Below are 57,671 nucleotides of genomic sequence, written 5' to 3'. Positions count from 1 at the left end.
TATCTGGCTGACAATTGCAGTGCAGGGCCTGGGTGTCGGCGTTGTGACTGGGTTTGTGAGCGTGGGGGCGGCTTCCTGATTATCCCAGTGTTGGTACTGCTCAGCCAAATTCCAATGAAGACAGCGGTAGGCACTTCTTTGTTGATCATTGCATTGAACTCCGCAGTAGGCTTTATGGGCTATCTCGATCAGGTCTCTATCAGCTGGGGGCTAACGCTGTCTTTTACGCTGGCCGCCGGGCTAGGGACTGTTTTAGGCAGCCAGCTTTCTAAATCAATTGAGGCGAGCAAGCTGCAAAAGGGGTTTGGCTACTTCGTGCTAGCTGTCGCCGTTTTTGTATTGGTACAGCGTTAGAAATACAGCCTTCTAGTCCGACTTACCTTCACAACTTCCTCAAAAATATTGCTTACCCTGTAGTCGTTGATCTGGAGAAACAGTCATGATCACGGAGTACGACGACGCGGGTTCCTACCGTTCCACGGTAGGGGAATCGTCTCGGCAGTGACTTAGGTTTGTTGGATCGCCTATATGCTATGACCTTACAGCGTATCGATGCATAGCCAATATGTTATTGAGCGCACATCCTTTAGTCTGTTGCAGACTATCTTCAATGTCGCGCTTTAGTGATGCTCTTTGGTGATGCTAAGAGCGATCCGCTTTTCCTTTCAGAACTTCAAACCCTGAGACAATATCCAACAGTTCTGAGGTAATCAAGGTTTGACGCTGCTGTTGATACAGTCGATTCAGCATCTCTAGGCGCTCATTAATATTTTTTTCAGCCATTTGCATAGAGGCTAATCGACTGGCATTTTCGCTAGCCAAGGACTCGACGCAGGCCCGATAGAGACCCACAAAAAAGAACTGTCGAAAGAGGGCTAGAAACAGAGGCGTTTTCTCCTGAAAAATCATCGGTCGACAGCGAGAGGGCCAGGGCGTTTCGCTAAGCGTGCGTAACATGACCGGATCGAAGGGAAACAGCTGTCGCAGCCTAGGCGTAGACAGGCCACGCTGGGGATGGTGATAAAACGTCCAGATGCGATCGACTGATTGTTCACTGCGCCATTGTTCTAACTGCAGCACAATGGCTTGGACTTGCTGACTGACATGGCCTAGCGCACTGGGTACGGCTAAGCGGCGATCGGGGACATAGCCTTCTCGCGCTAGCAGATCGGCAAGGCGAGTTCCTACCACAATCATTCGCCTGTTTTCGGCTCTTTTTTCGCTCCCTATGTCAGCCTCTGATAGACTGCGCCTGAGATGACGTCCTACATAAGTCGCCATCTGTTCATTAAATCGACCGCACATGCCTTGATCAGACCCAAAGACAACGATGCCAAGTCCTTCTTGAGGCGCGGTATAACTTTGCTGTAGCGCTTCGGGAAAGTGCATCAAAAAGATTTGTAGCCCCTGCTTCAGCGTGCGGTTGAAGGTAGCCAGCGACTGTACGGCGTTTTCATACTGGTGAATGTTTCCAGCGGCCAGCGCCTTCATGGTTCTAACAATAGACTGAAGCTCCTGGGCGCTGCGGAGCTGTCGCTGGAGAACGCTTTGGGTAGGCATGGGTGGGCACAGGTGACAGAGACGATGATAGGTTTGTTGTTAGGTTGAGGCAGGTAAGGGGATACTTTGTTGAATATCGCTTGCGGCGGTGAGAATGGTTTGCTTTTCGGCATCGGTGATAGGATGAGCGGACTGAATACGACTAAAAATATCGGGCAGTTTCTGAGGCAAATGCTGTATGAGCTGAGCTTCTAGGGTGGCAATCTGTTCGATTGGGTAATGGTCTAACTGACCGCTGTTGAGTAACAGCAGCAGCGCAATCTGCACGGGGACAGGAATGGCATAGGCTTGCGGCTGCTTCAAAACTTCTCGGATGCGCGCGCCTCGGGCCAGGGTAGTTTGACTGGCGTCGTCTAGGCGGGTGCCAAAGCGAGCAAAATTCTCTAGCTCTTGGAATTGAGAATAGGTGAGTCGTAGATCGCCAGTGACGGCGCGATAGGCAGGAAGCTGCGCTCTGCCGCCAACCCGAGAAACAGAAATGCCAACATCTACAGCAGGAAAAATTCCCTTTTGAAATAGCGACGGTGAGAGATAAATTTGACCATCGGTGATAGAAACTAGGTTCGTGGGAATATAGCCAGAGAGATTACCGGATTCAGTTTCGAGAATCGGCAGCGCCGTTAGAGAACCGCCGCCCAAAGCTTCGCAAAGCCGAGTGGATCGCTCTAGCAGGCGGGCATGCAGATAGAAGATATCGCCTGGGAAGGCCTCGCGCCCAGGCGGACGCTTGAGCAGCAAAGAGAGTTCTCGGTAGGCTCTAGCATGTTGGGTCAAGTCGTCGTACACAATTAGAACATCCTGCCCTTTTTCCATGAAATATTCAGCCATGGTGGTGGCCGCATAGGGTGTGATGTACTGCAAGCCGGGAGTAGATTCACCGCTGGCAACCACGACAATGCAGCGGTCGATCGCCCCGCGATCGCGCAGGTCTGCAATCAGCTTTGCAGTGGTAGAGCTGCGCTGACCAATGGCGCAATACACGCAAATTACCTCTTGCTGATTGAGAAGGGTGTCGATGGCGATCGCAGTTTTTCCAGTCTGGCGATCGCCCAAAATCAACTCTCGCTGGCCGCGCCCCACCGGAATCAGCGCATCGATTACCTTAATTCCCGTCTGCAAAGGCTCACTGACCGAGGCGCGATCCATAATTGCGGGGGCCGGGCGCTCAATGGCGCGACGCTCAGCATAAGCGACTACTCCTTTGCCATCCAGCGGCTGCCCAGTCGCATCGAGAACGCGGCCCAGCAGTCCTTCCCCGACAGGTGTATCCATCACCCGCCCGGTACGGCCTACTTCACACCCCGCACTGAGATTACTGCCATTATTAAGTAAAACGATCCCGACTTCCTCTTTATCCAGGTTAAAAGCAATGCCAAACTGCTGGTTGGGAAAGCGGACTAATTCCTCCGCTTGAACATTGGGTAAGCCAGTGGCGTGGGCGACGCCATGACCTACAGCAGTGACGGTGCCAATTTCTTCTAAAGTTAGAGAAACTTGTGACTGCTCCAGCAGAGTATCAAAGGTATTGAACAGAGTGTTGAACACCTTTGATACAGGCGTTGTTTGGCTGGGCGTTTTTTTGGCAGGCGGCGGATCTGAACGACAAGGATGACTGGTTTCTCTCATCGTTCATGCTCCCAAAAAGGCTGACAAAACGCTTTTACAATACGGGCACTTGGTTGAGGGCATAGGCAAGCTGACTTTCTAAACTGTTGAGATAATGTTCAATGTTCCAAGCTAGCTTGTAGCCCTTGGTTTGCAGCTCGATGCCGCAGGGATAGTCGGGGTAGGTTTCAAAGATAAATGATTCAAACGGCACCTGGGGAGGAAGGTGAGACTGAATGCCCTTAACCAAGCGGCTTTGCAGCGATTCTGATAAAGGAAAAGTGGTCCGAATCACCCAGTGGGGCGACTCTGGTTGGCGGGCGGCTGCCGCGAGCAGTGAGTCGCGCTCGGAGGCGCTGAGACTGGGTAGCTGATGCAAAAAGGTTTCAACGATCTGCTGTTCTAGCGTAGTGTCGGCTAGGGCATTGAGCGCCGCTCGGATAGATTGAATGAGCTGCGATCTCGCTCGATCTCGCAAATTGACCAAACAGGCTTTCTGTTCTTGATGAAGCGCTTCATACCACTGAGCGCGCTGCGTTTCTAGCTCAGCACGAACCTGTTCTATCCGATCGGTGCGCTCGGCTGCCACCTGCTCTTGCATCTGATGCTGTCTAGCCTTTGTGTCTGCTGCCCAGTCAGCCTGCAGCTGTTCATATTGTGCCCTGGCCGCTTGGGCCTCTGCCTCGCGAACTTCTGCCGACTGCAGCCGATCGGCAATCGAGCGCTCTCTTTGTGCCATCGCTCGCATAATCGGCTTGTATAAAAAGCGCTGCAATAGGGCTACCAGCACCAAAAAGTTAATGATTTCTGCTAGGACAATCCAGGACTGAGGTAGCATCGTTTAGCCCCCTGCTGTCGCTGTGACATAGGCCCAGAATGGATTTGCAAACAGCAAAATCAGGGTGATCACAAAACAATAGATGGCGGTTGATTCGACCAGAGCCATCCCGACAAACAAAGTGCGGGTGATGGTGTTGGCTTCATCGGGCTGCTGTGCCAAGGCAGTCAGCGCCTGAGCGAGCGCCCGGCCTTCCCCCAGAGCCGGGGCGATAGAGCCAACGGCAATCGTCAGACCGCCCATAACAATAGAGGCAATACCGATGAGTACGACGTTGTCCATTGATGTTCTCCTAGCGAGTTTAATAACTGGAATTTGAACTGTTGGAATCTGAATGGTTAGTTGCTAGAGTGGCCGGAGCTTGGCGGTTTTGGGCTTCGGTAGCGGCTGCGATCGCCACCATCGCCAAAATCGCAAAAATATAGGCTTGAATTAGTCCCGTCAGCAACCCAAAGGCGCGCATCACCACCGGGGCAAACAGCGGTGCAACTGACAGCAAAATACCGACAATCATCGTGCCGCTCATCACATTGCCAAACAGCCGCACCGACAGCGAAATAGTTCGAGAGAGTTCACCAATAATATTGAACGGCAGCATGATCGGGTTGGGCTGCACATAGCTGCTGAGATAGCCCTTTAACCCCTGCCGCTTTATCCCAAAAATAGGCACTGCAAAAAACACGCAGATTGCTAGGGCCGCTGTGGTAGAAAGCGATCCGGTCGGGGGATGATACCCTGGCAAAATAGCCAATACGTTAGACACAGCGATAAAGATAAACAGCGTACCGATAAAGGGCAAAAAAGGCTCGGCAGGCTGTTCGCTAATCTCTTCTATTTGATGGCAGATACCCAATACCAATACCTCCAGCAGATTCTGTCCCCGGCGCAGATGCGTAGCCGCCGACAGCTTGCGCGTGATCCACCAAGCGCCTAATACGAGCCACAGCATAATCAGCCAGGTGAAAAAGACGGTTGCACTAACGGTAAATGGCCCTAAGTGGATAGGAATAAGATCGGGCGTCAGAGACGCGGCTGGATCCATTGCGATACTTCTCGATAGGGAGACTAATGCTCAAGAATCCGTAAAAGATAAAAATCTGTGAGAGAACGGCGTGGATTAAAGCTTGAGCACTGGTTCACCCTAAAACTGAAATATGAGGATGTTGTGAGCTGATATAGAAACTGAAACATCCGCTCTTTGAGAGCTTTCGTTCTCGAAGCTAGGACTTAAGACCATAGGATGTTTCTGTTATTTTTTTAGCCACAGCAGTAGCGCAAAGATTGACAGTAAGATAGCTTCTGTTCCTAACAAACCATTGAGAGTTTGAGCATCTTCGGGTTTGAGGATGAATTGTGACCGCAAGAAGATATATGGCACAAACTGAAACAGAATAATACCCCCAAACACAAACCATACAGACCAGGAAAATCCTCGCCACAGACTGACCGCTGATACGATATTGAAAATCAAGAGGGCAATATCCATCCAGCGCCATAGCAGCGGGGTTGATAGCCAGGGCGTTCCTGTCAGTCCGGCGATATTGCCCAAGTGAACCGTTGCGCCATAGAGGAGTGTGATCGCAACCAGCTTTGCGTAGCGTGCCGTCCAAGGATGCATGAAAACAGTGGTGGCGGTTTCTGGATTTGCCATGTTTTCTCCTATGTTGCTTCTCCTATTTCGTCCATAGAGTGATGATATAGTGGCGGCATCACTTTGGCAGGAGATCGCTAAAAATCTGCCGCGCGGCGGCTGACACGGCTAGCATTGCCGCTTGGTAGATAGGTTTTTGATAGATTTTAAGTGAGTATGTGTTTATCTACGGATAGAATGGGGAATAGAATAGGGCTAATTGAGCTGAGCGCGAAACCGATAGATGCTAAGCCCTAGTAATAACGTCGCGAAAACGACGAGAGCCGTGACTTCTGGTAATAGGGCGCTGATGCCAACGCCTTTGAGGATGAGGCTACGGGCGATGGTGACGTAGTGACGTAGCGGATTGAAGAAAGAGAGAACGCGAAAGAATTTTGGCATACTTTCGATTGGCGCGATCGCACCTGACAGCTGAATCAACGGCACATTAAAGAAAAACGAGGTCAAAATCACCTGCTGCTGATTGCGAGCAATCGTGGCAATCAAGATACCAATGCCAATCGCCACAAACACATAAATGCCAGATAGAGCCAAGAACAAAAAATAATTACTGCGAAAGGGCAGATTAAAAACAAACCGACCTAAAGCCGAGGCCAGTAATACATCACCCATCAGCAATACAAACAAAGGGACAACCTTAGCGGTCAAAATCTCCCAGCCCGCCGCTGGCGTCATCAAAAGTTGCTCTAGCGTGCCAACATCTTTCTCGCGAATCACCGTGGCTGACGACACCAGCGAGCCAGTTAGGGTCAGCACTACACCCATCACACCCGGTACAAAGAACCAGCTACTCAGTAAACCAGGATTGTATAAAAAGTTCACCGCTGTCTGTACAGGTGGCACAAAGTCTGTTGCTTTTAGGCCCAGACCATAGCGATTAATAATCTGTTTGATATATCCGCTAGCAATCCCGGCGGTGTTGGCATCCACGCCATCAATCAACACCTGCACATCTACCGATTTACCAGCGGTTAGCCGCCGATCAAAGTCTGGCGGAATCACCAGCCCGGTAGAAATTTCACCCTTGCGAACCTGTCGACCCAGGTCGGCTTCGCGGGTTGGATAGCCGCTGATATCGAATGAGTCGTTGGCAACGAGAGCAGCGACGAAGTCTCGACTCGCCGGACTGTTGTTGTAGTCTACGACACCCAGGCTGAGGTGGCTGACGTCTGGGTTGAGGGCCAGGCCAAAGACAAGCAGTTGGATAGTGGGTGGAAACAGCAGCAGAAAGATGATCTGTTTATTTTTAAGAATTTGCCGCACTTCTTTGAGAATGAGCGGCCAGAGTCGGGTGTCGAGCAGTGAGCGGAGAAGATTCATGAGATCAGTCTGAAAACTGCATTTGCTTGAGGATATTGCTCGCAATGCGAAAGCATAAAAAACCAATCACGCCGATCGCCAGTGGTGCATACCAAACCCCAATCCAGCCAGTACCCCGCACAAAGGCATCGCGGGTGATTTCAACGTAGTAGCGGGCAGGGATGATATTGGGTAGCAGCGAAAGCGGGAAGGGAATATTTTCCAGGCGGTAGATAAAGCCGGAGAGTAAGAGGGCGGTGAGAAAACCGGCGATCGCAGTCCCCTGAACTGCCCCGGTTTGATTACTCGCCCGCGCCCCGATCAGCAGGCCAAAGGCCACACTCGCTGCCAGATAAAGCACAGTGCCCACCAGCATTGTTGTAAAGTCTCCCTGAATGCGCAGGCCGAACAAAACAACCGCTACCATAATCACCACCAGCGCTTCTCCCAAGCCCACGATGACGTAGGCTAACTCTTTGCCCAGCAGCCACTCTGTTGCACTCAAGTCAGAGGCATAGACCTGAGCCACCGTCCCCTCTTCTTTTTCACGCACTAGGGCAATGCCAGAGAGCATAGAGGGAAACACCCACAAAATGACGCTGAAAATGCCCGGCACAATGTACAGCGATTCCTTCCGCCCAGGGTTAAACCACAGGCGGACGTTGGCCTGAATCAGCGGCTGCGCGGCTGCGGGCACAAGATGACTGCTCCGCATGAAAAACCGGGTGGTGGCTCGCAGGCTCACCTGGATGATGCGGGCGTTGTTGCCATCGGTGCCGTCCACTAAAGCTTGCACGGTGACGGGCTGATGAGACTTAATCGCTTTGGCATAATCAGGCGGAATAATCACCGTTGCTTTGGCTACGCCTTGGTTAAGGCTAGCAATTGGATTGTTGTCGATTAAGGGCGCGGGTAAAAATTGGTTGGTGGCGAAGAGTCTGGCTGCATAGGTGCGGCTGAGGGCGCTGTTATCAAAGTCTTGAATGCTGATGGGAATATTTTTGGTTTCCAAGCGAATGGCGTAGCCGTAAATCAGCAGCATGGCCAGGGGGAGCAGGAAGGCCAGGGCGACGGTCAGGCGATCGCGCCGAAACTGATTGAGTTCTTTGATGCACTGCGACCACACTCTTTTCATCGCTATTTCCTAGTTGCCGTCTGTTGCACTGCCCGCTGACTCGGCCGCTGCACTGCCCGCTGAACAATCCCAATAAAGGCATCTTCTAGTGAAAAGGGAATCGGGCGAGTGGCGCTAAGGGTAAGATTTTCAGCCTGGAGCCACTGCCGAACCTGGGGCAAATCGCGGTCTGGATCATCCAGGACGAGGTGCAGGCGATCACCAAAAATAGATACTCGCCAATCCTCTAAACGCGCCTTGAGCAAGTCTGAGGCGGCCTGCGTTTGTGGGGAAGTCAATTCAATCAACTGCCCCGGCTGTTGGGTTTTGATCTCGCTAGAAGAGCCCCGCGCTACGATTTCGCCCGCCACCATAAAGGCCATATCGTTGCAGTTTTCGGCTTCTTCTAGGTAATGGGTGGTGACCAAAATCGCCGTTCCCCGCCGGGCAAAGTCTCGAATCAATCGCCAAAACTGCCTGCGGGCCAGCGGATCTACTCCAGAGGTGGGCTCGTCCAAAAACAAAATATCCGGCTCGTGCATGACACAGGCACCAAAGGCCACCCGCTTTTTCCACCCTTCTGGCAACCTGCCCGTAAGCATCTTTTCTTGCCCTACGAGGCCGCAGGTTTCTAGCACCCAGTCAATCTTTTCGCGCCGCAGCTTTCGCGGGACGCCATAGATACCGCAGTAGAAGTCTAGGTTTTGAAGAATAGTCAGATCGTCGTACAGGGTGAATTTTTGACTCATATAGCCGATGCGCGAGCGCACCTCAGCCCGATGAAGATCGCTTGTTTTTCCTGCTAACTGAATGCCACCCCCGCTAGCTGGCAGCAGTCCACACATCATCTTAATCGCGGTCGTTTTACCCGCACCATTGGCACCGAGCAGACCAAAAATATCGCCGTAGCGGACGGTAATGTCGAAATCTTTGACAGCGCGAAAGTCTCCAAATATCTTTTGAAGCTTGTGGGTAGCGATCGCGATCGCGCCTTTCTCTTGGCCAGTTCGATAGGCCGGAAACTGAATATAAGCCGGATCTGACCCCTGCTGTCGTAGACGGTTGACAAACACATTCTCTAAGGTGGCTGCGTCTGGTCGCATATCTTTGAACGGTAGATGGTGGCGTGTGAGAACAGCGCGGATCTGTTGTTGGCCCAAGTCGGCGTCGGTGACCATTACGTCTAGGCGATCGCCAAAGGTTTGAACATCGACAATAGTTTGCCTGTCGGCTGCACTTCGCTCGTTTAAGGCCGCCTCAGCCGCCAATAGGTTCTGGGCTCTCACCTCAATTCGGCTTAGCCCCAAACTATCTCGCAGTTCGGTGAGCGTACCAATTTGCTGAATTTCGCCCGCGTAAATTAGAGCAATACGGTGACAGCGCTCCGCTTCATCCAGGTAGGGCGTAGCCACCACAACCGTGACCCCATCTGCGGCTACTGCTGCTAACAAGTCCCAGAATTCTCGTCGAGAAACCGGGTCAACCCCTGTAGTGGGCTCGTCTAATAAAAGCACTTTAGGCTGGGCAATCAAGGCACAGCACAAAGCGAGCTTTTGCTTCATACCACCAGAAAGCTGTCTGGCAAGTCTATTTGTGAATCGGTGCAGATCTACGCTTTGTAGCAGTCTTTTTGCCCTCCTCTCGAACGCATCATCCGGCACCTGCCGCAGCCCCGCACTGTATCGCATATTTTCTGCAATGCTCAGGTCTGGGTACAGCGAAAACTTTTGAGTTACATAGCCCAGATTTAGCCGTGCTTCGCGGGGGCGATCGCCCAGTACCGAGACCTCTCCTGAGCTGCTTTCCATTACCCCGGCGAGAATGCCAAACGCGGTGGTTTTACCAGCCCCATCGGGGCCAATCAGCCCAAAAATTTCACTGTGATTTACCGAAAAGTTAATTTCTTTGAGCGCTGCTGTTTGATGGTAGTTTTTGCATAGTTGGTGAACCGCGATCGCACAATTTTCTGTATCGCTTTCTGTCGTTAAACCTTTTGTTATTAACCTTTCTAACGTCATTGTTCTAATTCCACCGCCTCTACACCAGCTTCCAACAGAATCTCTCCATCAGCAGGCATACCCGGTTTGGCAAAGCCCTGTGGGTTATCAATCGTCAACTTCAGGCCAAACACCTGAGTCACCCGGTCATCTTCAAAGTAAATATTTTCGGGGGTAAAAGAAGCCTCAGTATCGATCGCCGTCACGGTCGCGGCGAGGGGCCGATCGGGCGCAGAATCAAGAAATACCTGAGCAGCTTGGCCCACGCGCACCGCACCCACCTGACCTTCGGGAATATAGCCGCGCAGATAGACCTCTTCAAGATTGATTACCGTGAGCACGGAGGTACCGGTAGAAATGACTTCGCCCGGTTCTACGGTGCGGGTGAGCACAACGCCATCAATAGGGCTTTTAATCTCAAGATCATTGATTCTCGCTTCAATCTCGGCCTGGTCAGCTTGGGCTTGTTTGAGTTCTGCTTGGGCGACTGCTAGCTGGGTCTGAGCCTGGGCCTGTTGCTTTTGGAGGCGGTTGACTTGGGCCGCTCGAATCTCGGGGTTTAGTTGGCTGGTTTGAGTTTGGGTGAGCGCGCCTTGGGCAGCATTGACTTGTTGTTGGGCGGCGGTGACGGCAGCTTGACGGGCGCTGAGCGTGTCTTGAGCGGTTTCAAACTGGGTTTGTGCTTGGTCAAACTGCTGCTGGGCGATCGCACCTTGATCCACCAACATCGCAAAGCGATCGCGATCCACCCGTGCCAGCCTTAGAGTAGATGCGGCTTGCTGTGCCTGGGCTTCGGCTGCAGCTAACTGAGCTTGAGCAGCCGCGACAGACGCCTCGCTCTGGCCCATTCGACCGACAGTATCGCCCTGAGCTTGAGCCAGGCTTAGCTGCGCCTCTATTACTTGGCTAGCCACCACCTCAATTTGTAGCTCAGCTTGCGTAATCTGCTGTTCGGCTGCGCTAACTCTGGCTTTAGCCGCCTCCAGCCTAGCGCGAGTTTCACTATCATCAAGGGTCGCAATCACCTGCCCTTGCGTTACCCCATCGCCCTCACGCACCGCAATCGACTCTACCCGGCCCCCCACCTTGGCCCCCAAGTCACTCTCATAGCTCTCAATTCGCCCGCTCAGCGAAATTGTGCTGTCATCGGGCCGATTAAATCGATAGCGCACCCCTAGCCCTGCGACAACTAGTAACAGCCCCACTGGTATTAGCACCCGCAGCTTTTTCATCCTGTTGCTGAATGGCTTGTGTGCTGGCTTGCTATTCGGCACCACTAATCCAGCATCTTGTACGAAATTGGAAGGAGGCAACAGCTGAGTCATTACAGATTTCTGCTCACAAACCCTACACTCTACTCACCGTACAGCTCGAATATGACGATCTTGTGGGGCTAGTCAGCTACTCGGTTAGCAGTATGAGCCGTTTTATAACAACCACACATTAGACCTGAGTAGGCCGCCTACAAAATTCGCAGACCTATCCTGAACCAGTTGCTATTGAACGCTAGCTGGCCGCATAGAGTGAGCAATGCACCAATAGCAACGACGATCGCATTGAAGTGTTAGAGCGCGATCGCCTGTAAAAGCTGAGCCAAGCATTTTGATTAAGATCGAATGCTTGGCTCTATGAATGAGATCTTTGACTGAACTCAGCTTATGACAAATCATTTACTCAATGCCGAGCAGTCGTCGAAGCTTTCCACGACAACAAAGACTGCTTCTAAGAAACAACTGTCGTTGAGACTTTGAATCATGCCTGAATCAGTTAAACCTGCTCACCTTGATGAAACTGGCCTCGGCTGAGCGTAATTTCTCCAAATCCGGGCACCCAAGACACCCACTCTCCAGAAAACGTTTCGCAGAGCAGCAGGGCTTCGTGGTGGCTATAGTCGCTAGGGGCATTGCGCAAAGTTACCCATAGGCCGCTTTCCGGCTTAAAGAGCGCATGGTCGCTTGGAGACTCAGGCAGCAGAGCAGACTTAACGGCAGCAGCATTCATAGTCGTAACCAAATATTTTTCGATTTCTGTAGTCTATGTTACCGAAAAAATATTAGTAAACTGGTTCTCGTCTTAAAAGTACAAATATAACAGCGACCGAAACAGGTCTTGAATCCATATGTTTGGGATAATTTCTGCCAGCGGCCGCATAGCTGAACAAAATGGTGTAAATCATCATCACAACAGAGCCAACTAAAATCGACGTCAAAAACATACTCCTACGAGACATTTCCTAGCACGCCCAAAAGAGCATCGGCTCTAGCTAGTCGCCTCAGTTTTTTCGTCAGCGTCTTACATTACGACGTTTTCGCTTTGGTAATTCATGGCTATCTACCCTTGCTCGTGTTCGCGATCTGCTTCTACCTGTGCTGGAAAATCCATTTTGCTATCATCCTTTCGTTTACAACTACAGCGGCCTGTTAACGCAGACCGTTTTTCTTATCCGTATCTTTCGTCTGTGTATCCGAGCAGGCCTGTATCTAAGCCAAAGAGACTACACCAGCACGAACTGACTGCTGTTCAAGCTAGAAGTGTCGATGCCAGTCAGGGTAGCTAGCATTTCGCTAGTATCAGTTACGAAAATGTCATTACCGACAAAGGAAAGTGCGCCGAGACTGAGCCCGCCTGCTAGACCAATGAGGTCTTTAGTATCAAAGTCGGTGATGGTATCGAAGCCGTCACCCAGCGATAGGACAAACGTATCTCTACCGTTACCGCCGGTAAGCGTATCGTTGTTGCCCCCACCGATGAGGGTGTCGTTGCCATCGTTGCCGAGCAGGAGGTCTCTACCTTTGCCGCCATCGAGCGTATCGTTACCCTTACCACCGTTCAGCGTATCGTTACCATTGCCGCCATTGAGCGTGTCGTTGTCCGCCCCGCCGCTGAGGATGTCATTGCCATCATTGCCAAAGAGCACATCTAAGCCCCGACCACCGTTGAGCAGGTCATTCCCTCGGCCGCCGTCGAGCGTATCGTTACCCTTACCGCCGTCGAGCGTATCGTTGTCTGCCCCGCCACTGAGTATGTCGTTACCATCATTGCCAAAGAGAGCGTCGCTACCCCGACCGCCGTCTAGCGTATCGTTACCTTTGTCACCATTGAGCGTATCGTTACCTTTACCGCCGTCTAGCGTATCGTTGTCCCCACCACCAAAGAGCGTGTCGTTGCCATCACTCCCGAGCAGCGAGTCGCTACCCCGACCGCCCGTGAGCAGGTCATTCCCCCGACCCCCGTCTAGCGTATCGTTGCCCTTACCGCCATCGAGCGTATCGTTGTCTGCCCCCCCGATGAGGATGTCGTTACCGTTACCGCCGAATAGGGTGTCGTTACCCCGGCCTCCGTCTAGCGTATCGTCGCCGTTACCGCCATCGAGAAAGTCGTTGCCTGCTAGGCCGAATAGGATGTCGTCGCGCTTGCCACCGAAGAGCGTGTCGTCGCCACTGGTGCCATTGATGATATTAAGGGCTCGTTGCTGGTTGCCGAAGTCGAGGTCGGTAATGGTCTCACCTGAGACTACTGAAACTGTATAGGGCTGGGGACTATTGGGGACTGGATTCAGGGCGATCGCCAGATCGTCATGAAGATAGCTTTGATCAAACGCAATCTGTACGCCATCTGTTCCATCCTTATTTTCTATGCCAACAGTAGCGCTGTCTAAAATACCAGTAAGAGTGTCGTACTGATAAAGAATAGTGCCATCGGCATTAAGGATAGCTTGGAACGTATAAGCGCCTTCGTCAGAGTAGTGAGGAACTTCGTCGTATTGAACAATGAAACAATCATTGTCCGCATCGTAGTGATAGTAAACGTTGCCACCCTGGGTGGGGTTTAAATCATCCCAGAAGGGCGCGATTATCTGGTTAGGCTGGGTAGGTTGAGGAATCGACTCATTGTCGAATTGAAACGCATCCTCGCCAAAGCTGAGATAGCCATTAGACGAAATTTTAACGGTTTTTTGCGTCTCGCCGTAGAAGGGAAACTCAAACGGCAAATCAATTTGAATACCCTCATCGTCTCCTAACGTGAGCGCAGTTCCCACCTCTGAAATCTCTACCCAGTCAAAGGGCAATTCTGTTGAATCGCTATCCGACCAATCATAGTCGAACCCAATGGGCTTGGTTTGACTCCAATCAGGCTGTGGTTGCTCTGTCACTGTATAGGTACCAGGCAGCAGCGCTGAGAACCGATAGTTTCCGTCAGAGTCAGTGACAGTTGAAGCCTCATTTTCATCGAGCTGGCTGTTTTGGTTTTGGTCAAGATAAATGACCCAACCCGCGAGACCCGGTTCTTCCGCTTGGCGGATGCCATCGCCATTGAGGTCATTCCACTTTGTTCCTATAAGTTCACCAGGAGCATCTCCCATCGAAGCTGGCTTCAAAGTGGGGTCACCCTGCATGGTCATGCCATTAAACCAATCCAAACGCCAGTCCTGGCTGGGGTTGTCGGTACTTGCCGCATATTGATCAAACCATTGCAAAAAGGCTTGGCCAACACTATCATTCTCTCCCTGAGGTTGATAGAAATCAAAGAAATTAAGCATGCTTCCCGTTTTGGTACTGCCAATGGCATTCAACCCAAATTCACCGCCATAAACATAGGCACCGATTAAATTATTTGGAACCGTGAAGTCAGCAGAGGAACAGTTGAATAAGTTGTAGAATCCGACTCTAGGATTAGTCTCAACAATCTCTTGACTACTAATTCGCTCCCATCTATCGTTCACCTTCAGCGAATGACTAGTCGGAGAGCTGTGGATAGCTTCTAAAATAGACTCATAATTCAAACCGAGAGTATTGAGATAATTGTCCTTAGTCGTCTCACTAGCATTGTTCAGGACTAAGACTTCTTCATAGAGAGCCTGCATTCTATCAGCTCCCCAATGACTCCAATCGTCATCGGCAAAGACGATGCCACGATTTCTAAATGTGAGTTCCCCAGTTCTATAGGCGTGGTTTCTAGCAAAGTAGTCGTTGATCAGATCAGTCTCAGTCTGTCCTGTTATTCCCGACAGGTTGCCTGTGGTTAGGCGAGAAACGTAGATTTCGGGACTGACTTCGCCTGTGTGACCATCAAGTCCAACATCGTTGAGATCGTAGTCACCATCAAGATCCATAAAGTACAAATCATGTGGATAGGTAACTTGCCTGCCAGAGGCATTAAAGTTGTCTTCGCTGGTGAACTCAACGTGGGGTAGATCCCCTATAAACAGCGTTCCCTCCAGTCCCTTCTCTTGCCAGCTGGACTGTAACCTCGTTTTCAGAGCTTCAGCATCTCCTGAGAATTCTTGAACACTAATCTGATAGCCTTCACCTTCTAGATCATCTACATAGGTATCTACAGCCTCTTCAATACCTGATAGAAGACCTGCTTCCACGTAAATGTCGAATACGCCTGAACCGTCGTATTCAGGTAATTTGATTCGCGAGGCAGCAGGTTCTTCTAGTAGTCCGCGCTGCTCTAGATTTTCTAAGGCATTAGGACCGTCGCCATCTAGCCAAGTTGTATTCACTGTCTGTCCGTCTACTACTTCGCAGCCGCAGGCGTCGTCAGAAGACTCTGTTTGAGACGGCTCATCATGGGACAGACTTTTGGCTGAAGGAAGTGTAAAGATATTATCCATTTCTGTTCTCCTAAAATTTCAAAAGTTCCGTTGTATTTACAGTCATGCGGCTGCAGTCAGCATAGAGTCGTATTCTGATGCACATCTCAGTTACATTTCCAAGAAGGAGCTATGTATAGATAAAGAACAACACACGACGCTATATGCTGTCGAAAATGCAACCAATGAGATTAAAAGTATGATGCAGCGGCTTATACACTCTTCAACATCCTTTGAGAGCCAGCAAGCATCAAGGTTCTGTCCTTATAGGAATAGCCTAGCCTGCGCTCAGCAGGACTCTGTTGTCTTGGTCGGCGCAGTAGATTCGGCCGTGTAAAGGCTGATTGAGAGACTCATAAGCATCTTTGCTTAGCGCTCTGGTCTTGCTTACAATTCAAAAGTAGGCAAAAAGGCTGAGGATCATATGAGGAAATCAAGCCTGATTGTTCTTCATGTTTGAATAAGATAGACCATAATCATAAGTTCAACCAAACACTATCAGGTCGTTAAATCCATACTGAATTATGAAAGAGGTTTAGCAGCCTATCCACTTGCGAACCGCCAAGTCAGCGACCGCGCGATCACACCTGAAAACTGATGAAGCTCTGCCTGAAACAACAGAAACTCGGCAGAGCAAGTATCTGAATAATTACGGTAGAGTAAGACCATAGAGTCATAAAGCGTCGTGTCAAGTCCGACCTAGGGTTGGGCTCATTTAATACAGTACAGATCGGTGGACTATCAAAGGCTATCAGGTGATGAATATAGTTCGGGAGGAGTAAATTCAAGATACTGATAAAGAATATGTCATGAGACAGATCTCCGTAACCAAATTTTCGGAGTTGCTACACAACCAAGAATGAACAGTGGAGCCTTTCATCCTTCAATAGCTTCTTGCAACAGAACTAGATATACGACACAAAATGAAATATAACAACATCGTTAAATACAACCACATAGATAAGGAAAACCCTCGCCACAGACTGGTTGCTGCTACGACATTGAGAATCAAGCGTGTGATATTTATCTAGTGCCATAGGGGTTGATAGCTAGGGTGTTCCTGTAAGTCCGGCAATATTGCCCAGGTGAACCATTGCGCTATAGATGAGTGCGATCGCAATGAGCTTTGCGTAGTGTGCTGTCCAAGGGTGCATGAAAGCAGTTGTAGCGGTTTCTGGATTTGCCATGCTTTCTCCTAGTTATCTATAGGGTGATGGTACAGCGGCGGCATTGCTTTATCAGGCGACAACTTAAGATAGCTGTCGCCTGATAAATAGAGTCGTGCGATCAACCTCAACACCACATTCTTAGACCGGCACAAACCGGCTACTGTTCAAGCTGGTCGTATCGATACCAGTAAGGGTGGCTAGCACCTCGCTGGTATCGGAGATCAAGATGTCACTGCCAATAAAGGAGAGTGCGCCGAGACTGAGTCCGCCCGTTAGGCCAATCAGGTCTTTGGTGTCAAAGTCCGTGATGGTGTCAATACCGTTACCCAGCGATAGGACGAACGTATCTCTACCGTTACCGCCCGTAAGCGTATCGTTGTTGCCCCCACCGACGATGGTGTCGTCACCGTCGTTGCCGAGCAGGAAGTCTCTACCGCTACCACCTGTAAGCAAGTCGTTACCCCGCCCCCCGTCTAGCAAATCGTTGCCTTTGCCACCATCAAGCGTATCGTTATCCGCCCTACCGATGAGGGTGTCGTTACCATTGCCACCAAAGAGAACATCTCTACCCCGGCCACCATCAAGTGTATCGTTGCCTTTGCCACCATCAAGTGTATCGTTGCCTTTGCCACCATCAAGCGTATCGTTATCCGCCCTACCGATGAGGGTGTCGTTACCATTGCCACCGAAGAGAGTGTCTCTCCCTCGACCGCCATCGAGCGTATCGTCGCCGTTGCTGCCATCGAGAAAGTCGTTCCCTGCTAGGCCGAACAAGATGTCTTTGTTTTTCCCACCGATGAGCGTATCGTTGCCGTTAGTACCGAAGCGCGTAGATGTGTTTGAGTCAATATCAGCAGCGCCAAACACCACATAGCTTTCGCCTGACCCAGAGCCGTTAGGATCGGCGTAAGGCGCACCGACAATTAGGTCATCGAAGCCATCACCGTTGATATCGCCTGCTCCGCTTACCGAAAATCCGGAGCTATCGTCTGTATCAATACCTGTGAGTACAAAGCCGTTGCTGCCATCTATGCTAGAGAGTTCGAAGACAGCGCCAAAGCCTGCATCAGTACCAAACACTACATAGCTCTCGCCTGGCTCGTCGCCTTTCTCGACAACATAAGCACCGGTACTGGTATAGGGCGCCCCAATAATCAGGTCATCGAAGCCATCGCCATTGAAATCACCTGCTCCGCTTACCGAAAATCCAGATTCGCTGTAGACCTTGGTACCTTCGATGATAAAACCGTTGCTACCATCTAAGCTATTGGGTCTGAGGAGCGGACTAAAGCCTGAATCGCTGCCAAATACAACGTAGTTAGTGCCAGCGTAGGAAACGTTATAAGAGGCACCATATATGGCGGTAGGAGCGTTGATAATTACATCGTCGAAGCCGTCACCGTTAATGTCGCCTGCACCACTTGCCGAACGACCAGAAAAGTCAAAGTCGTTGCCAATAAACCCGAAGCCGTTGCTCCCATCCAAGCTAGAGAGCTCGAAGGCAGCATCAAAGCCCACGTCCGTACCAAACACGACATAAGTGTCACCGTTATTGTTATATGAGCCAATAATCACATCATCGAAGCCATCGCCGTTGACATCTCCAGCGTTGCTCACCGAATATCCAGAAGAGTAGTAGAATCCACCAATGCCTTTGAGTACAAAGCCATTGCTCCCATCCAAGCTAGAGAGCTCAAAGACAGCATCAAAACCCACGTCGGTACCAAACACGACATAACTCTCACCTGAATCATCGCCGTTAGGATCGGCGTAAGGCGCACCAATAATTAGATCATCAAAACCATCGCCGTTGACGTCGCCCGCGCTGCTTACCGATCGACCGGAATGGTCACCTGCATCAATGCCGCTGAGCACAAAACCGTTACTACCGTCTAGATCTGATAGATCTAGAACAGCATCAAAGCCCACGTCGGTACCAAACACGACATAGCTCTCACCTGAACCATCGCCGCTAGGATCGGCGTAAGGCGCACCAATAATTAGATCATCAAAACCATCGCCGTTGACGTCACCCGCGCTGCTTACCGAACGACCGGAAGAGTCAAATTCGTCAACGCCATTGAGTACAAAACCGTTACTACCATTTAAACCTGATAGATCTATAGCAGCACCAAAGCCGGCATTGGTACCAAACACGACATAGCTCTCGCCCGAGGAACGACTATCAGGGTCAGCATTGGGTGCACTAATAATCAGGTCATCGAAGCCATCACCATTGATGTCACCGGCATCACTCACTGAAAGACCAGAGCGATCGCCTCCATCGATCCCGTTGAGTACAAAGCCGTTACCACCATAGAGAGAGCTTAAATCAAACTGTGCTGGAAAAGCCATTTTGCTATCATCCTTTTGTTTACAACTACAGCGGCCTATTGACGCAGGCCGTTTTTCCATATTCAAGATATTCGAGTGGGCCTGAGCCTAGGCTAAAGGTGCTCAGACCAGTACGAACTGACTGTTGTTCAAACTATTCGTATCAATGCCAGTAAGGGTCGCTAGCACTTCGTTGGTATCAGTAGCAATAATGTCGTTGCCGACAAAGGAGAGGTCGCCAATACCTAGTCCGCCGGCTAGGCCAATCAAGTCTTTCGTGTCAAAGTCGGTGATGGTATCAACGCCGTCACCAACTGATAAGACAAACGTGTCTCTACCGTTACCGCCGGTAAGCGTATCGTTGTTGCCCTCACCGATGAGGGTGTCGTCGCCATCGCCGCCTAGAAGCACGTCTCTACCGTTACCGCCCGTGAGGATGTCGCTGCCCCGACCGCCGTCTAACGTATCGTTGCCATCACCGCCGTTTAACGTATCGTTGTCAACCCCGCCAAAGAGGGTGTCGTTACCATCACCGCCGAAGAGAGCATTTCTGCCTCGACCACCGTCCAGTGTATCGTTGCCATCACCGCCGTCTAGCGTATCGTTGCCATTCCCACCATCTAGCGTATCGCTGTCTGCTCCCCCAACCAGGACGTCGTCACCACTACCGCCGAAGAGAGCGTCTTGGCCCCGGCCACCGTCCAGCGTATCGTTGCCGTTACCGCCGTCTAGCGTATCGCTGCCTTTGCCACCATTCAGAAGGTCATTGCTATCACCGCCGTCTAGCGTATCGTTGCCATTCCCACCATCTAGCGTATCGTTACCACCCCTACCAAAGAGGATGTCGTTACCATTACTGCCGAAGAGAGCGTCTTGGCCTATACGGCCGTCAAGCGTATCGTTGCCCCGACCGCCTTTGAGCGTATCGTTACCATCACCGCCGTCAAGCGTATCGTTATCTGCTCCCCCAATCAGGATGTCGTTACCATTACCGCCGAAGAGAGCATCTTGACCCCGACCGCCGTCAAGCGTATCGTCGCCCCGACCGCCGTTGAGCGTATCGTTACCTCTACCCCCGGTCAGAGTGTCTTTGCCGTCACCGCCGAAGAGAATGTCGTTGCCATCACCGCCGTCAAGCGAGTCTTTATCCCGACCACCATCGAGAATGTCGTTCCCCCGGCCTCCAGCTAGCACGTCGTTGTTGATACCGCCGAAGAGAAAGTCGTTACCCGCTAAGCCGAAGAAGATATCTCCTTTCCTGCCCCCGACAAGCGTATCGTTGCCATTAGTGCCGAAGAGCGTACGTGTGGGTGGCTTAATATCAGCAGCGCCAAACACCACATAGCTCTTGTTGGATGCACCAATAATTAAGTCATCAATGCCATCACCATTGACATCGCCCGCGCCGCTCACCGAGCTACCGGAGTTATCAAATGCATCAATGCCCTCAAAAATAAGGCCACTACTTTCATCTAACATAGAAAGCTCGAGGGTAGCACCGAAGCCTACATCAGAACCAAACACTAGATAGCTCTCACCGGAGACGTCACCGTTGGGGTCGGCTCGGCGCGCGCCGATGATGAGGTCATCGAAGCCATCGCTGTTGATATCGCCCGCGCTACTCACCGAATCACCGAGGCGATCGCCTACATCGATATCATTAATTACGAAGCCGTTACTACCATCCAACATAGAGGAGTTGAGGGTAGCGCTAAAGCCTGCATCGGTGCCAAACACTACATAGCTCTGGCCGGAAGTATCCCCCCTAAAACGTTCCCCAGGTGCGCCGATGATAAGGTCATCGAAGCCATCGCCGTTGAGATCACCCGCGCCGCTTACTGAATAACCAGAGACATCACCTGCATCAATACCACTAATCACGAAACCGTTGCTACCATCCAAGCTCGAAAGCTCGAGGGTAGCGCCAAAGCCTACATCAGAACCAAACACCACATAGCTCTCGCCTGAACCGCTACCGTTAGGGTCAGATCCAGGTGCGCCGATGATAAGGTCATCGAAGCCATCGCCGTTGACGTCACCCGCACCGCTCACCGAACGTCCAGAGCTGTCAAATGTATTGATGCCATTGAGCGCAAAGCCGTTGCTACCGTCTAAGTTAGACAAGTTGAAAGTAGGATCAACGCTCATATCAGAACCAAACACTACATAGCTTTCGCCTGAGCCACTACCGTTAGGGTCAGAGCCAGGTGCGCCGATGACAAGGTCATCGAAGCCATCGCCGTTGACATCACCCGCACCGCTCACCGAACGTCCGGAACTGTCGAACTCATTAATGCCAGTAAGTACGAAGCCGTTGCTGCCATCTAAACTAGAAAGCTCGAGGGTAGGGCCAAAGCCTACATCAGAACCAAACACCACATAGCTCTCGTTAGCATTAGCTGCACCAATGATGAGATCATCGATGCCATCACCATTCACATCGCCTGCGCCGCTCACCGAAAAGCCTGAGCGGTCACCTTCATTGATACCAGTAAGTACGAAGCCGTTGCTGCCATCCAAGCTAGAAAGCTCAAAAGCGTCATCAAAGCCCACGTCTGAGCCAAACACTACATAGCTCTCGCCCGAAGAACTGCCGTTGGGGTCGCCGTCAGGGGTGCCAATGATAAGGTCATCAAGACCATCGCCATTCACATCGCCTGCGCTACTCACCGAACTCCCAAAGCTGTCAAATTCATCGATGCCATTGAGCACGAAGCCGTTGCTGCCATCGAGGGAGACTAAATTAAACCGTACTGAAAGAGTCATTTTGCTATCATCCTTTTGTTTACAACTACAGCGGCCTGTTGACGCAAGCCGTTTTTTAATCTTTCATCTATCGCGGGTCAGTCGCCCACTACCCGTAGCACCTGCCTAATCACATCACTAAGGAGGACTATCGTCTATGATCGCCGTCCCTGCGGTAGTACCATCACGACATGCGGTGAACTGTCTAGAACAGCTCAGTTCTAGTCTGGGCTGCGGAAGTATATAAGCAAGAGCCGGCATCAGCATAGGTCTCTCAAGTAAAAGTAAGAATGAACATATTGATGTTGGTAATCTCGTTGGCGATCGCAGAGATCAGCACTTAGTAACAACGAGCACATCTGTTGTATCAGTACGAAGAATAGATTGTTGAAACTGATAGTCTGCCGACGGTAAGAGAAGAAGGAGTCTCTACCGCGCATCTATCAGTGCCAGCTTCCATATGTATAAAAGATGAAAAGAGAAAACCAAAAGCAATAGTGCTCCTTCAGCCATCGGTATCGCTTCCCTGATAAGTCCAACATACCGAATGATGGGGAGGAGTTGTGTGAACATTCCAATAAAATTTGATGAAACGTAAGAAAGGGAAAAAGCGATCGCGCAATAGTTGAGAAGATAGGCTGAAGTATATGAGCTACATTCCTGTCTACGGAAAGGTTGTAGCAGACTATGAGCATATCTTCAACTTTGTTGTGACGAGGATCATGCTGCTGGCTAGGCCAAAACTAGCACGGGTTGATCTATGATGTTTTCGTAAGCAAGACACTAACGTTGTCACCGATAGTGTCAGTGAATTATTGTATTGTTCTAATTACTATCAAAAATTGCTCATAGGTGGCGGAGTCAACCGCTGACCCTAAGTCTGTAGCGCACTCTCCAAGTCACGATAGCTTTTCTTATATACACCTATGCATCCAACACTTTCTTGACTTCGTCACTCTTTAAGACTAATCCCTTCGATACTGATCTCTTTGAGATTGACAGCGCCGCAGAGATTAGCATCATTCGACTGAGCCATACCCCGAAGCTGATAGTCAGCACAGTCTGAAAAGGAGAGGCGATTGGATACCGTAAAAACAGGCCACCCATTCCGAGTAGTACAACCAGCCGACACAGCAAGCTGAGCCCCATGGCTAGAAAAGGGTGATGCCACCGAGGCAGTCGACGCAGGGTCATCCACAGTCCACCAAAATAGAGACCGCCTAGCCCTAAGCCGACTAACCACAGCACGATCACACTGATCATCTAGACCTCCCATCTATCCGTCTCCTTCCCCCTGTCCGTGATTCTCCAATAGCCTAAATTCAATCTCCTTTACTCTCTTTTTCTATCCAATACCAACCGTTAAAGCACCCTAGTGCGATACCCACGATCAATAGCATCAGCGTCCAGGAATACTGACTTTGAACTTGGCGATCGATCCATACGCCCAGAGCAATGCCTATGAGTGTAGGGATGCTGACAGCCCAGCCGACCAGGCCAAACATTCTCATGCCTATCCACGCTTGGCTGCGACTGCGCTGCGCTTTTAGCTTGCGCTGTGATTTTCTTGAAATCTTCTTGAGAAAATCTTCTTTCTGTCGCTGACGGTGAGGGTGCTCTGGCTTCATCTCTTTAGGTTCCTTCTACCAAAATGCTAAAGTGGCGAGCTAATCCTGATTCCAGTCGGGCTAGGGCTGATTCCACTAGCCGAGCCTGCTCATCTAGCTGGTTAAACTGCTTTGCTACCGCCTGTTGTAACTGCGCTAAATCATCGCCCGGAACTGCGTTCGAGGCCGAAACAAATACCCGGCTGCCTTGCTTTACCAGCATTCCTGACCCCACACCAAGGTAATGTTCTACACCATCTAAAGCCTCGTATACGAAGATGCCTGGCTGCAAGATAGATAGGCAGTCAAGGTGATTAGGTCGTAGCCCAAATGAGCCATGTACACCCTCAGCCAATAGCCTCTTGATCCTTTTTTCTAAAAGTAGATGGTGAGGCAAGGTAATTTGTAAGTTCATGGCAGTCAGCTGGCTCATAGCGGCACCTACTTTTTTGGTTTCTCTTTTTCTTTATCTCTTTGGGTTTTTCTCTGTGCGGCGGCTTGAGCCTGTTGCCGACCTTTTACATCTCCAATAGGGCCGATCATGTACAGCTCTCTTTCGGGCAGCTCAGAAAACTCATCTGCCAAAATCCGCTCGCACCCCTTGAGAGTTTCACTCAGCGATACCCACTGGCCTGGCAAATTGGTAAAAGATTCCGTCGTGAAAAAAGGCTGGGTTAAGAAGCGCTCTAGTCGCCGGGCCCGGTAGACGGTGGCGCGTTCTTGTTCGGCTAATTCTTCTAGTCCTAGCATGGCGATGATGTCTTTGAGTTCTTCGTAGTCGGCGAGGGTGATGCGGACAGCTTGGGCAATTTTGTAATGGCGTTGGCCTACGACTGAAGGCGTTAACAGTTTGGAGCCTGACTGAAGCGGATCAACGGCTGGGTAAAGGCCCTCACTCATGCGTTTACGAGAGAGCACAATGGACGCGGATAGGTGAGAAAAGGTATGTACCGCCGCGGGATCGGTAAGATCGTCGGCAGGGACATACACGGCCTGAACTGAGGTAATCGCTGCCGACTGAGTACTACAAATTCTCTCTTCTAAAGCGGCCAAATCGGTTGCTAATGTCGGCTGATAGCCTACCCGCGAAGGTAGCTGGCCTATTAGCCCCGACACTTCCGATCCCGCCTGGATAAACCGAAAGACATTATCGATCATCAACAACACGTCACGATGCATTTCATCGCGAAAGTATTCGGCCATCGTCAGGGCAGCGTGACCCACGCGAAAGCGGGCACCGGGCGGCTCGTTCATTTGACCAAAGACCATCACGGTGTTGTCTAATACGCCCGCTGACTTCATCTCGCGGTATAGCTCTTCGCCTTCACGCGATCGCTCTCCAATTCCACAGAACAAACTCACGCCTCGATACTGACGCACCACGTTATGGATCATCTCAGTAATGAGAATTGTTTTGCCGACGCCCGCCCCGCCAAAAAGGCCAGCTTTGCCGCCGCGCTCAATCGGTGCGAGCAAATCAATGGCTTTGATGCCGGTTTCTAGAATATCGGTTTGGGTAGCCCGCTGGCTCAAGGGCACGGGAGATGCGTGGAGCGATCGCCGAGGCCCAGCAACGGCAGCTTGCCCATCAATAGGATCGCCAAAAACGTTGAACACGCGCCCTAGCAACTTAGCCCCGACAGGCACCTGCAAGGAATTTCCGGTATCAGTCACAGATGCGCCCCGAGCTAGCCCTTGAACAGGCGTCAGGGCGATACCTCGCACGGTTTGTTCGCTCAGATGGCTTAAGACTTCGATGGCAATATTGCCTTTTGCCTGTAGCAGGTTGTATAGACGAGGCACACGATGGGGAAAACGAACATCGACGACGCTGCCGCGAATGGCGGTAACGGTGCCAACTGCGGCGCCTTCTGGATCCACAGTATAGGTGGCTGAGCGGTAATGGTTAGGCGATGACGCCATTAGCTGAAGATCCTCGGAGATAGAGTTGTCTCGATATGTTGGCCGTACAGGCTTCTAATGAACTTTGATTGTTTTGAGATGCGAGCATTTCGCACTAGATAGCGCTGGTTTGAGTTTCCTCCTAGTGCGCTATCAAACAACACTGGCAGCGGATCGGCATTCAACGGATCGGTCTCACTGCCAGGTCGCTGAGCATGAATGTGTAGATGAGGTTCATTGCTGTTGCCTGAGTTGCCGACAGTGCCCAGCGGCTGACCGGTTGTGACCGAATCGCCTGCGTTCAGCGTGATGCTGCCCGGAGAGAAATGGGCCAGCAGTACATCTGCTTCGCGGCATCGCAGCAGTACATGGTTGCCGGGGATGTAGGTTCTATCGGGCTGAGGTGGAATCATATTGGGGCGATCGCGTCGCAAAGAAATCACCGTACCCGAGCAGGGGGCATACACGGTTTCACCAAAAATTTCGTACTTTTCTATATCCTTGGGAACTAGGCCCGCCGCCCTACTGCCAAACCGATTGAGTTTGACAATATCTATACCGTAGCCCTGGCCACGATAGCTGCGAGATTCTGGGTTGTTTAACGTTAGAACGTGGCTATTGAGCAACGCCTGACTACCGCCATTAAAGACAGAGTAGTCGCCACCGCGCAGCGGAAATGCTAGCGAAACGGGCTGTTCATCAGGGAGGGCGTAGCCTTTGGCAGCCTGTAGCGAGTAAACAGTGAGAAAACCCACGAGTCCACCACAGATAAAGACTTTCAAGATTCCCCAGAAAGTACGCTTGGGCCAGAGAACCAGATTTTTGTGACGACTGTAGGTCAGCGCGGCTAGCAAAAACCAAATCGTCCAGTACAGATAAGGCATCCACCAGCTGAGTAAAACAGGCCACATCCCAACCAGAGAAACTGCAGCTAAGTAAGCAGCCACCAACAGCGTTTTGAGCAGCCATCCTAGCCGACTGTGCGATCGACCCAACCCCTGCCAAAGCAACAAACAAATAGGAACAATGCCCTGCGTAATTAGCATTGAGAGATACATAGAAATAGCTATACTCCGCAGATTGACTAGTCGATTGAACGGAGCTGAAAGAACGTTACGTTAATCTTCTTCCCAAGTCTCTTTTGCAAGCAGATCGATAATGCGATCGCGCAGCAAAAACTCGTCTTCTTCTAGTGCGACTTCAATGCACTTCCAGCCTTCGTCGGGCAAAAATCGGCAAAGTGCGTGAATCGGCTGCTGCCGATCAACGATATGTCGATCGACTAAGGCACGAGCCTCATCACGAAGCATATCAAGGGTATAAACTCTTGGTCTGAGCTGTGTGGTCATAGCGCTCCTCTACTGCTTTCTGTCTTTATCTACAGAATAGTCATCAATGTTGAGAGACTTGTGAAGAGTTTTAGCCACTGCACCAGGCATCGTACTCTCTGTCCACAAAGGCTTCTGGATAGTCTTCGTAAAATAGCTCAGAGGCCACATGATCGAGCGATACAGAATGCTGATGGGCTAGCTCTGCCTGTAGCGCATCGACTCGTGCCCAAGCTTGGGCGCAAGCGGTAGAATTTGGCCCTTTATCTTCGCACACCAGCTCTGCCGCCTCAGAGAGTGCCTCGATCTCGCCGACTAGCAACAGCTCGCGTGGATTTTCTATCGAGCTACCGCGCTCTAAAATATCAGAAACGGACAAAATGCCCAGTAGCTCAGACTGAATGACTGGCGCACTGTGAAGGTTAGATTGCGTGAGCAAACGCGCCGCATACTCGACTCTTAGACTCGGATTGAGCACAACGCAGGGCTTAGACATAATCTCGTACACCCGTATCTGATTGGGATCACGGCCAAAGGCAATCACCTGACCCACAATGTCGCCAATGGCAACAATGCCATAAGCATCCAATTCATCTGTGCGCTCTACTACCAGTGCATGAACGCCCTTTTGGCGCATTAGGGTAGCGGCTTTTGCGACCGTTGCCGAACTACGAATGGTGACCACGTCGGTTGTCATAATATCCGATACTTTCATTGTTGAGAATCTCCTAATAAGGTATTTCGCCTTGAGACTGTATATTGCTCCCCTCTCATACGAGAGCGTAAAGCAACAACTTGGCGAACTTGTGAAGGTACAGAGCTGCAAGCAAGCCGATCAAAAGAAAAACAGAACGATTACATCCCTCACAAGATCTTCAACTCTTCGTACTACCGTTTATCTCGGACAAATCAGGCTATCTAGGCCAGACTAACTAGGCGATGTCGCATGCCCACCTCCCCAGCATCCACACAACCCACATCGACTGAATCGACACCTGTACAGGGCCATTCGGTAGAGGGAGATTTAGAAGACAAACGATGGCAGCTGTTGGCAGCGACGATGAAGCGCCATCAGTATCGCTCAGATGCGCTCATCGAAGTTTTGCACAAGGCGCAGGAGCTGTTTGACTATCTTAGTCCGACGCTGTTGGCCGAAGTCGCAAAGTCTCTGCAGTTGCCGCTCAGCCAAGTGTACGGCGTTGCCACCTTTTATCACTTTTTCTCCTTGGCCCCGAGCGGCCATCATAGCTGTACGGTCTGCCTGGGTACGGCCTGCTATGTCAAGGGGGCAGCGCAGCTACTGGCTAAGTTAGAACAGCGTTTGGGCATCCAGCCCGGACAGACAACGGCAGATGGAGAGATGTCGCTTTCGACAGCTCGCTGTTTAGGGGCCTGTGGAATTGCGCCAGTAGTGGTGGTAGATGATGCGATCGCGGGCCATCAAACGACTGAGACTATTATTCAGCGAATAGACGCCAGCTTACAGGACAAACCAGCTCATGAATCTGCCCATGAATTTGAGTAATTTACAACAGACATTAGCCCAGCCCAAAACGCCCTGTCGCATCCGCTGCTGCACGGTGGGTGGATGCTTGTCAGCTAATGGCTTAGCGGTCAAAACAGCGCTGCAAACAGCGGTTGCTGACCATCACTTAGCCGAGCAAGTGAAGGTGAAGGGCGTCGGCTGTCTGGGACTGTGCAGCAAAGGCCCTTTAGTGCAAATTGATCCAGACGGCAGGCTGTACGAGCAGGTCACACCTGAGCAAGCCACACAGCTCGTCCAGATGGCTACTGATAGCAGCTGGTCTGATGATCTATCTGAACCACGCATTCGCCCCTCCGACTTTCAGCCCGACCAGCACCCTTTTTTCACGCAGCAGCAGCACATCGTTCTAGAGAACAGTGGCAAGGTCGATCCTGAAAAAATAGAAGACTACGTCGCCCTTCAAGGCTATGCGGCGCTGTACCGGGTGCTGCGAGAGTATTCGCCTGATGAAGTGACTAAAGCGATCGCCCAGAGCGGACTGAGAGGGCGGGGTGGGGCGGGCTATCCTACCGGGCTGAAGTGGGAGACAGTGGCAAAAATGCCGCCGGGTCAAAAGTATGTGGTGTGCAATGCCGACGAGGGCGATCCAGGTGCCTACATGGATCGTAGCGTGTTAGAGAGCGATCCGCATCGGGTGTTAGAAGGCATGGCGATCGCGGCCTACGCAGTCGGCGCTACCCAAGGCTATATCTACGTGCGAGGTGAGTATCCGCTGGCGATTAACCACTTGCAAACGGCAATCCAACAGGCCCGAAAGCACGGATTGCTTGGCAGCCAAATCTTTGATTCTCCGCTCGATTTTCGAATTGATCTGCGGATTGGGGCAGGCGCCTTCGTCTGCGGAGAAGAAACCGCGCTCATGGCCTCTATCGAAGGCAGACGCGGCATTCCAGAACAGCGTCCGCCCTATCCAGCCGAGTCGGGGCTGTGGGGCCGCCCGACTTTAATCAACAATGTGGAAACCTACGCTAACATTGCGCCCATCATTCGGAATGGAGCGGACTGGTTTGCGGGTATTGGCACTGGGAAAAGCAAGGGCACCAAAGTCTTTTCGCTCACCGGAAAAGTTCAAAATGCCGGGCTGATTGAAGTGCCGATGGGGATCTCTTTGCAAGCAATTGTTGACGACATTGGCGGGGGAGCAGCGGCGGGTCGCAGTGTCAAGGCAGTGCAAACGGGCGGTCCCTCGGGCGGCTGCATTCCAGCCTCGGCTTTTGAAACTTCTGTCGATTACGAATCGCTCAAGCAGCTAGGGTCGATTATGGGTTCGGGTGGGTTGATTGTAATGGACGATCAGACCAGCATGGTCGATGTGGCTCGCTATTTTATGGAGTTCTGCATGGAGGAGTCTTGCGGCAAGTGCATTCCCTGCCGGGCGGGTACGGTGCAGCTCTATCAGCTACTGTGCAAGTTCACACAAGGGCAGGCAAATAGCGCTGATTTGACCCAGCTAGAACAGCTTTGCGATATGGTGAAACATACCAGCCTGTGCGGATTAGGTCAGGCTGCGCCTAATCCGGTGATTAGTACTTTGCAATACTTTAGAGGAGAATATCTGGCCCTGATGTAGCAACATGGATTGGGCTACCTAGTTCGCTACATAGAGAACAAAAGATAAAAATCGGTCAATAAAAGAGCAATCAATAAAACTGTTCCGTACTGTGGGCTTAGTGGCTAGCCGTCAGGCGAATGCACCAGACAACGGCCATACTCCGAAATGGATGCGTGTCGATAAGTACTCTCCTTTCTTTTCTTTTAAGCGGGGCTGAGTTTTGTTGAACTGTTTTCACTTTGGCTTTACCTTCATAAGATTCTCAAACTATTAGCCTACGCTTTAATCTGTTAGGTTGTCGAAAATAAGCTGTAATTAGCCTGCCTATTTGTCAGGCTAATTACGCGTTGATTGCCGCATTTAGTATCTGTTCGCTTTTGTTCGATTTCCCTATATTACAGAAGTTCATACGTATACTGAGGAGGCCGCTGGCCATGAACAAACAAGACAAAGACCTCTCCTTCTTCTCCTGGCTGTTAAATTATTTTAAGCGTTTAATGGTGAGTAGCTCTTCAGAATCTCCCAACAAGCCTACTGACCAGCCTGCTGACAGATCTACTGACGGTTTGCCCTATTATCAACTCAGGTATCTAGAAAGATGTCTAAAAAAAGACTGTGAGATGGAGATTAGTCGAAAGAAGCTAGAGCACTGCTGGCAGGAAACGTTGAAGTATGAGTAAGCTTACAGCTTCCATACGGTTAGCGTCGGATTCATCCGAACGTTGGCTGTCTCCTAAGAATATTCAGTGTCCCGTAGTGGCAAGCGTTTTACCTATTGAAAACCTGTACAGCAAGCTGGCGAATGCTACAGGTGACTCGTGGTGAACTAATGCGGACTGCTACAATTACCATTAGTATGAGCCAGGCTCCAAAATCGGTGGGCTAGATTGGCTTCCGGCGGGTAAGTTTCCATAAGGTTTCGCTGCTATCTATTCCATCTACATTGTTTCAAATTTCTGTCTATAGCGCACTGCTCATAAGTTACTCATGTTTTGAGCGTAAGCTAGGGACAAATTAGCAAAGTAAGGGCAACTAAGGAGAGGCAAGGCAGTTAGACTGATTAGCAAGCAAAGCGGTTTTCCTAGCTGGTTTGCCTAGTTGCGCTCCTTGAAAGTAGGAGACATTATGGGTAGGACGAGTATTGAAACTGCACATGTGATCGCACGGCCAGAAACCGCAGAACGGCCTTCGCTACGTGTGCTGGGTTGGAATCACATTAATATTTCTGCTTCGCCAGCGTTGATAGAGCAGGTAAAGCGCTTTTATGTTGAGATTGTTGGCCTGACGGTGGGCCCAAGAGCCCGGTTAGACCATGAGGGATACTGGCTGTATGCGGGGCGCTCTCCTATTTTGCATCTGAGCGCTCGTGCTCACTTGACAGAAGCGGGAGAGCAAAAGGGATTTTTGAGTCATGTTTCGCTAAGCTGTGTGGGGTTGAGGGATGCGATCGCCAGACTACAGGAGGCGGAAATCCCTTATAGAGTTGCGACTGTTTTGGATACTGGACAAACTCAGCTGTTTGTAAGAGATCCAGCTGGTATTAGCGTGGAGTTAACGTTCTTTAACGAGTTTTTGACTTAGAACAAAGGATGAGAACTTAGCACTCTCATCCTTTACATTCTCTCTGCGAGATCTTTCGTGAGGCTTGTTGTTCTTAAGCTACCGACTCAGCGACTTCAGCAGTTGTGTTTTGCTTTTGATTATTGGGTGGTGTATGCACGACTAGCACAGAGCAGGGGGCGCGGTGCATGACGTAGTTGCTGACGCTGCCCATGAATATCTCGCTTAGACCCTTGCGTCCATGGCTGCCGACGACGATCAGATCAATGGCTTTGGCTTTGGCGCGATCACAAATGGCTCGCCCAGGGGTGTCTTCTGCTTGAGTGACTTTCGTCTGTACGCCCACTGCTGCAGCCTGTTCGGCAAAGCGCATCAGCACCGCTTTCCCATTTTCCTTGTAGGCCTTATAGCGCTTCCGACAGCTCTCCCAGGTTTCAGCGTCGACAGTGAGTGGATAGCCACCGAAATCAGGATAGTAGGCAGTTAGCGGAATTGTATCGTCGTTGGCGGGTGTCAGAACGCCCAATAGATCTAGTGTCGCGTTAGTTGACTTTGCCAAATCGAGCGCTTGGTCAAAGACAGATGAACAGTCTTCGTCGGTGTCTAAGGCGACCAGAATTGTCTTATACATAGTCTTTCCTCGCTGTGAGTTGGAGTTGTTCTGAAAAGGAGAAATAACTGGCTCAGTAATTCGCTTAGTGATTCGATAGATGCGCGAATGTATGGGCGGCTTGCTATTCCTAAGCTTGGCCAATAGAGGCTAGCTCTGCGCGTTTTGCTAGGGAGGTCTCCTGAGGGGGCACGGAATGGATTACCGTTACTGAACAGGGCGCATGATGAATGATGTAGTTGCTAACGCTGCCTAGCACTAGCTCTTTTAGGTAAGTGTGATTACGGCTACCAATCATAATCAAATCGACCTTATGGCTTCTTGCCACTTCACAAATGGCAGGACCAGGCCGACCGTAGGGCTGTTCGTAGCTAGCTTTTATGCCTACTGCTTTTGCCTTTTCTTTTTTTTGCTTTAGCAGCGCGTCGTAGTGATTGACAAACTGGTTCCATTCACTCTGATAGGTTTCTTGAACCGCTTTTTCTAATGCCATCGAATAGCTGTTAAAAGAGAGAGAGGGCCGTTCTGGGCTAGAGGGGGCGAAGACGTCTAGGGCATGTACTAGCACCAGCTCCGCCTTTAGCGCTGAGGCAAATTCTATCGCCGAGGCTAGCGCTCGCTGGCTAGCAGCCGATTCATCAATGGCGACCAAAATCTTGTTTAACATAGGGATAATTCTCCTGACTGCAAGAAGTGAATGGTAAAAAGCCGAACGCTAGGCGAAACAAACTGAACAGAAAATATCTAGAGATAGAAAGGCTGCGTAAAGGTTGATGTGCCTTGCTCTATCGCGGCGATCGCCAATGTTGTTTTGATTACCGAGTCGGGATTGAGACTAATCGAATCAATGCCTTCTTCGACCAAAAACTGAGCGAACTCTGGATAGTCGCTAGGCGCTTGACCGCATAGGCCAATCTTGCGGTGTGACCGCCTGACGCCGTCAATGGCCATGCTGACGATTTTCTTCACCCCAGCGCTGCGCTCATCGAACAGGTGGGCAACCAACGCCGAGTCTCGATCGAGTCCGAGCGTCAGCTGCGTCAGGTCGTTAGAACCGATCGAAAATCCATCAAAGACTTCGGCAAATTCTTCGACCAAAATGACATTATTAGGAATCTCGCACATCACATAAACCTGCAGACCGTCTTGGCCGCGCACCAGGCCGTGGCTGGCCATTTCGTTCAACACTGCTTGGCCTTCTTCAGGGGTGCGGCAAAATGGCACCATCGGAATTACGTTGGTCAGACCCATCTGGCCCCGCACTTGCTTTAGTGCCAAGCATTCAAGGGCAAAGGCATCGCGATAGCGCGGATCGGTATAGCGGGATGCGCCGCGCCAGCCCAGCATCGGATTCTCTTCAATCGGCTCAAAGTCTTTTCCGCCTAGTAGATTGGCGTATTCGTTGCTCTTGAAGTCCGAGAGCCGAATCACGACAGGCTTGGGATAGAAGGCGGCGGCAATGGTGGCAATACCGTGGGTTAGACGCTCAACAAAGTAGTCGGATTTGCGCTCGTATAAGGCGGTGAGTTGGGCGATCGCTCTTTTATCTTGCTCGCTAGTCAGCTGGTCAAACTGCAGCAGCGCTAGTGGGTGAACCTTGATATGATTAGCGATGATAAACTCTAGCCGCGCTAGCCCTACGCCATCGCAGGGAATCGCCGCTAGTCGGAACGCCTCTTCTGGGTTGCCGACATTCATCATGATTTGGGTGCGCGTAGACGGCAGATTGTCGATGGCGGCTTCTTCCACCTTAAAAGGAATCAGGCCGTCGTAGACCTTACCGACTTCACCTTCCGCGCAGGTGACCGTCACAGGCACTCCAGGCTCGATCCGACGCGTGGCATCACCACAGCCTACAATCGCAGGAATGCCCATCTCTCGGGCGATGATAGCCGCGTGACACGTCCGGCCCCCCTGATCGGTCACAATGGCGCTCGCTCGCTTCATGATCGGCTCCCAGTCCGGGTCGGTGCGCGGAGTGACCAGCACTTCTCCCGGCTGAAAGTCAGCAATATTAGCGGCAGATTGAATCACCCGAGCAGCGCCCTGGCCAATCATTTCGCCGACGGCCTGCCCTGTGATGAGCGGCGAAGATAATGCCTCTGCTGCCGCATTATCTTCACTCTGAAGGCGATATCTACGCAGCACTGAGCTAGACTTTTGCGACTGCACGGTTTCGGGCCGCGCCTGCACAATAAACAGCTCGCCAATTAGGCCATCTTTAGCCCACTCCATGTCCATCGGCGTCGGCAGTCCACGCACAGTTGAGTAGTGGTCTTCGATGATGCAGGCCCATCTCGCCAGCGTCAGAATCTCGTCATCAGTGAGGGCAAACTGATTGCGATCGCCCGCTTCTACCGCCACGTTTTTCGTCAGCTTGTTGCCGCCGCTGTCATAGACCATCTTGACGGCTTTACTGCCTAGCTGTTTTTTCAAAATGGGCCGGTATCCTTGCTGCAGCGTCGGCTTAAACACCAGATATTCGTCCGGCGTCACCGTGCCTTGAACCACGTTTTCGCCCAGTCCATAGGCCGCCGCAATCAGAGCTGCATGCTCAAAGCCAGTCTCCGTATCAATTGAAAACATCACGCCAGCGGTGGCCAGATCAGAGCGCACCATTTGCTGCACGCCCACAGAGAGCGCAATCGAGAAATGGTCAAATCCTTGCAGCGTGCGATATGAGATCGCCCGGTCGGTAAACAGCGAGGCAAAGCACTTGTGACAGGCGGCTAAGACACCCTTGACACCGTGGACGTTGAGGTAGGTTTCTTGCTGCCCCGCAAAGCTAGCGTCGGGCAAATCTTCTGCGGTGGCGCTAGAGCGCACGGCCACGTCGAGCGTCGAATTTTGGGTCTGCTCGCACAGCTCTAGATAGGCTTTGGCGATCGCGGTTTCTAGGTCTTTGGGAAAAGGCGTTTCTAGAATCAGGTCTCTGACCGCCTGGCCAGCCGCTCGCAGGGCCTGAATGTTTTCGGTATCTAGCGAATCTAGGTGCGATCGCATCTTTTGCACCAGTCCCCCCGATCGAATGAAAGAGTTGTACGCAGCCGCAGTGGTGGCAAAGCCTGTAGGTACGCGCACACCTTGCGGACTAAGCTGCTGAATCATCTCTCCCAAGGAGGCGTTCTTTCCACCGACAGAAGGAACATCTTGAATGCCAACCTGCTCGAATTTGAGAATAAAGGTCGTTTCGGTGCTGACTGAAGTTGGGGGAGATTTGGGAGTCTGTACCATAAGAACGGTCTCTCAAAGAGGGTCATAGCAGCGGACTAGGTATCCGTATATCTGCTTCTTCTCTATTTATAGAGAAGAAGTTTGGGGAAGTCATGAGGGTTCAATTTCTCAACTCGTCGTTTGGAGAAGCCGTCAGTTTTGGCACACTTTCTCAACTTTGTTTCTTTTTATCTGTTTCTTTTTATCTATATTCTTTAAGGGGAAATTTCTTGTCATGCTCTATTGTTAGCCTATCGAAAAAGCATGAGAAATTTGTGAGGGGGATAGCTGGTGAAATGGCCTGTGATATCGCAATCGGTCTGAGCTAAGAAACTACAATAAAGACAAGCGATAAGGAGAGAACCACTCGCTCGAATCAATCTTAAACAAAGAGACTCAAACAAAGAGACTCAAACAAAAGAATTTCGACCTGTGCTCCTTGTTCGTACTGCGTTAGGAGGTTACATCATGAAACGTACTACTTCTCTAGCTTCTGCTCGTTTTTCGGGCGTCTGCCTAGCAACTGCCGCACTAGCAGCACTGCCGCTGAGCGCCTTTGCACAGCAGCTTCCCGACTACAGCTATGTAGGGCTCGGGGGTGGCGATGACGGTTTTGTCATCAATAGCAAGATTACCCTCGGTGACAATTTCTCTATTAGGCCATCGGTTGCTACCGACTTTGACTTTGACGATAGTGAAGATGTGTCTTATCTCTTGCCCATCACCTACGACCTCAATGCTGTAGATGGCGGTGGCAGGGTCTATCCCTTCGTAGGGGCAGGCCTCGGTGGCGATCTGGGCGACGACAGCACAATCGACTTTGCGATTACAGGTGGAGTAGACTACCGATTCGCCAACCGCTGGGTTGCTAACGGCGCTGTCAACTATCTTCCGTTTGCCGATGGCGACGAAGTTGACTTCAGCTTGGGGGTCGGCTACACCTTTGGTGGTAGCTACTAAGCCCATCTAACCTGTGTGAGAATCCAAGTGCTTGAACAAGCTTCACGAGAGCCGGCTGTCGCGCTCTAGTCGTCGAATCTAAGAGCAGCCTATCGACTACTTTTTATCGACTACTTTTTTTGATAGCTACGCTAAAATCTCCTCCTCGATTGCATCTGGGGAGGAGTCTTTGCAAAGGAAAGAGAGTTCAATGCTATGCAGAGGGCTTTCTGATTTGTGAGCTGATTTGTGAGGTTGGGCCTAACTGCTGTCTGATCGGCCCCTCTGCCTCACGGTATCTTCATATTCACTGCTTATGCTCTAGAAAAGCAACTATCGTAAATTGGCCATGACTTATACCACTACGATTCCCACAGCAACTCCCAGAGAAGTTTCCAGAGAAGTTTCCAGAGAAATTCCTAAAGAAACTCTTCGAGATATTCCTAAAGAGTTCTCGCGACGGGTTGCTCAGCCGATTCCCCGACGGCAGCCGAGTCAATGCCAAGATCAGTTTCTAATTGTTTGTCGTGGCAATGAATTGCAGGGGGACGCTGCTGTTGGCCCGATGGTAGCGAAGGCTATATCGGACTGGCAGTTAGAGTCAGTCAAGGCAGTCGCAATCAATCGGCTAACGCCCGGCTAACGCCAGCCCTTTTTATAGCGTTAGCCAAGGCTGACTATGTTATCTTTGTTGAACCTTGCGCTAAGTCTTTCAACCAGGGTAATCGCGCCTGCACCGTACAGATTTCCCCTATTATTGCGAGAAATCCACGCTCAGAAGCGATGCAGATTGAAGCGAATTCGTGTAGTCCCCATACCTTGCTAAAGCTGACTCAGCAGTTGTACAACGCCTGCCCTCAAAGCTGGCTACTGAAAGTGCCAACAGAAGATTTTGGGTTTGCAAAGGAACTTTCTTCTACGGCAAAAACAGGCATTAGTCAGGCACTCAAAACGATTACGCAGTTTCTAAGGACCTATCAGGCACCGCTAAGACAGTTACAGAACTTGTCTTAGAAGGCGGCTAAGCTTAGTTCTGTCCAGTTTCGTGAGCTTCTAGTTTCGCCAGCACGGTATCAATCTCTCTGTTTTAATCAGCCCAAGGATTGTTTTGCTGGGCCGATACTTTTTGCTCACAGCTATTTCCTCATAATCAATGGCGTAGAGACCCAAAGACCCAAGTCGCAAGAGCTGGTTCAGGCGCAGGCTAGACTGCAATCGGCGCGGGCAGAGCAGCGGGCCGACGTGGCTGAGGTAGCTAGGACCGAAGCGCAGTGGGAGTAAGCCAAAAGAGATCGTGATCGCACTGCCCAGCTAGAAAGCCAGGGAGGCGTTTCTCGTCGCGAGCTAGAAATGGCACAAACCCTGGAAAACACTCGTCAACGCGAGTTATACCAAATCCGAACTAATCACCCCTTAAATATAATAATCTGAAGGTATGGGTAGAAAACTTCAGATTAAATCTCACTATTCAGTTGACGAACTGAAAGCTCGCTATCGGGCGAGCTTTGACCCCGTTGAAGCTAGGCGCTGGCAGCTTATCTGGTTGGTGAGTGAGGGCAAAACGCTGACGGCAGCCGCCGAAGTGATCGCTGACAACTACCACTATGCTCGCGAGATAGTAAGCAACTACAACGCAGCAGGTGCAGAGGGTTTAAGGAATCGGCGAAAAGATAGTCGTCCTAATTCGATGCAAGGGGTGCTGACGATAGAGCAGTGTGAAGCACTAGACGAACGACTTCAGGCCCCCCAGCTGACGGTGGCGTTTGGAGTGGCCCAAAAGTGGCGCAAATCATCGCTGCGATGACTGGGCGCGAGCATGTATGGCCACAGCGAGGTTGGGAATATCTCAAGCTGTTAGGCTACTCTTCTCAGTCACCTCGGCCACGTCATGATGAAGCAGACAAAGTAGCTCAATCGGCATTCAAAAAAACTTGCCAGAACGTAAAACCGAACTAGCGCAACAGTTCCCAAATGCAACCGTCGAGGTATGGTCGTTTGACGAGCCTCGTTTAGGGCTCAAACCTATCCTTAGAAAGGTGTGGGCACGGGTTGGTGAACGCCCTGTCGCAGCGGTCAACTATCGCTACGAATGGACGTATCTCTATGGTTTTGTCGAGCCGTCAACGGGCAAGACAGAATGGTTGATTTTACCCAGAGTAAACGCTGAGTGGTTCAACCAATCACTTGAGGTGTTTGCACGACAGGTAGGTGCGGGCACGGACAAGCAGATTCTGTTGGTGGTCGATGGGGCTGGCTGGCACCGAAGCGACCAAGTCGTCTTACCAGAAGGCATTCATCTAGAACTGTTGCCACCTTACTCTCCTGAGTTGCAACCCGCCGAGCGGCTATGGCGAATCGCTGACGAACCGCTTGTCAACAGAAGCTTCAACACAATTGATGAGTTGGAAGATATTCTCTGCGAACGCTGCGTCACGCTGCTATCGATGACCGATGAAATTAGAGCACTGACCAACTATGACTGGTGGCCATAATCTCAGCGCTCGTTATTTCGGGGGTCAACTACGCGGATTTGGTATGAGATCTATTTAGAGAGGCCTCTGGCAAGTTAATCATTGCCTTGAGCCTGCTCCGAGGGCCGATAACGAAACGGCTGATCTTCTACATGATGAGGGAGCTGCGCTGAAGGGAACGGAGTGCAGCCGGCCATCGAAATCGTCAAGTCAGGATGGCTAGGGTGCGTCACGACTAAACGTTCAAGGCCGATGTCCAGCGCTGCTAGCCGAAAACGATCCTTAATCACGAACGCTCTACTCTGCTGAATCTGACAATGTATGTAAAGGGTTTCCTCTTCGGGAAAGAACCGTATCTTGCAACATCCCCAAAACGGGAACTGCCCTGCAAGAAAGTGGCACAAGGCATCTAGAACAGTCATAGGAAAAGGAAATTCAGGCTTCTTAAAGACAGTCATAAAGGTACCTGAGTGATGTTGCGTACAAATCAGTACGGAACATCATTCAGATAGCTTTAGAGGGATATTTAAGGGCTAGCAAGCTAGCGGTTTTTATCGGATTGAAAAGACAAAGAGCGCTTCAGAGAACAGCAGTGCTCGTAAGGAAGCAGTCTATTTACATTTCTTAATAAAGATAACATAAGTCCTTAAGCTTTTATTTGGATTTGGAAATCAGTTTTAGATTTGTCTACTTCTTGACATCTGTAGTTCAGATGGCGCAACGCTTTCATTCTATGGTCGGATTTGCATGAGTCGGGAGCGTACCCTAGTTCCCTTCATTTAGAGCCAGAGTTTTGTAGTGTTATCGATGTCGAAGTGGATACCATCCAAATGCCAAAAGCGTCTTTCAACCCCTAAAACTGAAGAGCGCAATCCACGATTGCCATATTAATTTCGCGATTCAACCTTTGGAAATAAAAGCTGGTGCGTAGCTCCGGCCACTCGCCTACGGGCATATCGTGCAGCGATCTGAAGAGAATATCTTCGACTTGGATCAAGTGTCAGCAAGGCTTCTCTTTCTCGCTGCTGAGCGAGAGCGGCGTAGTCGTAGCACTGAGGAAGCATAGATTCTTCTGTGTGTAGGCGCATGGTTCAAAGCTATCTGTGGTTTCGTTCGATAGTTTGTATCTGCCCAAATGACGCAAGCGCCCTCAGTCGGTCTATGTCTCTAGGGAGATGTCAGCTAAATTGTTTCTGATTGTAAAGCATAGCAATATCTCTTTATGTACTAACTTGTGTACAAAGTGCGAGCAGCTATGTCCTTGTCTCAAGACAGCCAGCTGTATTAATCATCAAAGACACCCTCAAATATTGCCCTGAACGATGAGTATGTATTTGGGAAGTAGCACAGTCACACTACAAAAACAGCGGTTGCCTCTGTGCTATTCGACAAAGGCTAAAAACATATGAATATGCAAGTATGTTTATATCGTTAACAAAATTTAATAATAAAAGTGAATAGTCAACTCTCTCATAAGACTGCCCCTCATCCGGCGCACATAGCTTTGCTCGATGTCGTAGAGGTCCTGAATGCTGAGCAACTTGATTTAGTCGCTCGCTGGCTAGCATTAGAGTCTGAATACCTTGAATATGATTGTCAACTGCCAAGTGTCCTGCCCGACCTTAGTGAGCTATTAAGGCTATGCGCAAAATCGAAAGGTCAAGTTAGTTACACTTGGTTCGTGAAACAGATGGAAGTCAACGAGCCAAGATAACTCAATCGTTCACGATGTTCCGCGAGCTGGTTGGCTGCGACTTTTGTTCGGAAGAGGTCTTGATTCTACTGACTATCTTTGTGGGGTTTGTGAACGAATTAGGATGATCTACTGCTGAGCGCACCTCTAAAGGTAGAACAACCGTAAACGTCGTACCTTGGTCGAGCTGACTACGAACATCAATAGTTCCTTGATGTAGGTCTACACACTGTTTGACGATACTAAGCCCTAGTCCTGTCCCCTTGACAGTGTCAACGTTGCGAGCGCGAAAGAACGCTTCAAATAAGGTGGACTGATCTTCCTTTGGAATTCCCCGACCTGAATCAGTAACTTCTATCGTGACCTGCCTTTCGTGCCGCTGTATCCGTAAGCTGATAGGGCTACCTGCCGGTGAGTACTTCACCGCATTGGAGAGCAAATTCTTCAAGATAGTTCTCACCAGTTCTGTATCTATACAGACCTCTTCTAGATCACCGTCCACCTGAAACGTGATCTGCTCAATGCCTTCATTGACTAACGTTGCGTCTTCTAAGACTGTCTGACAGAAAGCCTTTAGATCAACAACTTTGGGCTGGAATGTTGCTTGTGTAGAAGCATTACGGTTGAAAGCTAACAGCTCATTCATCATATGAGTCAGTCTAACCACCGCTACTTGCACACGCCGTAGACTGTCTTGCCTTTTTTCTACAGAGAATGTCTCACCCTTCCGTAGTAGCAGTTGAACAACCGCAGAGATGACGTGTAGAGGATTGTGAAACTCGTGGGCAATTGCTGAGATGAACCGAGACTTAAGCTGTTTTGCCGCCGTCAAATCACGCTGTTTCTGCTGAAGCTTATAGAAGAGCTGTCTTATCCTAAGTAAAGCTGCGATGCTGATGCTTAGCTCGGTTGCGTTAATCGGCTCAACAACCAACGCATCAATGCACTCAATCGTACTAGTTGCTAGAGAGCTAGTGGCATTCGCAGACGCTACTACTAAGAGAGGAAGTCGTTCAGGCGGAAGGTGGTCACGCCAGTCCGCTATCTTTTGACGGTAGAGAACCAACGTTTCTAAATCAAGGATAGCGAAGTCAAATTCGTCTTTGATTTCGGTGACATCGATGTCTTTGAGCGAGAAGGCAGTGAGCTCAAAGGGCTTTAGGTAGTCTGCTAACAGTAGTGAATATCTACTCTCGCCTATCAAAGAGAGAACGCGGGGCTTATTCATGGACTTTGTTTAGCGGTTATAAACGGAAGGAATGACAGGTACAGAACAACAACAACGCACTACATCTAATAAGCGCCTAGCTACATGAGCAATGAAGCCCATGCAACTAGGCCAGTATTAAAAACTTCCTCTAGTTAGCTCTCTGACTAATACGTGTGAGCGGAAACGAGTGAAGTCAGAGACGAGGGATTTAAGAACAAGGAAACTTATACATCTGAGCAAAGGCAGACAGTGGCGCTGCGCTGCCAGCACGACTGGAACCACCAGAGGTCAGAAGACTCCTCTGTGATTTATGAACTACAGTGTAACTTAATATTAAGAAAATTAGTTTTTCTTCACAGGAAAGATATCTTATGTGGTAGGGTTTAGGGTTTCTTGTGTACGGTTAACTTTTCGACTTTTCTGCTATCAAGCTTTATCTATGTTGGGTTTAGGCATCTCTTCCGCCTCTTTGTGAACCTTGTTTAGGTGGTGAAAACCTTTGGCTATGCTGAGTTTCAACGACTCTGTTACTGCTGAGGTACGCGCGATGTTTGTCCCACTAAGCTGATGTAACTTGCTTTGTGGGCTGTTCGGTAAACCGCTGTCTGCTGTCAGAAGAGAACGACTGTAAGTTTGACATCTCTTGATAGCAGCTGAGACAGAGGCAGTAAACCTTCGCTTTCTGCGAATGAGGTAGAAGTACATCACCACATGTACTGCATAAATTTACTGATCTGTCTTGCGGTAGTCTGCGCGGGACTGAGTATGTTCGTAAGCTCTGATCGTAATCACTCAGGGTAGGTGTATGAGCGTACAGGGTTTAGACATTGGTGAAGAGGCCGTCAGTGACCTTGTTAAAACCGTAATTTCCTCTCAGCTAGATACCTTTGATGCGCTTGATGTAGAAATACGGACTGACACGCTTAGTCTGACTCAAGGAGAAATTGAAAGTCTCGTTGTTAAAGGCCAGGGGTTGGTTGTCAAAAACGACCTGCGAACCGAGTCTCTGGTCCTAGAAACAAGTGCTGTTGACGTTAGTATTATGAAGCTGATGATAGGTGAAGTTGCCCTTGATGAAGCCGCCTCGGCAACAACAGAAATCGCACTTAAGACAACTGATGTTCAATCGGCTTTTAATGGCTAGTTTGTAAAGAACAAGATGAGAGGCACAAAGGTAACGCTTGCTTCTGGCGATCAGGTCACCACCGACTTTAGCAATATTACTTTCACTATCCCAGAGAAAGGACGAATTGCCGTATCAGCTGATGTCATGGTGATGGAAAAAGTAGAAACTCACCATGTTGAGTTTTCTGCTGAGCCGGAGTTGATAGATGGTGGATACGGTATTGCTCTAAAGGATGTGCGATATCTCAATGAAAACACCGACATGCCAGCGTTAACTCGATTACTGATTGATACCATACAAGACCTGCTGGACTTTCGCACCTTCAATCTCGGAGAGATGACGCTTAAGTTAACGCAAATCTTGGTACTACCTGACAAAATGCTATTGAAGGCAAATGCAACTATTGAATCTTTCAGTTGAGATTTAATACGAGATTTTGAATACCATTGGTATCAAAAATCATCCCTGTTAAGAATGATCAAAAAGTACGTCTCATTTGATGTCTCAAGACACGATTCTCAAAGAGTCTTAGATATTTTGAAACACACAGGAGAAACTGACAGATGTTTCCCTCTTCAATGTTCAAATTACATATGGGAGCTGTTAGTTGGCTACTGCGCGCCTGAAAAAACAACTCTTAGTTTGTAACGGTTGTTTCGACTGTCATCATTATCCGGATCGTCAACCGACATCAAGACAAGGTCCGGGCCACCATCAGCATTGAAATCCCAGGCAGCAATTCCCGCACCATCTGAGCTACTTGAATGAGCGTGGAATCTTTGATCTAGCCGACTACCGCTTGATACGCCGTTTGTCGTGATGTTGTGAAGCGTCACCGTCTTAAACAAGTCAGACCCTTGTGCGTCGTCTAGGATGCCAAACATCAGCTCAGGTCGAGGATTGCTATCGGTGTTAAATAGAGCAACGCCAAATCCGTCAGCACGATGGCTGAGTCCGTCTTCCTGAAACGGTCCGCCCCAAGTAAAATCGCCCAAGTTAGTCATGTTGCGACCGACAATGTACTTAATAGCGTTCTGTCCTTCAGGATCATCGTAAATACCAATTATCACTTCATCTTCGTCACCAGGAACGATATCCCCGATCGCAACACCTAAACCGTCAATACTGTTGCCGAGCGATTGTCCCCCGATTGCTGTTCTACCGGAAAAGCATCTGCCAAGTCGTTCCTCAGCAAAGTTAAGGCAGATACGGTACTTCACCTGATTACCTGTGTCGTAGGCAGCAACTAGCATGTCATCACCCTGAAATCCATCCAGGTTACCAAAGGCAATACCCGCACCTTCACCGCGGTGCCCGAGACCACCAAGCTTGATTGAGGACTCGCAGGTTGCACGACTGTAAAAGCTACTGAATTCGCAAATGCGGAGTTTGAACTCATTCTCTCCTTCAGCATCGTCATAAGTCATCAGGACTATTTCGGGCTGAGCGTCGTTGTCGAGATTGGTTAGTGCAATGCCACCGCCGTGACCACGACGAGACTGAGCATCAACCTCTTCCACAGTTGGGAGCATGGCATTCAGGGCAGCAAGATCGCCATCGGAAAATTCGTCTGAGAGCGGTCCTATCCGCTGTCCCTCGACGATGGGTACGAGAGTGGGTTGGCCATTGCGACTGAAGCTGCGCGAACCATAGTGCATGATAGATTCGATATCGTAAGCACCCAGCTCAATGTGGTGCTGTGTGCGCTTCTCAAAATTTCCTTTAGCGTGCGGATATATGGCATTCCAATTGACACGCACATGATTGTCTCGGTCGATGCGATTCTGCTCATGACCAAGGCCCATCGCATGGCCCATCTCATGAACAAAGGTTCCCTTACCTAAAAGGTTCGGTGCGTTAGCACTTGGAATTGTGAAGCTGATGAGCTGCTGTCCGCCCTTCATACCTACCCATGAGGTGCCACAGGTAATGGGTTGCTCTTTCTCGTCGTCTAGATATTCGCAGGGTGCTTCAAATCCCTGAAATTTGACATAGTTATTGTCGCCTGCTCGGCGTGGCCGCCACCTAAAGGGAGTCTGAGTGTTTACATAGTCAATAGCACTCTGAAGACGCCGTCGGGTCAGTATTTTCGCATCCGCCAGCGTACGAACCGTTCCACGGCGGTCTCGAAGTTCAATCTCACTGTCATCTAGCCCAACCACGAGTGAGTTGAGTTCAAGCTCGTAAGGCACCTCACCATTTGGCCAGAGTCGCCCTCCATCTGCGACTGCAAGTGCATAGGAAACATTGGCTAGAGCCTGGGGATTGGTCGGCAGCTCTGCTACGGCAATGTCTCCCTCGACGGTCAGCGTATTCTCCCGTTTACTGACCATGCGAGTAGTTGCGGTGTTTTCACCAATTAGGCGAACTGGTATGTTCTGTCCGAGTGGCAGGGCTAAGACACTCTCAAGATGCTGAAAATCGCTCCGACCCGAGATCGCAGGTGTATTGTTGAAGCCCATACTGAAGTTACCAGCCGCACGACGCTGTCCCTTAGGCATGGGCACTAAAGGCCCTGTAACGAAGTTGGGAGATGCCGTAACGCGGGTACCCCAGTAAACATAAGAGGCAACTGGCCGTTTGCCACTTTGAAAAGCAGATTCTACATAGAAGATAACTTTGTCATCTACAGTACGCAGGTAGTAGCGACGGCCTCTTGCATCTTCATAGCTGCCGTCGGTATCGTTGCTAGACTGAGCGCGAAATCCGCTATCCGTTTGTAGTGGAAGGCGATCCTTAATCTCTGTCATGCTCTTTGGTTCGAGCTGCGTAAAGGGTAGATTATTTTGGGAACCGTCGAGGTGAAGCATACCGCCAGTACCTATGCGCATCGTCACACTGCCCGTAGCGGTTGACGTGTATTTGGGAACTGAAATGAAGCGACCACGGATGTGTGTGCCGTCACGGCGACCACGGAACACGTGGGCGTAACTGCGTCCAGGGTGTTCTGCAAACCAGTACACGATATCTCCCTGCTGTTTGAGGTAAACAAGGCCACCATCGTCAGCGACGAAAACGGACGCAACCTCTGCTGTATTAAGGTCAACAGGGTTAGCGAGTTCCTCAGTCTGAGCACGTAGGGCGAGTGCTAAAGCGAGTGTAAAACTCAGAATAGCTAGGAACAGATTCCGTAAGACTATAGGTGTGATCCGCATTTCAGCAACCTAAATAGGTGACTATTGCTCTCTATGGGGTTAAATTATCGAGCTTTAGGTGCCTATCCGACAGTACCCTGTAGTGTAATTTATCAATATGTTCCACAGTTGTTAGAGTTAGACACTACCCTAAGTAAGAAACAGTCAATGGTATTTGGGACGCGAATTTACTAGCAGCACTGCCAAGTGTTCTACAGAGCGAAGCAGCGGAGTGTATAAGAAACTGGACTCTGGCAGATTTTAACATTTGATGCAATTGAGAGGCTGGAAACCCCCTATTCTTTCGTTCATGCTCTCAACAGTGAAAGTTTATTGACAATCCCTGAATCCACTGTAATTCAGATGTTTCAGAGGATCGCTAAAAAAACGCCAGGCTCTAGTAAGAAAGATAGAGATATTACCTGAGTTAGTGATTACACACTTCTTTTCTCTGGATTCGGAGGCTTTCGATGACTAATAAGTGAAAGTAAAACAAGCTTCGATTGCGTGGCTCAAGCAATACGCGAATAACGGATCAGTAACAGCCCCCTTGGCGTCAGAGTAAGTTTATAATCAGATTCTGTACTACTGTCTCAAAACCACCGTTTTTGGAACTATTGAGCGAAACCGCTAAAAAGCCGCTTTTTGAGCTATATTTGCGTACCAAAAGCTGTGTCATAATCAAAGTCCCAAAAACAGAGGCGCTTTGCGAGTTTTGCGACAGTGAAAATAGGATACGCCAGAGTTTCGACCGTTGACCAGAATTTAGACCTGCAAACGGATGCTCTGAAGCAGGTAGGCTGCGAGAAGATCTATAGCGATCGTGGGGTGAGCGGAGCAAAGGCTGAGCGGCCTGGACTAGATAAAGCGCTTGAACACATCAGAAAGAAGGACACTCTGGTTATCTGGAAGCTGGATCGGCTGGGCCGTTCGCTGAGAGATTTGCTAGGCATCGTTGAGTACTTGAAGGAGCGCGGCGCACACTTTCATAGCATTCAAGATGGCTTCGATACGTCTACTGCATCAGGAAAGATGGTGTTCTCTGTAATTGGAGCAATGGCTGAGTATGAGCGCAACCTCATCAGAGAGCGAACAATGGCAGGATTGAAAGCGGCGCGTGCGCGTGGCCGTAACGGTGGCCGACCGAAGGCGCTGGACGAAAGCCAGGTGAAGGTGGCGATCGCACTGGCTGAAGCAGGCGAACTGACGATCAACAAAATTTGTGAGCAGATAGGATGTAGTCGCTCTACCTACTATCGGCAAGTTGCGCCTAAACTCAAGAGCTGACAGTCTTTGAGACGTCAGCGTAGCAGGCTCATACATCACAGCAGTTGTATTATGGCAGCAGTTAATATCCAGCGCTCAGCGACTTGTCTATGCTTCGTATTCGTAGATTCTCCGTTCTACTGCTATGTACTGTCACCTTCTTTCTCAGTGGGCTGTTAGTCACTACTGCTCCGAGTGCTAGCCAAACTGATAGTAGTCCCTTTGAACAGGTTTGGCAGACGGTGAACGACAACTTCTACGATCCTAATTTCAACGGTGTTGACTGGCTTGCTGCCAAAGCACAGTACAAGCCATTGGCAGATGCGGCACAGTCAGAGACGGAGCGTGCTCAGGTCATCAATCGGATGCTCTCTGCGTTGCAGACATCGCATACGCACTTCTACACGCCAGAGGATAAGGCATACTATCAACTACTCGGTATTTTTCTACCGCTCCTACCAGACCTACAGCCACAGATAGAAACCCACTTACCAGACGGAAAGCCGCAGTACAGCGGCATCGGTATCTTCACAAAACAAACCGCCACAGGAACTTTCGTCGAAGCTGTCTTAGACGGTAGTCCTGCTGAGGGAGCTGGACTGATGAGAGGAGATAAGCTACTCAGCGTTGATGGGCAACCGTTTCATCCTATCGGGTCATTCCTTGAGAAAGTAGGCCAGCCAACCAGTATTTTAGTTGAGCGATCACCTAACGTTCAAGAGGAGATTGTGGTTGTTCCAGAGATGTTGGATACAACAGAAATGTTCATGGACGCGATGAAGGCGAGCGTTGACGTTGTTGAGCGAGCGGGCCAAAAAGTAGGCTATGTTCACCTCTGGTCATATGCAGGAGAAAAGTTTCACAAGCAGCTAAAGAACGAGCTACTCTACGGCCAATTGAAAGATGTGGATAGCTTCACTCTCGATTTGAGAGATGGGTGGGGTGGGGCCTCTGCTTCCTATCTCAACTTCTATACACCTCAAAACATAGCGATAACGGGTACGGCTCGCAACCGTCCGCCTTCCACCGCTAGCTCTGCTTGGAGTAAGCCAGTCGTGATGCTAGTAAATGAAGGAAGTCGAAGTGGCAAGGAAATCTTAGCCTATGGATTTCGTAAGCATGGCATCGGCCCTATCGTTGGCACTAAAACGGCTGGTGCAGTTGTGCAGGGCAACTTGTACGTTATGAATGATGGCAGTATTCTTTATCTAGCTATAGCTGACATCCAGGTTGACGGTGATGTACGTATAGAGGGCGCTGGTATTGAGCCGACGATCGAAGTTGCAGCACCCTTAGCGTATGCTCAAGGTGCTGACCCACAAAAAGAAGCTGCAATCGAGGTTGCATTCGACGAGATTCGTTAAAGCAAGAATTTTGACTTTAACGTAAGCGCTCATTCTATGAGGTGCTCACAGGCGCTTCGCCTAGTTGCGCCCTTCGCAACTAGGCAAGCAGAGAAAAGTGTAGTTTGATTGCATAGTATCGCGCCTATTCGGTATAGAAGTAACTATGATCTCACAGCAGCAGCTAGTTTTAGAAAGGACACAACTTCTTCAGCAGGCATCAGCTTACTTCTCTCAACAACAAGATGTAGTAGGTGTTTTTGTTGCTGGTTCTATTCCTAATGGTTCGGCCGATGCCTACTCTGATATTGATCTGAGAGTGGTCGCTACACCCACTGGACAGGAACGTCTTGTCAGTGAGAAGTTTGATATCCCTGTTCTCTGGGGCAACTGGTTGTTCAATGAGTGGCGTAGCGGAACGCAACACTGTGTATCGCACTTTCGCCCCTTCCTTAAGATTGATGTTTTCTATTGGAATGTAGAAACACTAGAGCCTTCGCCGTCTCTTCGGTTCGCTGCTGATATTCTTTTTGATCGTACTGGACAGGTACAAGAGCTGCTTAATCGGTCTGCGCTACTAACGTTTCCAACACCAGAGACGACAGAAGTCAGCCGAGTAATCAGCAAGGCACTAGCCTGTGCCCATGAAGCCCTCCGTAAAGCAAAGCGTGGGGAGCTATTCTACGCGCAGTCGTTGATAGAGAGTCTACGCTCATACATAATTCAGATGGAAGACTGGCTTCGTTCTTTTGAGCCGGTTACCGTAGCCGACTTCAAGATAGAACACCGAATTAGTGATCGCCTTAGAGCTGTGTTGATATCGTCATACGCACCGCTGGAAGCGATCACCCTCGAATCTGTGACTATAGAGCTGAGCAAGGTACTTTCAGAGCAAATACCTGAGCTTCATAGTCGTTTTGATTTGCGGAGGTCATTGGAGAACGATACTTATGCGGTAGAGCTTGTCACCAAGCAGTTAGTAGGTTGAGAGTATCGCTGTCTCTAAGACGCATTGAGACAGTAATTTTGAGACATTCAATGAGACATATTTCCTGGGAGTATAGAAAGGACTAAGTTGTGAGACTGGTAAAACAACCAGCTTTCGTTAGAAACTGAATTTCTCCAATAAGGCAATTCTTTCTTAGCTGTTTTAAGTAAGAGAAGGTTGACACTACATTGTTCATCAGTTTTACCTAACGGCTGAAACGTTGACGTACCTGTTGTATCAATAGCTCTGCTTCGGGAATCTTCAGAACAACTGCGATCAATACGAACGTCGTGCTACCGACAGCGCCAGCAACACACACCTGAACTAAGTTAGTCACGAAGCCTTCAGACCCTAATACGCTGGCGAGGCCACCTAACGTTAGCCAGCAGGAGAGACCGCTAACCATACTGACAGCGAAGACGGTAGTGATTGCACCCGTCCATTCAATAAGTGGCAGTCCGCCTATCTTTCTTGCGAGTAGAATAGTCATTGCTATCAAGGAAACCAGATTAACGCCAACGGTAGCGATGACTAAGCCGGGTGCGCCCATCAGTTTGAGGAAGACGTAATCTAAGGCGAAGTTAATCACAATATTCACCAAGCTAATTTTGAAGGGTGTTTGTCCATCCCCAAGCGCGTAGAATACCCGAACCATCACGTCTCGTGCCAGGTAGACGAACATTCCAATGCCGTAAGCAATTAGAAGGCTAGAGACTATCTCTACGGAGTCTTCGTCAAAAGCCCCGTACCTGTAGGCGACGGTAACGATTGGTCTCGCGAGTGTGATGATAAGTGCGCTGATAGGCATCATCGTGAGCGCTACTAGCATCAAGCTTTGGCGAATTCGCAGCTTTAGGTCTGGCCATAGCGCAGGCTCGGCCAGCCTTGAGAAAACAGGAAAGAATGGAACTAGAACAACATTAGAGATAATGCCTAAAGGGGCTAGAACTAAGAGGCTGGCACTCTCTAGCGCCGCTGGTGCTTGAGGAATATAGGTCGCAAAGCGCAAGTCAGTCAGCGCGTTAATTTGTAGTGTGCCAGAAGAGAGCGTTGCAGGCACCAGCACCTTCAGCACGTCACGAACACCGGGGTTGTGGATATCGAAGCGAAGTCGCAGACGCCCCAGGCCAGACTTCGCCAGCGCGGGAACCTGGACGAGCCACTGAAGCATAGCGCCTGTCAGTGTTCCTCCGGCAACGACTATACCGCCAGTCATGAAGTAACTAGGATCGCTAATCTGTTCACCTAGTACTAATCGTAAGATGAGCAGTCCCAAAACAACCGTAACGCTAGAAAGAAGGGGACTAACAGATGGAAGCCAGTACTGATCGTCCGCGTTGAGACTGCCGAACCCGATGCCAATGAAGCCAGCAAAAACAGCAATTGGTGCCATGACTCGCAGCATGGCGATCGCGATAGGCCGCGTCACCAGCAGGCCGACATCCGTTTCTCCGAAACCAGGCGCAAAGAGATCGATTACGGCGGGTGCAAACAGAATGATAGCAACAGTTACACCGGCTAAGACGATACCAACGATAGTGGTAATCGTCTCGACAATCGGCGCGACCTCCTCTCTCTTTTTTCTGGCGATCGCGCTGATGATGGCGCTGTGAAACGGGCCGTTAACACCACCTAAAAGAACCAGCATGAACGCAGGTAATGCATAGGCAGCGGCATTAGCATCTGTGACTGGCCCCGTCCCGAAGGCCGCTAGAATTGATGCCTGTCTTAAATATCCAAATGCTTTGCTCAGCAAGGTAGCCGCTGCCACAATGCCCGCGATGCCTGCTAATGACTTTTTACCCAAGCGACGGCTACTCCTAGACGCATTGATCATGCTGCTTGAAGGTAGAGTTTACTGGACTAGCGGGGAGTCGGGTAGGTCGGGACATTCAACGTTTTATAGATGCTGTACATTTTACGAGCGCAGTTTTCTAGCTGTTCCCGTCTAAAGAATGCATAGTCTCTGACTTTGTATGCATAAGATAGCCTGGTCGCAGCCTATCTTATGCCATCCTCAGAACCGTTCAAATGGCGTCATCCTTCCAAGTAATAGCGTAAATTGACAACAACACAGATTGTTAAATTTCAAAGAAGATGATCGATTGCCAGCACACTCTTTCTAGGGTAATTGCTAGCTTAATAGCGAAGTGACAAGTTCAGTTTTTGTCACCTACAATAGTCTAAACGTTGCTTGAGATACCTATCGAAAGACTAAAGACTACAGCCCATAGCAGATAAGCAACGCTTCTGATTAAATGTCCTAATCTACTAGAACATTTGCTATAGCTGCCTAGAGACAAACGCTTGCCAATAAACGATTCTCATACTTTTGTGATTTTGTGATGTCAAAACTCTCTTCAAAGTTTTCAATCGGAAGGCTTTCAGCAGGCGGCGGTTTAGCGTTGCTGACCTTGATAGGAACTGGCTTATCTGCAATAGCCCAGCCAACTGAACAAGTCAAACGCGGCCAGGCTCGGCAACTGGCAGACCTAGCGTTTGGCTATGCGATCGCAGAGCAGTCCGAAAAGGCAATTTCTCTCCTAGAACAGGCAGAAACCTACGCAGGAGGAGACTGTTTTGAGGCGAATGTATGGCTCAAAATTGGCGTTGGCTATCGCACCGTAGGGCAGCTAGAGAAAGGAGAAGACTTTCTCACTCAGGCCCGTGATATGGCAACCAAGCGTGATTTAGAAAACTGTGCAGGTAGTGGAACAACACCCGGCGAATCCCTATTGAATCGCTCGTTAGAGTATGCCGAAGCAGGTCATCTGGATCTAGCAGCGCACGTCGCAGAACAAGTCAATAGCTTTTTTGCACCCATCACTCTAGTAAAAATTGCCAACGATTTTTATGAGGACGGTCAAGAGCGCAAGGCGAATAGTATAGTGGCAGATGCCATTGAGCTAGCAGCTGAGCTAGGCGCTGAGCAGGAAGCCAAACAGGACACCGAAGCACTTGACCAGCCTAACTATCGAGATAGGTTGCTCATGGCAATGGCAACGCACCTAATCCAACAAGACAACTTTGAAGCCGCAAATTTTGTAGTTGAAGAAGGCAATCTTATACAGCGCCTATCATCTGACGAATTAGACAGCACATTCCAAAACTATGAAAGGCTAGATAGGGCCAAGCTGTTAATCAGTCTAGGTGAATCGGAACAGGCACTGGCTATTATTAATGAGGTCGTTGCCAACATTCAGGCGTTAGACGTGCCACTAGACGAAGTCAGTGAATGGATCGATGCGGCAGTTCTTTACAGCGAGCTAGGCAGTGCTCAAGCAGCCGAAGTCTTTGCGGCGGCTGAAGCTAGCCTGTCTCAGCATTCTGAGAATTCTACCCGCCAATTTGAACCAGATGAGGTTCAGATAGCGCCCAATCTTACGCACCAATTCGCGCAGAATACGATTGTGCGAGGCTATGCCGAAGTAGGCAAGTTTGACCAGGCGAAGGAGCTAGCGGCCTCTATCAACGATGTTCAAACGAGTCAGACAGCTTACACAGACATCGCGACGGCTTATGCTAGAGCCGGCCAGGTAGAAGAGGCAACCCGCGTGGCTGAATCGATTGGGCTGGAGCAGTTCTCGCTAACACCTATCATGTGGGCCTACTTAGAAACTGAGCAGTATGTGCAGGCACAGCAGATTGCGGAGCAAATAGGCGAATTGTCTAGTGTCGGGTCGGCTCTATGCGAGATTGGTCAGCCTGAAGGTGTTCTGCCTATCATTGATCTTTTATCAGAATCGGACCCTGAGCGAGCGGGCTGGTTGCGGTCGTGCGCCGCCATTGAGTTTGCCAAACAGCACCAGTTTGACCGGGCAACAGCGCTGGCCGAGTCAGTAACGTCGACAGATAGGAAAGTGAATACTTTGATCGCAATCGCAGCACAGCACAACCTACCAGTCAGCTCTTTTTGGGCGCGATGGGCGCAAAGAATCTCCCGTCTACTCCAGATTGTGCTTGGCAACGCTCCTGAATCTTCAGAAGCGGTAATTCTTTTGGACAAAGCACACAAGCTAATTCAGTCTTAATCGTGCCGTCTGATGGCAACCAGACTAGAATTCAACAAAATCAGATGTAAAGCAGTCTTCTGAATACACTCAGGAGACTGCCTATCAAGTTTCAAGTAGGCTCGTGTATAGGGGGTTCAGTATCATCGGAACAGAAACCTGCGCTAAACGTCCCTTAGATCTGTACCAATCAAACCTATCTTGTAGAGAGGTGCTGAAACCCTTGGTATACCGTTCTATTTTTATGTACCAATTAGCCCGGTATTTAACTGGTACATAGCGATGACTTTTAGTTATTCAGAAAATCGAGTTTTGAACCCCTTTCACTGTAGGTTTTCAGCCTCAGCACAGGTTACTATTCCAAAACTACTCGTACCCCTATCTGCAGCCTACGTCTTCCTTAGAACTGAACTGCTTAAAGATTAGTGGAAGGAGGGTATGTCGGGTGAATTCCTACTTCCTCTGTATGTACATCTCAGACATTGTTAACGAACTATTTAGTACGTATGAGCGTTCCGAAAATCTTCGTTTCTGCGATAGTGCATAGGATGAGAATCGTATATCCCCACTCAGTTGTACAAGCTTGCCAATGTATGTAGTGAGACAGAGAAGATTAAACTACTACCTGTAGCTTATGACCGGGATGAGTGAGCAACCATGCAGACGAAGTTCAACTTTGGAAAACGCCTCTACATGGGGTTGAATGCTATGCAGCTCAACTATATCGCCATCGCTTTGATAAGCATTTTCACGATGAATACACAATCGGAATGAACCGTAGCGGTACTGGACAGTGTATTCATCAAGGCCAGAGGCACTACCATCATCCCGGTAGCTTTAACTGCATCAATCCATCAGAAGTCCATACAGGAGAAGTTGCGTCCCATAGCGACCGCTGGTTCTTTCAGAACATCTATATCACCCCTTCTGCGCTAAGGCAGATTTTGACTCAGTTAGACCAGTCAGCGCAAAGCCAACTGCCTTGCTTCTCGCAAATGGTTGTAGATGACCCCTCGCTTCAACAAGCTTTTCAGCGAGCTTTTTGTTCTCTGATAGATGTGTCCGCTGGGACATTAGCACAACAAACTACGCTTCTGCACTTCTTGGCCCAGTTGTTATCTAGACATCTTCGACCGCCAGCAGTCAACCATCCTGCAAGGCGTGAATATCAGGCGATTCAGCAAGTCCGAGCATATCTTGAAGCCCACTGCGCAGAAGCGATTACGGTGGAAGAGCTGGGCTCGCTGGTGCATCTCAATCCCTACTACCTGATCCGTTGCTTTCACAAACAAGTAGGGCTACCGCCTCACCGTTATAAACAACAATGCCAACTGATAAAAGCGAAACATTCACTCAACGAAGAGGCGGCAATCGCAACGGTTGCGCTTCGCTGTGGCTTCTACGACCAAAGCCATCTGAATCGGGCGTTCAAGAAGGCGTATGGTCTAACCCCTGGTCAGTACAGAAAAGCGCACAGATAGATGCAGTGCAGTTTGACGCTAATCGTTAAAGAGTCAATTTTGTCCAAGCATTTGCTTACTTGTAGAGCATAGACTGACACTGCTACCTAATAGAGTTCGAGCGATGACGCTTGCTAAAGACTTTTCACTATCTGCAGTGACTGCTGGGTTTGTCTCAGTCTTGGTCGGCTTCACGAGTGCTGGCGTTATTGTATTCCAAGCCGCACAAGCACTAGGGGCGACTCCAGTTGAGATTGGCTCTTGGATATGGTCGTTAGGATTGGGAATGGGGCTAACGAGCATCTTACTCTCGTGGCGCTACAAGATGCCAGTGGTAACAGCATGGTCTACCCCAGGTGCCGCACTGATCATTCCTGCCGCTGCGGGCGTTTCCATGTCTGAAGGGATTGGTGCGTTCCTTGTCTGCGCAGTGCTGATCGCTATCTGCGGCTTCACGGGTTGGTTTGAGCGAGTCATGAACGCCATTCCACTACCGCTAGCCTCTGCGATGTTAGGCGGCGTCCTACTCCGTTTCGGCCTGAACGTGTTCGCTGCGATGCAGACGCAGTTTGTGATGACGTTTGTCATGTTCTGCGTTTACCTTCTCGTTCGTCAAGTGGTTCCTCGCTATACCGTCTTAGCGGCGTTGACAGTTGGAGTGATGATTGCAGGTGCTCAAGGATTGCTCACCTTAGAAAATATGCAGTGGCAATTGGCACAGCCTATATTCACGATGCCTCAGTTCTCGCTCGCCGCCATCGTTGGGATTGGTCTACCGTTGTTCGTTGTCACAATGGCCTCTCAGAACGTACCGGGGGTTGCGACAATCAGGGCATTTGGCTACAACACGCCGATCTCACCGCTGATTGGCTGGACAGGTGTAGCGACGCTATTGCTTGCGCCATTCGGTGCGTTCGCTATCAATCTTGCGGCGATCACAGCGGCGATTACGATGGGAAAGGAAGCACATGAAAACCCAGATAAGCGATACGTTGCCGCGATAGCAGCGGGTATCTTCTATATTGTTGTGGGTCTATTCGGTGCGACCGTTGCAGGCTTGTTCTCCGCGCTACCAGAAGAGCTAGTGCTAGCGATTGCAGGACTTGCGCTGCTCAGTACGATTGGTAAAAGCTTAGCGATCGCCCTATCTGAAGAGAAGGACAGAGAAGCGGCCTTAGTCACTTTCTTGGTAACTGCCTCGGGTATGACGTTATTAAACGTTGGGTCGGCCTTTTGGGGAATTGTAGCAGGTGCGCTAGTCGTTGGCAGTCAGAGACTAGCAGGTATTATCAAACGAGCTGTGTAGTTGTCGTCTAGCGCTCTCTTATGCTCTTCCCATTGTTCTCAGTCCAGTCTATGAGCTGCGAATAAGCATTAGAACAACCAGCTAAGAAAGATAAGCGGGAGGGACTTACTGAGCTTTGGTTTCTAGACAAGTTTCTTTGCGTTTAAAAACATAGTTTCTAAGCGGAATTCACAGTGTCAAGAACCCTGTCGTGAATCTATGGTAGTTTTGTACTAATTAGTTTTTTGTCAGCTGTGTCCGCTCCATAACTATCTCTCCTATCAGTACTAGAGAATGAAGTACTTCACGCCTACATTCAAACTCAGCGCAGATCTGCCGCCGCAAACAGAATTGAAAGAAAAAGTAGGTGGACTTCCTTGGGGGCTTCCTCCACAGCAGTACCCCATCTGTAGTGACTGCGGTAGAAGCCAAACACTGCTCATTCAGCTAGTTCATCATCCAGAGCGCCTCGACCTAGGTAAACCCGGTAGAACACTACTGGTTTTCCAATGCACCTATGAACCTGCTGGTTATTGTCAAACCTGGGCGGGTGGCCATGGCGCAAATGCCTGCTTGATACTAGAACCCGAAGACCTGATCTGCGAGATGACGCCACTGCCCGCAGACAATCCAGAACTGGGTATCGAGGCTGAGATTGTTAACTGGACTGCGCACGATGACGGCATTCCAGATAGAAATGTGACGCCTAACGGACAAATATGGAGTCTGCCAGATGAGGATATGGACACCGATGCCTACTTCAAGCTGTGTGATAGAGCTTACGTCGGTACTAAGCTGGGTGGTGCGCCCGCCTGGGTTCAAGATCAGGGGGAGGCTCCCTCTCCCAACTGGAACTTCGTTGCCCAGCTGGACGAACAGTTCAAGCTAGAGGAAAAACCTACTGCAACTGATTCTGCCACGCTTGACTTGATGCAGAGAAACCACATTCATGCGTTCAGAAGATTGCAAGAAGGTGACTATAGTAAACCACGCAGTGAGTGGCAGTGGATAGAAGATGGGACTTGGCTATTTAGCGGTCCTAACCTGGGTTGTGGCTCAGGCTATATTTTTGTTCAGCCTTCCAAGAGTGAACCAAAAGGTTGGTTCTTCTCGCAATGCTGAAGGATAGGAGGAGGATTGAGCAAACAGCTAATGCTAGATCACGAAATCTGTTTTGTGGACACCAACTTTTTAAACTATAGATTAATGCAAGTGATTTTGAGTTTAACTATGCGATTGCATAAACCCGTCATAGGCAATCACACAGCCCACCATAAGCGTCATCTGCAGCAAACTGATGACTACTCACAACAACCCCTCAGCAATAACCAGCGCCTCCAGTTCAGCGAAACTAGGTCCGTCAGGATGCGTCATCTCTTCTATTCCGACAACTAAGTCCAGGCGCGGCTGCATAGGCGTGAAGACTAGGCTATCCTGCTGAGCGTAGGAAAGACCTGGATTGATAGTGCCACCTGTTGCTTACTTTTCGGGGCGAGCGGGGTGGGAAAAACGCACTT

51 protein-coding genes (1 of these 51 cut by a window edge) are annotated in these 57,671 nt (G+C 49.9%); 21 read left to right on the top strand and 30 right to left on the bottom strand.

The genetic code is table 11. The features are described from left to right. Positions 1-79: the final stretch of a sulfite exporter TauE/SafE family protein gene (locus tag S7335_RS20680; RefSeq protein WP_006458090.1), read on the top strand. The gene continues 497 nt to the left of window position 1, outside the view; the window shows 79 of its 576 coding nt (coding positions 498-576); its start codon lies off the left edge, out of view; its stop codon occupies positions 77-79. A 35-nt stretch (positions 80-114) separates the two neighbouring features. Further along, on the top strand, positions 115-354 hold the full coding sequence (locus tag S7335_RS29265; RefSeq protein ID WP_255346488.1) for a TSUP family transporter: 240 nt from the start codon (positions 115-117) through the stop codon (positions 352-354). Between the two features lie 288 nt (positions 355-642). On the opposite strand, the gene S7335_RS20675 is transcribed toward S7335_RS29265, so the two are convergent. The 22 genes from S7335_RS20675 to S7335_RS20570 form a co-directional block, all read right to left on the bottom strand. Continuing rightward, a complete protein-coding gene (locus tag S7335_RS20675; protein ID WP_006458462.1) occupies positions 643-1,560 on the bottom strand; it encodes a F0F1 ATP synthase subunit gamma in 918 nt (305 codons plus the stop codon). Between the two features lie 39 nt (positions 1,561-1,599). After that, the gene (locus tag S7335_RS20670; protein WP_006457880.1) at positions 1,600-3,186 is read right to left on the bottom strand and encodes an alternate F1F0 ATPase, F1 subunit alpha; all 1,587 of its coding nucleotides are present in this window, start codon (positions 3,184-3,186) and stop codon (positions 1,600-1,602) included. A 34-nt stretch (positions 3,187-3,220) separates the two neighbouring features. Next, positions 3,221-4,003 carry an ATP synthase B/B' CF(0) family gene (locus S7335_RS20665; protein WP_006457776.1) on the bottom strand — a complete coding sequence of 261 codons (783 nt, stop codon included), beginning with the start codon at positions 4,001-4,003 and terminating at the stop codon, positions 3,221-3,223. 3 nt (positions 4,004-4,006) lie between these two features. After that, entirely contained in the window at positions 4,007-4,285 is a 279-nt protein-coding gene (locus tag S7335_RS20660) for a F0F1 ATP synthase subunit C (protein WP_006457996.1), read from the bottom strand. A gap of 19 nt (positions 4,286-4,304) precedes the next feature. Next, a complete protein-coding gene (locus tag S7335_RS20655) occupies positions 4,305-5,045 on the bottom strand; it encodes a F0F1 ATP synthase subunit A (protein WP_006458282.1) in 741 nt (246 codons plus the stop codon). A 207-nt stretch (positions 5,046-5,252) separates the two neighbouring features. Then, positions 5,253-5,654: a hypothetical protein gene (locus S7335_RS20650; protein ID WP_006458471.1), complete on the bottom strand. Its 402-nt coding sequence runs from the start codon at positions 5,652-5,654 to the stop codon at positions 5,253-5,255. A 195-nt stretch (positions 5,655-5,849) separates the two neighbouring features. After that, on the bottom strand, positions 5,850-6,974 hold the full coding sequence (locus S7335_RS20645; protein ID WP_006458212.1) for an ABC transporter permease: 1,125 nt from the start codon (positions 6,972-6,974) through the stop codon (positions 5,850-5,852). A gap of 4 nt (positions 6,975-6,978) precedes the next feature. After that, positions 6,979-8,088 carry an ABC transporter permease gene (locus S7335_RS20640; protein WP_006457883.1) on the bottom strand — a complete coding sequence of 370 codons (1,110 nt, stop codon included), beginning with the start codon at positions 8,086-8,088 and terminating at the stop codon, positions 6,979-6,981. Between the two features lie 2 nt (positions 8,089-8,090). Continuing rightward, entirely contained in the window at positions 8,091-10,085 is a 1,995-nt protein-coding gene (locus tag S7335_RS20635; protein ID WP_006457910.1) for an ATP-binding cassette domain-containing protein, read from the bottom strand. After that, a complete protein-coding gene (locus S7335_RS20630) occupies positions 10,082-11,389 on the bottom strand; it encodes an HlyD family secretion protein (protein ID WP_006457781.1) in 1,308 nt (435 codons plus the stop codon). Before S7335_RS20630 ends, S7335_RS20635 begins: the two co-directional genes overlap by 4 nt. Positions 11,390-11,831: 442 nt before the next feature. Continuing rightward, the gene (locus S7335_RS20625; RefSeq protein ID WP_006457943.1) at positions 11,832-12,065 is read right to left on the bottom strand and encodes a hypothetical protein; all 234 of its coding nucleotides are present in this window, start codon (positions 12,063-12,065) and stop codon (positions 11,832-11,834) included. A 493-nt stretch (positions 12,066-12,558) separates the two neighbouring features. Next, a complete protein-coding gene (locus S7335_RS26310; RefSeq protein ID WP_006457763.1) occupies positions 12,559-15,684 on the bottom strand; it encodes an SdrD B-like domain-containing protein in 3,126 nt (1,041 codons plus the stop codon). Between the two features lie 1,028 nt (positions 15,685-16,712). Then, entirely contained in the window at positions 16,713-16,850 is a 138-nt protein-coding gene (locus S7335_RS28035) for a hypothetical protein (RefSeq protein ID WP_006458430.1), read from the bottom strand. A 120-nt stretch (positions 16,851-16,970) separates the two neighbouring features. Beyond that, positions 16,971-19,187 carry an FG-GAP repeat protein gene (locus S7335_RS20610; protein ID WP_006457752.1) on the bottom strand — a complete coding sequence of 739 codons (2,217 nt, stop codon included), beginning with the start codon at positions 19,185-19,187 and terminating at the stop codon, positions 16,971-16,973. A gap of 102 nt (positions 19,188-19,289) precedes the next feature. Then, on the bottom strand, positions 19,290-21,932 hold the full coding sequence (locus S7335_RS20605) for an FG-GAP repeat protein (RefSeq protein ID WP_006457767.1): 2,643 nt from the start codon (positions 21,930-21,932) through the stop codon (positions 19,290-19,292). Positions 21,933-22,835: 903 nt separating this feature from the next. Then, positions 22,836-23,174, bottom strand: a complete 339-nt coding sequence (locus S7335_RS20600) for an ATP synthase subunit I (protein WP_006457976.1) — start codon at positions 23,172-23,174, stop codon at positions 22,836-22,838. 59 nt (positions 23,175-23,233) lie between these two features. Next, positions 23,234-23,539 (bottom strand): AtpZ/AtpI family protein, encoded by a 306-nt coding sequence (locus tag S7335_RS20595; protein WP_006457862.1) that lies wholly within the window; start codon positions 23,537-23,539, stop codon positions 23,234-23,236. A 4-nt stretch (positions 23,540-23,543) separates the two neighbouring features. Beyond that, the gene (locus S7335_RS20590; protein ID WP_006458443.1) at positions 23,544-23,951 is read right to left on the bottom strand and encodes a F0F1 ATP synthase subunit epsilon; all 408 of its coding nucleotides are present in this window, start codon (positions 23,949-23,951) and stop codon (positions 23,544-23,546) included. An 8-nt stretch (positions 23,952-23,959) separates the two neighbouring features. After that, on the bottom strand, positions 23,960-25,441 hold the full coding sequence (atpD, locus tag S7335_RS20585) for a F0F1 ATP synthase subunit beta (RefSeq protein ID WP_083785158.1): 1,482 nt from the start codon (positions 25,439-25,441) through the stop codon (positions 23,960-23,962). Beyond that, positions 25,441-26,478 (bottom strand): M23 family metallopeptidase, encoded by a 1,038-nt coding sequence (locus tag S7335_RS26305; protein ID WP_006458459.1) that lies wholly within the window; start codon positions 26,476-26,478, stop codon positions 25,441-25,443. The genes atpD and S7335_RS26305 overlap by 1 nt, the downstream gene beginning before the upstream one ends. 60 nt (positions 26,479-26,538) lie before the next feature. Continuing rightward, the gene (locus tag S7335_RS20575; RefSeq protein ID WP_006458328.1) at positions 26,539-26,769 is read right to left on the bottom strand and encodes a DUF4327 family protein; all 231 of its coding nucleotides are present in this window, start codon (positions 26,767-26,769) and stop codon (positions 26,539-26,541) included. A gap of 70 nt (positions 26,770-26,839) precedes the next feature. Continuing rightward, positions 26,840-27,463 carry a CBS domain-containing protein gene (locus S7335_RS20570; protein WP_006458416.1) on the bottom strand — a complete coding sequence of 208 codons (624 nt, stop codon included), beginning with the start codon at positions 27,461-27,463 and terminating at the stop codon, positions 26,840-26,842. Positions 27,464-27,694: 231 nt separating this feature from the next. On the opposite strand from S7335_RS20570, the gene hoxE reads away from it, so the two are divergent. The 4 genes from hoxE to S7335_RS20550 all read left to right on the top strand — a co-directional run bounded on the left by hoxE (position 27,695) and on the right by S7335_RS20550 (position 31,427). Continuing rightward, entirely contained in the window at positions 27,695-28,273 is a 579-nt protein-coding gene (hoxE, locus tag S7335_RS20565) for a bidirectional hydrogenase complex protein HoxE (RefSeq protein ID WP_006458295.1), read from the top strand. Then, positions 28,260-29,864 carry a NuoF family protein gene (locus S7335_RS20560; RefSeq protein WP_006457947.1) on the top strand — a complete coding sequence of 535 codons (1,605 nt, stop codon included), beginning with the start codon at positions 28,260-28,262 and terminating at the stop codon, positions 29,862-29,864. The genes hoxE and S7335_RS20560 overlap by 14 nt, the downstream gene beginning before the upstream one ends. A gap of 416 nt (positions 29,865-30,280) precedes the next feature. After that, positions 30,281-30,526: a hypothetical protein gene (locus tag S7335_RS20555; protein WP_006458437.1), complete on the top strand. Its 246-nt coding sequence runs from the start codon at positions 30,281-30,283 to the stop codon at positions 30,524-30,526. 445 nt (positions 30,527-30,971) lie between these two features. Beyond that, entirely contained in the window at positions 30,972-31,427 is a 456-nt protein-coding gene (locus tag S7335_RS20550) for a VOC family protein (RefSeq protein WP_006458207.1), read from the top strand. Between the two features lie 73 nt (positions 31,428-31,500). Here the strand turns inward: S7335_RS20550 and S7335_RS20545 are convergent, their stop codons facing one another. From S7335_RS20545 to ppsA, 3 genes are all read right to left on the bottom strand, one after another. Continuing rightward, entirely contained in the window at positions 31,501-32,037 is a 537-nt protein-coding gene (locus S7335_RS20545; RefSeq protein WP_038019322.1) for a universal stress protein, read from the bottom strand. Positions 32,038-32,146: 109 nt separating this feature from the next. Continuing rightward, entirely contained in the window at positions 32,147-32,683 is a 537-nt protein-coding gene (locus S7335_RS20540; protein ID WP_006457803.1) for a universal stress protein, read from the bottom strand. A 77-nt stretch (positions 32,684-32,760) separates the two neighbouring features. Continuing rightward, positions 32,761-35,250, bottom strand: coding sequence for a phosphoenolpyruvate synthase (gene ppsA / locus S7335_RS20535; protein WP_006458109.1), 2,490 nt, complete (start codon positions 35,248-35,250; stop codon positions 32,761-32,763). Between the two features lie 447 nt (positions 35,251-35,697). On the opposite strand from ppsA, the gene S7335_RS20530 reads away from it, so the two are divergent. The 6 genes from S7335_RS20530 to S7335_RS28540 all read left to right on the top strand — a co-directional run bounded on the left by S7335_RS20530 (position 35,698) and on the right by S7335_RS28540 (position 38,660). Then, positions 35,698-36,189, top strand: coding sequence for a YadA-like family protein (locus S7335_RS20530; protein WP_006458324.1), 492 nt, complete (start codon positions 35,698-35,700; stop codon positions 36,187-36,189). A 328-nt stretch (positions 36,190-36,517) separates the two neighbouring features. Then, the gene (locus tag S7335_RS20525) at positions 36,518-36,811 is read left to right on the top strand and encodes a hypothetical protein (RefSeq protein WP_038019319.1); all 294 of its coding nucleotides are present in this window, start codon (positions 36,518-36,520) and stop codon (positions 36,809-36,811) included. A 140-nt stretch (positions 36,812-36,951) separates the two neighbouring features. Continuing rightward, positions 36,952-37,182 (top strand): hypothetical protein, encoded by a 231-nt coding sequence (locus S7335_RS20520; RefSeq protein ID WP_006458419.1) that lies wholly within the window; start codon positions 36,952-36,954, stop codon positions 37,180-37,182. A gap of 421 nt (positions 37,183-37,603) precedes the next feature. Next, on the top strand, positions 37,604-37,972 hold the full coding sequence (locus S7335_RS28545; protein ID WP_227500082.1) for a helix-turn-helix domain-containing protein: 369 nt from the start codon (positions 37,604-37,606) through the stop codon (positions 37,970-37,972). Then, positions 37,969-38,124 (top strand): winged helix-turn-helix domain-containing protein, encoded by a 156-nt coding sequence (locus S7335_RS28980; protein ID WP_255346495.1) that lies wholly within the window; start codon positions 37,969-37,971, stop codon positions 38,122-38,124. Before S7335_RS28545 ends, S7335_RS28980 begins: the two co-directional genes overlap by 4 nt. Then, on the top strand, positions 38,100-38,660 hold the full coding sequence (locus S7335_RS28540) for an IS630 family transposase (protein WP_006458011.1): 561 nt from the start codon (positions 38,100-38,102) through the stop codon (positions 38,658-38,660). The genes S7335_RS28980 and S7335_RS28540 overlap by 25 nt, the downstream gene beginning before the upstream one ends. Positions 38,661-38,734: 74 nt before the next feature. Here the strand turns inward: S7335_RS28540 and S7335_RS26300 are convergent, their stop codons facing one another. The 3 genes from S7335_RS26300 to S7335_RS26295 form a co-directional block, all read right to left on the bottom strand. Then, positions 38,735-39,097 carry a hypothetical protein gene (locus S7335_RS26300; RefSeq protein WP_050766029.1) on the bottom strand — a complete coding sequence of 121 codons (363 nt, stop codon included), beginning with the start codon at positions 39,095-39,097 and terminating at the stop codon, positions 38,735-38,737. 429 nt (positions 39,098-39,526) lie between these two features. Beyond that, on the bottom strand, positions 39,527-39,703 hold the full coding sequence (locus tag S7335_RS20500) for a hypothetical protein (protein ID WP_157620601.1): 177 nt from the start codon (positions 39,701-39,703) through the stop codon (positions 39,527-39,529). A 651-nt stretch (positions 39,704-40,354) separates the two neighbouring features. Further along, positions 40,355-41,560 (bottom strand): sensor histidine kinase KdpD, encoded by a 1,206-nt coding sequence (locus S7335_RS26295; protein ID WP_006458154.1) that lies wholly within the window; start codon positions 41,558-41,560, stop codon positions 40,355-40,357. 787 nt (positions 41,561-42,347) lie between these two features. On the opposite strand from S7335_RS26295, the gene S7335_RS20480 reads away from it, so the two are divergent. Further along, complete coding sequence (locus S7335_RS20480) at positions 42,348-42,686, top strand: DUF2993 domain-containing protein (RefSeq protein ID WP_006457954.1); 339 nt, start codon at positions 42,348-42,350, stop codon at positions 42,684-42,686. A 15-nt stretch (positions 42,687-42,701) separates the two neighbouring features. Beyond that, on the top strand, positions 42,702-43,088 hold the full coding sequence (locus S7335_RS20475) for a hypothetical protein (RefSeq protein WP_006458219.1): 387 nt from the start codon (positions 42,702-42,704) through the stop codon (positions 43,086-43,088). Positions 43,089-43,279: 191 nt separating this feature from the next. Here S7335_RS20475 and S7335_RS26290 read toward each other — a convergent pair whose 3' ends face one another. Further along, positions 43,280-45,823 (bottom strand): M12 family metallopeptidase, encoded by a 2,544-nt coding sequence (locus tag S7335_RS26290; protein WP_050766028.1) that lies wholly within the window; start codon positions 45,821-45,823, stop codon positions 43,280-43,282. Between the two features lie 702 nt (positions 45,824-46,525). On the opposite strand from S7335_RS26290, the gene S7335_RS20465 reads away from it, so the two are divergent. The 3 genes from S7335_RS20465 to S7335_RS26285 all read left to right on the top strand — a co-directional run bounded on the left by S7335_RS20465 (position 46,526) and on the right by S7335_RS26285 (position 49,399). Then, the gene (locus S7335_RS20465) at positions 46,526-47,089 is read left to right on the top strand and encodes a recombinase family protein (RefSeq protein WP_006458051.1); all 564 of its coding nucleotides are present in this window, start codon (positions 46,526-46,528) and stop codon (positions 47,087-47,089) included. Between the two features lie 89 nt (positions 47,090-47,178). Further along, the gene (locus S7335_RS20460; RefSeq protein WP_006458151.1) at positions 47,179-48,432 is read left to right on the top strand and encodes a S41 family peptidase; all 1,254 of its coding nucleotides are present in this window, start codon (positions 47,179-47,181) and stop codon (positions 48,430-48,432) included. Positions 48,433-48,577: 145 nt separating this feature from the next. Next, positions 48,578-49,399, top strand: a complete 822-nt coding sequence (locus S7335_RS26285; protein WP_006458101.1) for an aminoglycoside 6-adenylyltransferase — start codon at positions 48,578-48,580, stop codon at positions 49,397-49,399. Positions 49,400-49,604: 205 nt separating this feature from the next. Here the strand turns inward: S7335_RS26285 and murJ are convergent, their stop codons facing one another. Next, the gene (gene murJ, locus S7335_RS20450) at positions 49,605-51,236 is read right to left on the bottom strand and encodes a murein biosynthesis integral membrane protein MurJ (protein ID WP_050766027.1); all 1,632 of its coding nucleotides are present in this window, start codon (positions 51,234-51,236) and stop codon (positions 49,605-49,607) included. Positions 51,237-51,744: 508 nt separating this feature from the next. Here murJ and S7335_RS20445 point away from each other — a divergent pair. The 4 genes from S7335_RS20445 to S7335_RS20430 all read left to right on the top strand — a co-directional run bounded on the left by S7335_RS20445 (position 51,745) and on the right by S7335_RS20430 (position 57,276). After that, positions 51,745-53,430, top strand: coding sequence for a hypothetical protein (locus S7335_RS20445; RefSeq protein WP_006458373.1), 1,686 nt, complete (start codon positions 51,745-51,747; stop codon positions 53,428-53,430). Between the two features lie 626 nt (positions 53,431-54,056). After that, complete coding sequence (locus S7335_RS20440) at positions 54,057-54,890, top strand: AraC family transcriptional regulator (RefSeq protein WP_006458413.1); 834 nt, start codon at positions 54,057-54,059, stop codon at positions 54,888-54,890. A 103-nt stretch (positions 54,891-54,993) separates the two neighbouring features. Next, positions 54,994-56,175, top strand: coding sequence for a benzoate/H(+) symporter BenE family transporter (locus S7335_RS20435; protein WP_006458318.1), 1,182 nt, complete (start codon positions 54,994-54,996; stop codon positions 56,173-56,175). 273 nt (positions 56,176-56,448) lie between these two features. Further along, on the top strand, positions 56,449-57,276 hold the full coding sequence (locus tag S7335_RS20430) for a hypothetical protein (RefSeq protein WP_006457981.1): 828 nt from the start codon (positions 56,449-56,451) through the stop codon (positions 57,274-57,276). Positions 57,277-57,671: the final 395 nt, after the last annotated feature.

The sequence above is a fragment of the Synechococcus sp. PCC 7335 genome, from assembly GCF_000155595.1.
Classification (GTDB): Bacteria; Cyanobacteriota; Cyanobacteriia; order Phormidesmidales; family Phormidesmidaceae; genus Phormidesmis.
This window is presented reverse-complemented; position numbering and strand designations above follow the sequence as displayed.

Bases quoted from the DNA above. Each gene is read 5' to 3' on its own strand.
- S7335_RS20530 (WP_006458324.1), top strand. From the start codon at position 35,698: ATGAAACGTACTACTTCTCTAGCTTCTGCTCGTTTTTCGGGCGTCTGC.
- S7335_RS20540 (WP_006457803.1), bottom strand. From the start codon at position 32,683: ATGTTAAACAAGATTTTGGTCGCCATTGATGAATCGGCTGCTAGCCAG.
- S7335_RS26310 (WP_006457763.1), bottom strand. From the start codon at position 15,684: ATGGATAATATCTTTACACTTCCTTCAGCCAAAAGTCTGTCCCATGAT.
- S7335_RS20560 (WP_006457947.1), top strand. From the start codon at position 28,260: ATGAATTTGAGTAATTTACAACAGACATTAGCCCAGCCCAAAACGCCC.
- S7335_RS20660 (WP_006457996.1), bottom strand. From the start codon at position 4,285: ATGGACAACGTCGTACTCATCGGTATTGCCTCTATTGTTATGGGCGGT.
- S7335_RS20460 (WP_006458151.1), top strand. From the start codon at position 47,179: ATGCTTCGTATTCGTAGATTCTCCGTTCTACTGCTATGTACTGTCACC.
- S7335_RS20500 (WP_157620601.1), bottom strand. From the start codon at position 39,703: ATGCTTCCTCAGTGCTACGACTACGCCGCTCTCGCTCAGCAGCGAGAA.
- S7335_RS20630 (WP_006457781.1), bottom strand. From the start codon at position 11,389: ATGACTCAGCTGTTGCCTCCTTCCAATTTCGTACAAGATGCTGGATTA.
- S7335_RS20635 (WP_006457910.1), bottom strand. From the start codon at position 10,085: ATGACGTTAGAAAGGTTAATAACAAAAGGTTTAACGACAGAAAGCGAT.
- hoxE (WP_006458295.1), top strand. From the start codon at position 27,695: ATGCCCACCTCCCCAGCATCCACACAACCCACATCGACTGAATCGACA.
- S7335_RS20625 (WP_006457943.1), bottom strand. From the start codon at position 12,065: ATGAATGCTGCTGCCGTTAAGTCTGCTCTGCTGCCTGAGTCTCCAAGC.
- S7335_RS20650 (WP_006458471.1), bottom strand. From the start codon at position 5,654: ATGGCAAATCCAGAAACCGCCACCACTGTTTTCATGCATCCTTGGACG.
- S7335_RS28035 (WP_006458430.1), bottom strand. From the start codon at position 16,850: ATGGCAAATCCAGAAACCGCTACAACTGCTTTCATGCACCCTTGGACA.
- S7335_RS20610 (WP_006457752.1), bottom strand. From the start codon at position 19,187: ATGGCTTTTCCAGCACAGTTTGATTTAAGCTCTCTCTATGGTGGTAAC.
- S7335_RS20600 (WP_006457976.1), bottom strand. From the start codon at position 23,174: ATGATCAGTGTGATCGTGCTGTGGTTAGTCGGCTTAGGGCTAGGCGGT.
- S7335_RS20570 (WP_006458416.1), bottom strand. From the start codon at position 27,463: ATGAAAGTATCGGATATTATGACAACCGACGTGGTCACCATTCGTAGT.
- S7335_RS20655 (WP_006458282.1), bottom strand. From the start codon at position 5,045: ATGGATCCAGCCGCGTCTCTGACGCCCGATCTTATTCCTATCCACTTA.
- S7335_RS20670 (WP_006457880.1), bottom strand. From the start codon at position 3,186: ATGAGAGAAACCAGTCATCCTTGTCGTTCAGATCCGCCGCCTGCCAAA.
- S7335_RS26290 (WP_050766028.1), bottom strand. From the start codon at position 45,823: ATGCGGATCACACCTATAGTCTTACGGAATCTGTTCCTAGCTATTCTG.
- S7335_RS28545 (WP_227500082.1), top strand. From the start codon at position 37,604: ATGGGTAGAAAACTTCAGATTAAATCTCACTATTCAGTTGACGAACTG.
- S7335_RS20480 (WP_006457954.1), top strand. From the start codon at position 42,348: ATGAGCGTACAGGGTTTAGACATTGGTGAAGAGGCCGTCAGTGACCTT.
- S7335_RS20525 (WP_038019319.1), top strand. From the start codon at position 36,518: ATGACTTATACCACTACGATTCCCACAGCAACTCCCAGAGAAGTTTCC.
- S7335_RS20475 (WP_006458219.1), top strand. From the start codon at position 42,702: ATGAGAGGCACAAAGGTAACGCTTGCTTCTGGCGATCAGGTCACCACC.
- S7335_RS29265 (WP_255346488.1), top strand. From the start codon at position 115: ATGAAGACAGCGGTAGGCACTTCTTTGTTGATCATTGCATTGAACTCC.
- S7335_RS28980 (WP_255346495.1), top strand. From the start codon at position 37,969: ATGACTGGGCGCGAGCATGTATGGCCACAGCGAGGTTGGGAATATCTC.
- S7335_RS20675 (WP_006458462.1), bottom strand. From the start codon at position 1,560: ATGCCTACCCAAAGCGTTCTCCAGCGACAGCTCCGCAGCGCCCAGGAG.
- S7335_RS26305 (WP_006458459.1), bottom strand. From the start codon at position 26,478: ATGTATCTCTCAATGCTAATTACGCAGGGCATTGTTCCTATTTGTTTG.
- S7335_RS20590 (WP_006458443.1), bottom strand. From the start codon at position 23,951: ATGAGCCAGCTGACTGCCATGAACTTACAAATTACCTTGCCTCACCAT.
- ppsA (WP_006458109.1), bottom strand. From the start codon at position 35,250: ATGGTACAGACTCCCAAATCTCCCCCAACTTCAGTCAGCACCGAAACG.
- S7335_RS20605 (WP_006457767.1), bottom strand. From the start codon at position 21,932: ATGACTCTTTCAGTACGGTTTAATTTAGTCTCCCTCGATGGCAGCAAC.
- S7335_RS26300 (WP_050766029.1), bottom strand. From the start codon at position 39,097: ATGACTGTCTTTAAGAAGCCTGAATTTCCTTTTCCTATGACTGTTCTA.
- S7335_RS20545 (WP_038019322.1), bottom strand. From the start codon at position 32,037: ATGTATAAGACAATTCTGGTCGCCTTAGACACCGACGAAGACTGTTCA.
- S7335_RS20665 (WP_006457776.1), bottom strand. From the start codon at position 4,003: ATGCTACCTCAGTCCTGGATTGTCCTAGCAGAAATCATTAACTTTTTG.
- atpD (WP_083785158.1), bottom strand. From the start codon at position 25,441: ATGGCGTCATCGCCTAACCATTACCGCTCAGCCACCTATACTGTGGAT.
- S7335_RS26285 (WP_006458101.1), top strand. From the start codon at position 48,578: ATGATCTCACAGCAGCAGCTAGTTTTAGAAAGGACACAACTTCTTCAG.
- S7335_RS20555 (WP_006458437.1), top strand. From the start codon at position 30,281: ATGAACAAACAAGACAAAGACCTCTCCTTCTTCTCCTGGCTGTTAAAT.
- S7335_RS20575 (WP_006458328.1), bottom strand. From the start codon at position 26,769: ATGACCACACAGCTCAGACCAAGAGTTTATACCCTTGATATGCTTCGT.
- S7335_RS20430 (WP_006457981.1), top strand. From the start codon at position 56,449: ATGAAGTACTTCACGCCTACATTCAAACTCAGCGCAGATCTGCCGCCG.
- S7335_RS20640 (WP_006457883.1), bottom strand. From the start codon at position 8,088: ATGAAAAGAGTGTGGTCGCAGTGCATCAAAGAACTCAATCAGTTTCGG.
- S7335_RS20645 (WP_006458212.1), bottom strand. From the start codon at position 6,974: ATGAATCTTCTCCGCTCACTGCTCGACACCCGACTCTGGCCGCTCATT.
- S7335_RS20445 (WP_006458373.1), top strand. From the start codon at position 51,745: ATGTCAAAACTCTCTTCAAAGTTTTCAATCGGAAGGCTTTCAGCAGGC.
- S7335_RS26295 (WP_006458154.1), bottom strand. From the start codon at position 41,560: ATGAATAAGCCCCGCGTTCTCTCTTTGATAGGCGAGAGTAGATATTCA.
- S7335_RS20550 (WP_006458207.1), top strand. From the start codon at position 30,972: ATGGGTAGGACGAGTATTGAAACTGCACATGTGATCGCACGGCCAGAA.
- S7335_RS20595 (WP_006457862.1), bottom strand. From the start codon at position 23,539: ATGAAGCCAGAGCACCCTCACCGTCAGCGACAGAAAGAAGATTTTCTC.
- murJ (WP_050766027.1), bottom strand. From the start codon at position 51,236: ATGATCAATGCGTCTAGGAGTAGCCGTCGCTTGGGTAAAAAGTCATTA.
- S7335_RS20520 (WP_006458419.1), top strand. From the start codon at position 36,952: ATGCAGATTGAAGCGAATTCGTGTAGTCCCCATACCTTGCTAAAGCTG.
- S7335_RS20435 (WP_006458318.1), top strand. From the start codon at position 54,994: ATGACGCTTGCTAAAGACTTTTCACTATCTGCAGTGACTGCTGGGTTT.